Consider the following 56,273-nt stretch of genomic DNA (forward strand, 5'->3'; position numbering starts at 1 on the left):
GCCGGATCCCGCGCCGCGCCGCGTCCTCGGGCAGCTCCGGCAGGTGCAGCACCCGGCTGAGGTCGAGCCCGTGGCCCTTCCAGTGGTCGATGGCCGGGGCGACGTCGAGCAGCTCGATGTGCCCGATCGCCTCCTCGATGCTGCGGAACCCCAGCTCGGCCAGGTAGCCCCGGACCTCCTCGGCGAGGAACAGGAAGAAGTTCTCCACGAACTCCGGCCGGCCGGTGAAGCGCTCGCGCAGCACCGGGTTCTGGGTGGCGATGCCGACCGGGCAGGTGTCCAGGTGGCAGACCCGCATCATCACGCAGCCCTCGACGATCAGCGGGGCGGTGGCGAAGCCGAACTCCTCGGCGCCGAGCAGCGCCGCGATCAGCACGTCCCGGCCGGTCTTGAGCTGGCCGTCGACCTGCACGGTGACCCGGTCGCGGAGCTTGTTGAGCAGCAGGGTCTGCTGCGCCTCGGCCAGGCCGAGCTCCCAGGGGGTGCCGGCGTGCTTGAGCGAGTTGAGCGGGGACGCGCCGGTGCCGCCGTCGTGGCCGGAGATCAGGATGACGTCGGCCTTGAGCTTGGCGACGCCGGCCGCGACGGTGCCCACGCCGACCTCGCTGACCAGCTTGACGTGCACCCGGGCGGCCGGGTTGACGCACTTGAGGTCGTGGACGAGCTGGGCCAGGTCCTCGATCGAGTAGATGTCGTGGTGCGGCGGCGGGGAGATCAGGCCGACGCCGGGGGTGGCGTGCCGGGTACGCGCGATCCACGGCCAGACCTTGTTGCCGGGGAGCTGGCCGCCCTCGCCGGGCTTGGCGCCCTGGGCCATCTTGATCTGCAGGTCGTCCGCGTTGACCAGGTATTCGCTGGTCACCCCGAACCGGCCGCTGGCGATCTGCTTGACCGCCGAGCGGCGCCGCGGGTCGCGCAGCCGCTCGACGTCCTCGCCGCCCTCGCCGGTGTTGGACTTGCCGCCGAGGCGGTTCATCGCGATGGCCAGGGTCTCGTGCGCCTCCGCCGAGATCGACCCGTACGACATGGCGCCGGTGGCGAACCGCTTGACGATCTCGGCGGCCGGCTCCACCTCGTCCAGCGGCACCGGCGGGCGTACGCCGGCGCGCAGGGTGAACAGGCCGCGCAGCGAGCCCGCCTTCGCGGCCAACTCGTCGACCTTGGCGGTGTACTGCCGGAAGACGTCGTACTGACGGCTGCGGGTGGCGTGCTGGAGCAGGAAGACCGTCTCCGGGTTGAACAGGTGCAGCTCGCCCTCGCGGCGCCACTGGTACTCGCCGCCGACCTCCAGCCGGTCCGAGGGCTGCGTCCCGGGGGCCGGCCAGGCCAGCGCGTGCCGGGCGGCCACCTCGGCGTGGATCTCGGCCAGGCCGATGCCGCCGATGGTGCTCGGGGTGCCCCGGAAGTAGCGCTCGACCAGCCGGGTGTCCAGGCCGACCGCCTCGAACACCTGTGCGCCGCAGTAGGACGACACCGTCGAGATGCCCATCTTGGACATGATCTTCAGGACGCCCTTGCCGAGCGCCTTGACGTAGTTGCGGACCGCCTTCTCCGGCTCGACGCCGACCAGGGCCCCGGTGGAGATCATGTCCTCCACCGACTCGAAGGCCAGGTACGGGTTGACCGCCGCCGCGCCGTACCCGATCAGCACGGCCGCGTGGTGCACCTCGCGGCAGTCGCCGGACTCGACGATCAGCGCTACCTGGGTCCGCGTCTGCTCGCGGACCAGGTGCTGGTGCACCGCCGCGGTGAGCAGCAGCGACGGGATCGGCGCGAGGTCGGCGTTGGAGTCCCGGTCGGAGAGCACCAGGATCCGCACGCCGTCCTCGATCGCCTCGGAGACGTGCCGGCAGATCTCGGTGAGCCGGGCCTTGATGCCGGCGCCGCCGTCGCGGACCCGGTAGAGCCCGGAGACCCGCACCGCCTTGAAGCCGGGCAGGTCGCCGTCCTCGTCGATGGAAAGGATCTTGGCCAGCTCGTCGTTGTCGATCACCGGGTACGGCAGCACGATCTGCCGGCAGCTCGCCGGGCCCGGTTCGAGCAGGTTGCCCTCCGGCCCGATGGTGGACGCCAGGCTGGTCACCAGCTCTTCCCGGATGGCGTCCAGCGGCGGGTTGGTGACCTGGGCGAAGAGCTGGTGGAAGTAGTCGTAGAGCAGCCGCGGCCGGGTGGACAGCGGGGCGATGGGGGTGTCGGTGCCCATCGAGCCGATCGGCTCCGCGCCGCTGCGGGCCATCGGGGCGAGCAGGATCTTCAGCTCCTCCTCGGTGTAGCCGAAGGTCTGCTGCCGGCGGCGGACCGAGTCGTGGGTGTAGACGATGTGCTCGCGCGGCGGCAGCTCGTCCAGCTCGATGAGGCCGGCGTGCAGCCACTCCTGGTACGGCTGGGCGCCGGCCAGTTCGGTCTTGATCTCGTCGTCGGAGACGATCCGCCCGTTGACGGTGTCGACCAGGAACATCCGGCCGGGCTGGAGGCGGCCCTTGGCCACCACGGTGGCCGGATCGAGGTCGAGCACGCCCGCCTCGCTGGCCAGCACGACGAGGCCGTCGACGGTCCGCGACCAGCGGCCGGGGCGCAGCCCGTTGCGGTCGAGCACGGCGCCGACGATCTCGCCGTCGGTGAAGGCGACCGAGGCGGGCCCGTCCCAGGGCTCCATGAGGCTGGCGTGGAAGCGGTAGAAGGACACCCGATAGGGGTCCATGTCGTGGTCGTTCTCCCAGGCCTCCGGAATCATCATGAGCACCGCGTGCGGCAGGCTCCGCCCGGCCAGGTGCAGCAGCTCCAGCACCTCGTCGAAGTTGGCCGAGTCGGAGGCGGCGGGCGTGCAGACCGGGAAGACCCGGCGGATGTTGCCGGGCAGGTTCGCGGAGCGGAGCAGAGCCTCCCGGGCCTGCATCCAGTTGCGGTTGCCGCGGATCGTGTTGATCTCGCCGTTGTGCGCGATGAACCGGTACGGGTGGGCCAGCGGCCAGGACGGGAAGGTGTTGGTCGAGAAGCGCGAGTGCACCAGGGCGATGGCGCTGACCACCCGGTCGTCGGTCAGCTCCGGGTAGAACGCGGGAAGCTGGTCCGGGGTGAGCATGCCCTTCCAGACCATGGTCCGGCCGGACAGCGACGGGAAGTACGCCGGCACGCCGCGCTCGGCGGTCTCCCGCTCGACCTGCTTGCGCAGGCAGAACGCCACCCGGTCCAGGTCGAGCCCGGTGAGCGGGGAGCCGGCCGGCCCGGCGGGCGAGTCGGTGAGCCGCCGCGCGGCGACGAAGAGCTGCCGGACCCGGGGCATCGCCGCGAGCGCGGTCTCGCCGAGGCTGCTCGGGTCGGTGGGGACGTCCCGCCACCCGAGCACGTCCGCCCCCTCGACCAGCGCGTACTTCTCCACCACCTGGCGGGCGCGCGCCTCGGCCGCGTCGTCGTCGGGCAGGAAGACCAGGCCAGTGGCGTACTGGCCGGCGGGCGGCAGCGGGAAGTCGACGACCTCCCGGAGGAACGCGTCCGGCACCTGGATCATGATGCCGGCGCCGTCACCCGTGTTGTGCTCCGCGCCCCGGGCGCCCCGGTGGTCCAGCCGGCACAGCGCCCCGAGGCCGTTCGCGACGACCTGGTGCGATCGGCGCCCGTGCAGGTCGGCCACGAAGGCCACACCGCACGCGTCGTGCTCGTACGCGGGGTCGTACAGCCCCGTCGCCGCGGGGGCCGGCTGGGGGTGGAGAGGGTACGGAAAGGCCACCGGGCCTCCTGTCGTCACTCAGGTTGGATCATGGTCGGGACGACGTCGGCCCTTGTGGGTTTTATTGAGTCTACGTTAGGGCGTCGGGCGCAAGGCCAGTTCAGATTGATCACACTTCCAGAATCTGAGACGTGTAGTCTCGCGCGGTGGATGTCGTACGCACTGACGTGCTCGACCGGTTGGAGCGGTTCTACGACGCGGTGCCCAGAGATACGGCCCGTGCGGAGGAATACGGCCCGCTGGTGCTGTTCGTCCGCGACGGCGCCGGTTGGCCGTTCTACGCCCGACCCCGGCCGGGCGCCACCGCGCCGGCCTCGCTCGCCGACGTGACCGCGGTCCGGGCCCGCCAACGGGAGCTGGGCCTGCCGGAGGCGTTCGAGTGGGTGCACGAGGTCACCCCGGACCTGCTCGCCGTGGCCCGCTCCGCGGGGCTGTCCGTGCTGGAGGCGCCGCTGATGGTGCTGGACGCCGACCGGCTGCCCGACCCGGCGACACTCAGCGACGTACCGGTGCGCGTCCTCGACCCGGCGAACCCCGGCTTCGCGGCCGACGTGGCGGTCCGCCGGGCGGTCGCCTCGGTCGGCTTCTCCAACGGCGGCACCGCGCGGGGCGAGGCCGGGCCGGCCGAGCGGGACGCCGCGGTGGCCCGGCTGGACGTGGCCGCGCTGGAGGAGGAGGCCGTCCGGATCGCCGACGGCCGGCGGATCTCCGTGCTCGCCGGCACGCCCGATGAGGGGGCACTGGCCAGCGGGATGGCGATGCGGGTCGACGACGTGGCGGAGATCGCCGGGGTGGCCACCCTGCCGGCGGCCCGCCGCCGGGGTCTCGGCGCCGCGGTCACCGCCGCCCTCGCCCAGCAGCTGCGGGCCGCCGGCACCGACCTGGTCTTCCTCTCCGCGGGCAGCGAGGAGATCGCCCGGGTCTACCTGCGGGTCGGCTTCCGCCGGGTTGGCACCGCCTGCATCGCCGAGCCCGCCGCCGTCCTCTGAGCGGGCCGGAAGGGGTCAGGCCGGCGGCTGCCAGGAGGCGGCGGCCGCCGCCGCGGTGCTGCGCAGCCGCGGGCTGATCGTGCCGAGGGCGGCGTCCCGGGCACGCAGCGCCAACCGGCCACGGGTCTGCAGGACCGCCGACATCCGGCGGGTCTGCCGGACCATCGTCGCCGCCCGGGGCCGCCGCAGCCGGTCGTACGCGGCCACCGCGTCGGGGAGCCGGGACTCGCGCAGCAGCGCGGCGAGGGTGGCGGCGTCCTCGAAGGCGAGGCAGGCGCCCTGGCCGAGGTGCGGCGGCATCGCGTGCGCGGCGTCACCGAGCAGCACCACGCCCCCGGGTCCGGCCGGGAAGCCGTACGCCCGGGGCAGCGGGCGCAGCTCCCGGATCTCCTGCTGCACCAGGTCGGCCGGGTCGGTGGCGTCGAGCAGCTCGGCGGTCGGCGCGGGCCAGTCCGCGTACCAGCGCTTGAGCAGGGCGAGCTGGGTCTCCGGCGGCTCCGGGCGCGGCGCGCCGGCGGCGGTCGCCACCCAGTAGACGCCGCCCCGGCTGGACCCGCCGGCCGCGCCCCGCTCGCCGAGCGAGGCGGCCACGAAGCGGTAGCCGGCGCCGAGGATCTCCCCGCCCACCTGCTGCTCGGCGGCGAGCCGGGGCACCCGGTACCAGGGGATCACCGCCCGCCAGGCGGCACACCCGGAGCTGACCACCTGCGCCTCGGGGGCGAGCTGGCGGCGGATCTCGCTGTCGATGCCGTCCGCGGCGACCACCAGATCCGCCTCGACCATGTGCCGGCCGTCGCCGACCGCCGGGCGCTCCCCGGAGACCGCCCGCGCGGTCCGCACGGTCACCCCGGTACGCAGCTCCACCTGCTCGCCCAGCCCGGCGATGAGCGCGTCGTGCAGGTCCTCACGGTGCACCACGACCGGCATCCGCTCGGCCGGGGTGGGGCGGGGCTGCACCAGCCAGTGCCCGTCGGGGCGGCATACCCCGCCGTCGGGCACCGGGGTGGCAATGGCGTCCAGGCCGGCGCCGAGCCCGAGGGCGCGCAGCGCGCGTACCCCGTTGGGCCAGAGCACGACGGCGGTCGGCTCCGGGCGGACCCGGTCGGCGCGTTCCAGAAGGGTGACCCGCCAGCCGGAGCGGGCCAGCACGCCGGCCACCGCCAGCCCGCCGAGACCGGCGCCGACCACCACCGCGGTACGCATGACTCCCCCCGCTCAGCTGTCCCGGTCGGCGGACGGGCCGGCCTCGGCCTGGGCCGCGGGCCGGGCGTCGGCGTCCGCGCCGGCCTCGGCGTCCGCCTCGGGGGCGGCGTCCGTGGCCGGCTCGGCGGCGTCGCCCGCCGGCGGCTCCTCGTCGGGCACCACCCCGGTCTCCCGGTACGCGCGGAACTGCTCCTCGGTGACCACCCGGTAGCCCTCGGGCGCGACCGCCTGCGGGCCGGCCTCGCGGGCGGCGAGGTCGACCTGCGACAGGTCACCGCCGGCGGGCGGGACCGGGGCGGTCGGCACACCGACCGGGACCAGGTACTCCCGGGGCCCGCGGACCCGTACGAAGTAGGCCAGGGCGCCGAGGAAGACCAGCAGCGCGGTCCACACGTTGAGCCGCAGGCCGAGGATGTGGTTGGCCTCGTCGGTGCGCATCATCTCGATCCAGAACCGGCCCGCCGTGTAGCCCATGACGTAGAGCGCGAAGGCGCGGCCCCGACCGAGGCGCAGCCTCCGGTCGAGGACGTAGACCAGCACGGCGACGCCGATGTTCCAGAGCGCCTCGTAGAGGAAGGTCGGGTGGTAGAGCCCGGGTTGCAGGACCGGGTTGCCGGCGTCGTCGCGGAGCGCGTGCCCGGGATTGTCCGGGTCCATCACGTGCACCTGGAGGCCCCAGGGCAGATTGGTGCGACCGCCGTAGAGCTCGTTGTTGAACCAGTTGCCGAGGCGGCCGACCGCCTGGGCCAGCGGCAGGCCGGGGGCCAGCGCGTCGGCGATCACGGAGAGCCGGATGCCGAGCTGGCGGGCGGCGATCCAGGCGCCGATCGCGCCGCCCGCGACGGCGCCCCAGATGCCCAGGCCGCCCTCCCAGATGGCGAACGCCTTGAGCGGCTGGCCGTGCTCGCCGAAGTACTTCTCCGGCGAGGTGATCACGTGGTAGAGGCGGGCACCGACAATGCCGGCCGGCACCGCCCAGACTGCGATGTCGAGCACCGCGCCGGGAGCGACGCCGCGCTGCCGGAGCCGGTACTCGGTCACCACGCAGGCCAGCACGATGCCGACGATGATGCAGAGCGCGTAGGCCCGGATCGGAACCGGTCCGAGCTGCCAGACGGCGGTGCTGGGGCTGGGCAGGGCCGCCAGGGGGGTCATCGGGGCGATGGTCACGGGTCCACACGGTACCTGTGCGGACCGTGCTGGCGGCACCCCGGTCCGGTCGGGTTCACGGGCAGGATGACTTCTGGTTTGCACCGCCGTAGGCTCTTTGTCCATGAGCGGGCTCCGCTGGGCGGTCGCCGCGGTCGTCGTCGACCAGGCCGGCTGGGTGCTGCTCTGCCGGCAGACCGGCGCCGGCCGGCGCTGGGCACTGCCCGGCGGGCGGCTACGCCACGACGAGAGCCCGCCGCAGGCCGCCGTCCGCGAGATCCGCGCGGAGACCGGCTGGGAGGTGGACCTCATCGACCTGGTCGGCCTCTACCGGCTCGGCGTGCCGGACGCTCCCCCACCCCCGGCCGGCCGCTGCGGCACGGTGCCGGACGTGCTGGTCCACGTCTTCCGCGCCCGGGTACGCGCCGACCGTCCGGTCGTCGCCCCGGCGGTCGGCTGCCACCTCGACTGGCACCCGCCGGACGCGCTCCCGGACGCGCTGACCCCGACCACCCGCACCGCCCTCGCCGACGCGCTCGCCGGCCGGTCCGGCGTGCTGCGCGAGGCGGCGGAGCAGGCCCGGGCGACCGGGGCGGAGTCGAGCGCCGCGGCGGAGCCGATCGGCGCCGGCGGCACGCCGCCGCCGGGCCAGCGGGCCGCCGGAGAACAGGACGCCGGGCGGCGGTGACGCACCGGCGCGGTGCCGCCGCCCCGTGCGGCGACGCCGCCCGGTGCCCGGCGAGCCGACTGGCATCCGGCGGCTATCCGGCCTGTGCCGTCGCCGCCGCGTCCCCGGGCGTCGGCGTCCGGCGGCGGCATGGCAGGAGAGCGCCTTTCGAGCTGATGTCGTGAACGACTCACGCCCACCGGGGCCGGGCTCCGGCGAGGGAAGGGAGGGACGGCAGAGCGGGCTCGTCGCTGGCCCCCGCACGCCGTGATATCGCAACCGACTCAGCTCCAAAGGAGCCGAAGACCAGGCCGGTCGCCAGGCCCCCGCACGCCATGACGTCACAACCGACTCAGCTCGAAAGGACCTGACGGACAACAGCCAGGGCCAGGGCGGGACCGCGCGGTGCCGGCGAGGTGGCGGGTTCGGGCGAGCCGGGCTCGCGCCGGTCCGGGGATGTGGCGGCTCAGCGCACCGGGTTGCGGACGCCCTCGGCGAGTTCGGCGCTCAGCGCGCGCAGGGCGGCCAGGCCGGCGGCCTGGTCCGGGGCGTCCAGCAGGCACCGGACCAGGGCGCTGCCGACGATCACGCCGTCGGCGTACCCGGCGACGGTGCCGGCCTGCGCGCCGGTGCCGACCCCGAGGCCGACGCCGACCGGCAGGTCGGTGACCTCGCGCAGCCGGGAGACCAGGATCGGGGCCGCCTGGGAGGTCTGCGCCCGAGCTCCGGTGACCCCCATGAGCGCGGTGGCGTAGACGAAGCCGCGGCAGTGCTCGACGGTCATCCGCAGCCGGGCGTCGGTCGACGACGGGGAGACCAGGAACGTCCGGTCCAGGCCGTACGTGTCGGAGGCGGCCAACCACTCGTCGGCCTCGTCGGGGATGAGGTCCGGCGTGATCAGACCGGTGCCCCCGGCGGCGGCCAGGTCGCGGGCGAAGGCGTCCACGCCGTACTGCTCGATCGGGTTCCAGTAGGTCATCGTGACCACCTGGGCGCCGGTCTCGGCGACCGCCGCGATGATGCGCAGGGTGTCGGCGGTCCGTACGCCGCCGGCCAGGGCCACGTCGCTGGCCTTCTGGATGACCGGGCCGTCCATCACCGGGTCGGAGTACGGAATCTCCACCTCGATGACGTCCACGCCCGCCTCGACCATCGCCTTCATCGCGGCGATGCTGCCCTCGACGGTCGGGAAGCCGGCCGGCATGCAGCCGACCAGCACGGCCCGCCCGTCGGCGCGGGCCTTGTCGAAGGAGACCCCGATCCGGCTCACGATCTCACTGCTCCTTGTCGAGGATGCCGAAGTACCCGCCGGCGGTGTGCACGTCCTTGTCGCCCCGACCGGAGAGGTTGACCACGATGACCGGCTCCCGGCCCAGCTCGGCGGCGAGCTGCGGGCCGATCTTGAGGGCCCCGGCGAGGGCGTGCGAGCTCTCGATCGCCGGGATGATCCCCTCGGTACGGCAGAGCAGCGCGAACGCGGCCATCGCCTCGTCGTCGTTGACCGGCAGGTAGGTCGCCCGGCCGCTGTCGTGCAGCCAGGCGTGCTCCGGCCCCACGCCCGGGTAGTCCAGGCCCGCCGAGATCGAGTGCGACTCGATCGTCTGCCCGTCGGCGTTCTGCAGCACGTACGTCCGGGTGCCGTGCAGCACCCCGGAGGACCCGCCGGTGATGCTGGCCGCGTGCCGGCCGGTCTCCACGCCCTCGCCGCCGGCCTCGAAGCCGTACAGCCGTACGCCGGGGTCGGGGACGAAGGCGTGGAAGATGCCGAGCGCGTTGGAGCCGCCGCCCACGCAGGCCGCGACCGCGTCCGGCAGCGCGCCGGTCAGGTCGAGGCACTGCTGGCGGGCCTCCTCGCCGATGCCGCGCACGAAGTCCCGGACCATCTCGGGGAACGGGTGCGGGCCGGCCGCGGTCCCGATCAGGTAGTGGGTGGTGTCGACGTTGGCCACCCAGTCCCGCATCGCCTCGTTCATCGCGTCCTTGAGGGTCCGCGAGCCGGTGGTGACCGGGACGACGGTGGCGCCGAGCATCCGCATCCGGGCCACGTTGAGCGCCTGCCGCTCGGTGTCCACCTCGCCCATGTAGACCACGCACTCGAGGTCGAACAGGGCGGCGGCGGTGGCCGTGGCCACGCCGTGCTGGCCGGCGCCGGTCTCGGCGATCACCCGGGTCTTGCCCATCCGCTTGGTGAGCAGGGCCTGGCCGAGCACGTTGCGTACCTTGTGCGCGCCGGTGTGGTTCAGGTCCTCCCGCTTGAGCAGGACCCGGGCCCCGGCCTTCGCGGAGAACCGCTGGGCCTCGTAGAGCCGCGACGGGGTGGCGGCGTAGTCGCGCAGCAGGGCGTGGAACTCGGCGAGGAACTCCTCGTCGGTCATCGCCTTGCGGTACGCCGCGTCGAGTTCGTCCAGCGCCGCGACCAGCGCCTCCGGGACGAACCTTCCGCCGAACCGGCCGAAGTGACCGGCGGCGTCGGGGACCTGGCCGGCGGGGGCCGCGGCGTCAGCGCTCATCGCGGGTGTCCTCTCGAAACGTGTCGGGACCCGGCGCGGATCAGCGCACCGGCCGGGGCGTGGCCGGGTGATTGCCGGCGTTCACCAGCTCGGCGACCGCCTCGCGGGGGCTCTTCTGGGTGACCAGGCCCTCGCCGACCAGGACCGCGTCGGCGCCCGCCGAGGCGTACCGGATGAGGTCGTGCGGGCCGCGCACGCCGGACTCGGCGATCTTGACAACGCTGCTCGGCAGGCCGGGCGCGATCCGCTCGAACACCGAGCGGTCGACCTCCAGGGTACGCAGGTCACGGGCGTTGACCCCGATCACCTGCGCACCCGCCTCCAGGGCCCGGTCGGCCTCCTCCTCGGTGTGCACCTCGACCAGCGCGGTCATGCCGAGCGACTCGATCCGCTCCAGCAGCCCGACGAGGGCGTTCTGCTCCAGCGCGGCGACGATCAGCAGCACCAGGTCGGCGCCGTGGGCCCGGGCCTCGTGCACCTGGTAGCTGGAGACGACGAAGTCCTTGCGGAGCACCGGAACCTTGACCGCGGCGCGCACGGCGGCCAGGTCGTCCAGCGACCCGCCGAACCAGCGCCCCTCGGTGAGCACGCTGATCGCCCGGGCACCGCCGGCGGCGTACTCGCCGGCCAGGTCGGCCGGGTCGGCGATCTCGGCCAGCCGCCCCTTGGACGGCGAGGAGCGCTTGACCTCGGCGATCACGGCCACGCCCGGCCGGCGCAGGGCCGCGTACGCGTCCAGCGGCGGCGGCGCGGCCGCGGCCAGCTCGCGGATCCGCTCCAGCGGGACCTGCTCCTGTCGCCGCGCCACGTCCTCCCGGACGCCGGCCAGGATCTCGTCGAGCACGCTTGCGGACGCCGCCGACCCGGCGTCGTCCCCCTCCGCGTGCGCATGCTCAGCAGTCACCAACGGACTCCCCTCTCCGGGTGTCATGGGCCGATGCTAGGTGGCGCCACCTGGCGACAAGTGCCGGGGGGTATGGCGCTCCTCACGAAATGGGCTGTGGCATGATGACCGACTTCCGGTGAACGCGGTGTTACGCAGCGCCACCGCGCCGATCGGCCGGCGTCATCCCGGTTGCTGTGACCAAGCTCAAGGGCGAACGGCCCTGCCCAGGTCGGGCCGGCTGCCGGACAGTTGACCCGGGCTTCACGGCGACGAAACGCGAGCCCGGGAGCATCTTGCTCGGGCAGACTCGACGAGGCGCCTGCCAACCGTCGCCATTGATCTCGTACGGGGTGACCATGAGCACCAACGGGCCGAACCAGACCATCGGACTGACCACCATCTCCCGGAGCGTCGCGTCGCTCGCCGTCGGCGTGGTGCACACCCTCGAACGCGCCATGATCGGCGACGGCCGGATGCGGACCGCCCGGGGCAACGCCTGGGAGGCGGTCTGCGCCGACCGGGCCCGCGCGGAGCAGCGCCGCGAGCTGGACCGCCTGGTGGCCGAGCTGGCCGCCACCCGGGCCGCGGTCCGGGATCGCCGCGACGCGCCGGACACGCAGCCGGTCAGCTGACCGTCGGGTCCTCGCCCCGGTCGAGCGCCTCCCAGGCGTCCCGGGTGCCCCGCTCCACCGCCGGCCGGTCCGGGCCCGTCGGAGCAGCCGAACGGGCCCGGCGCTCGTACCGGGCACCCATCGCCGGCCAGCCGCCGCCGCCCAGCGCGGTGAACGCCCCGCCGGCCGCCGCGATCAGCCCGCCGACCAGCACCAGCGCCGGCCACTGCCGGCTCACCCCGCTCTCGGCCAGGCCGTAGCCGCCACCGGCCGCCACTGCCAGGCCGGCCAGGGCCAGCAGGCCGCCGAGCAGCCGCCGGACCCGGCCCCCGGTGGCCAGTACCGCGCCCCCGCCGGCCAGCCCGACCAGCGCCAGCGCGGAGACCCACGGCAGCAACTCCGCGCCGGTGCGGGCGTGCCGCGTCGGCGGCAGCGATCCCCGGGCGGTCAGCTCGACCGACCAGGTCCGGGTCACCGCCCAGCAGGCCAGGCCCGCGCCGGCCAGGCAGAGCAGCACCGCGTACGTCAGCTCGCGCCGGCCCCGGTCCGCGCTCATCGGGCCGGCCTCAGGGTCTCGGCGGCGGCGATGGCGGCGAGCACGGCGGCGGCCTTGTTCCGGGTCTCCTGATCCTCGGCGGCCGGATCGGAATCGGCCACCACCCCGGCCCCGGCCTGCACGTAGGCCCGGCCCTCGCGGAGCAGCGCGGTCCGGATGGCGATCGCCATGTCCAGGTCGCCACCGAAGCCGAAGTAGCCGACGGTGCCGCCGTAGAGGCCGCGCCGGACCGGCTCCAGCTCCTCGATGATCTCCATGGCCCGTACCTTGGGCGCGCCGGACAGGGTGCCCGCGGGGAAGGTCGCGGCGAGCGCGTCGAACGCGGTGCGGTCCGCGCGCAGCTCCCCGACCACGGTGGAGACGATGTGCATGACGTGGCTGTACCGCTCGATGGTGGCGAACTCCGGCACCTCGACCGTGCCCGGGCGGCACACCCGGCCCAGGTCGTTGCGGCCCAGGTCGACCAGCATGACGTGCTCGGAGCGCTCCTTCGGGTCAGCGAGCAACTCGCCGGCGAGCCGGGCGTCGGCCTCCGGGGAGCCGCCGCGCGGCCGGGTGCCGGCGATCGGGTGCAGCAACGCCCGCCGCCGCCCGTCCTGCCCGGTGCTCACCTTGAGGTGCGCCTCCGGCGAGGAGCCGACGATGTCGAACCCGTCGAAGCGCAGCAGATACATGTACGGGCTGGGGTTGGTGGTGCGCAGCACTCGGTAGACGTCCAGCGGGTCGGCGTGGGTGGCCCGCTCGAACCGCTGGCTCAGCACGATCTGGAAGCACTCGCCGGCCCGGATCGCCTCCTTGGCCGCCGCCACCGCCTTCGGGTAGCCGCCGTCCGGCGTCCGGCTGACCACGTCGCCGGCCGGTGGCCGGCCGACCGTCGAGATCATGGGCGGAATCGGTCGGGACAGCGCCGTGGTCATCGCGTCCAGCCGCCCCACCGCGTGGTGGTACGCCGCCCCGACGAGGTCCGCCCGGTCGGGCGCGTCGAGCGGGGGCAGGACCGCGTTGGCGACCAGGATCGCCGAACCGTCGTAGTGGTCGAGCACCACCAGATCGGTGGCGAGCATCATGCCCAGCTCGGGCACGTCCAGCTCGTCCTCGGTCAGCTCGGGCAGCCGTTCGAAGCGGCGGACCAGGTCGTACCCGAGGTAGCCGACCATGCCCCCGGTGAGCGGCGGCATCCCGCTGGCCGGGTCCCAGGCTGGGCCGGCCAGGGCGGCGACGGTCTCCCGGAGCACCGCCACCGGGTCGCCGGAGGCCGGTACGCCGGCCGGCGGCTGGCCCGCCCAGACCGCCGTGCCGGCCCGCTCGGTGAGCGTGGCGGCGCTGCGGACGCCGATGAACGAGTAGCGGGACCAGGCCATCCCGGCCGAGCCGACGCCCTGCTCGGCGGACTCCAGCAGGAAGGTGCCGGGGCCGCCGGCGAGCTTGCGGTAGACACCGACCGGGGTCTCGGCGTCGGCGAGCAGCCGGCGAATGACCGGCACGACCCGCCAGCGGGCCGCCAGGTCGGCGAAGGTGGCCTGGTCGGGGCTGACCGTGCCGTCCGTCATGAGGTGGCCTCCGGGGAGCTGACCGGCAGCTCGGTGAAGAAGCAGGTGCGGTGCCCGGTGTGGCAGGCCGCGCCGACCTGGTCCACGCTCACCAGCAGCGCGTCACCGTCGCAGTCCAGGGCGACCGAGCGGACGTACTGGTGGTGGCCCGAGGTCGCGCCCTTGACCCAGTACTCCTGGCGGCTGCGCGACCAGTAGGTGGCCCGGCCCGTGGTCAGGGTGCGGTGCAGCGCCTCGTCGTCCATCCAGGCGACCATCAGCACCTCGCCCGAGTCGTGCTGCCGGACCACCGCGGCGACCAGGCCGTCCGGGGTACGGCGCAGCCGGGCGGCGATCTCCGGGTCGAGTCGGGAGGGGCGGGCCGGGCCGGGGGGCACGGCGCCGCCGGGGCGGGAGGCGCCGGTCACCGGCGCGTCAGAGGCGGGCACGGTTGACCATTCTCCCGCACGCGGCGCCGGCACCGCCGCCGCGTCCCGGGAGGCGGGCGCCGGGCGGTCCAGCGCCCGGCCCAGTTGCGCCAGGTAGCGGTCCAGCCGGCCGTCGACCAGGGCGGCCGCCAGGTCGGCGCCGCCCACCGCGGCGATGTCCTCGGCGTACGGGCGGACCAGCGGGACGATCCCGCCGACCAGCCGCCCGGCGGCGGCGGCCACCTCGGCGGTGGCGCCGGGGCGCAGCCCGAGGCAGCGCAGCATGTCGTCGCGGTAGCCGGGCGGGGCGACCGGGAGGTCCAGCGCGGCGGCCAGGGCGGCCCGCCGGGACGCCACCCGCACCGACGGGTTGGCCAGCCGCAGCACGCAGGGGCAGAGCCGGGCCAGATCAGCCGCGGCGAGCCGGACGCCGACGCTGTCCTCGGCCCACCGGGCGCCGGCGACCTTGCCGAGGGTGGCGATCAGCTCCTCCAGCCGGGGTTCGTCGGCGGGCTGGCAGAGCACCGGCAGGTCGATCCGGCGCCGCCACTCCGGCACCGCCCAGATCAGCCGGGCCGGGGCGGTGACGGGCAACCCGAACGCCCAGTCCGCCGGCTGCCCGAGTCGGCGCACCCAGGACCGGACGTCCCGGGCGGCCACCGAGACGTGCACCAGCCGCCCGGCGAACTCCGCCAGGTACGCCTGCCGCGCCGCGTACGGGAGGGCGGCCGCGGGCGGGCCGGCCGCCCCGGGATCGGGAGCGGCGGGCCGCGGCGGCTCGTCGACGGGTCGCTCGTCCTCGGTCGCGAGCAGCACGTCGACGTCGACGTCGCTGTGCTCGGTGGCGGCCCGCCGGGCGTGGCTGCCCCGCAGCATGATGCCGACGACCGGACGGTCGGCGGCCTGCCGCAGTCGGGCGGCCCACTCCTCCAGGAATGCGCCCTCCGGCAGCGGAGCGTGATCCACAGGGCCATCGTGCCGGACGTCCCATGAGTGTGGCAATGCCCGATGCCGGACTCGGTGTCCGCCTAGTGCCCGACGGTTCGCATTCCTGCCTCGGTATACCTTTCCCCGGACACCGCCCCGGCCGGCACCGCCTCGCGCAGCCAGCGCTGCTGCTCCGGGGTCAGCCGGACGTCGGCCGCGGCGACGTTCTCCTCCAGGTAGCGGACCCGCTTCGTGCCGGGGATGGCCAGCACGTCGTCGCCCTGGGCGAGGACCCAGGCCAGCGCGGCCTGGGCCGGGGTGCAGCCGATCTCGGCGGCCACCTCGCGTACCGCGTCGACCAGCTTGAGGTTGGCGTCGAGGTTGCCGTCGGCGAAGCGCGGCACGGTGCGCCGCCAGTCGTCGTCGGCGAGCTGCTCGCGGCTGGTGATCGCGCCGGTAAGCAGCCCCCGCCCGATCGGCGAGTACGCCACCAGGGACACCCCCAGCTCCCGGCAGGTGGCCAGCATCTCCCCCTCGACGTCCCGGGTGAACAGGGAGTACTCCATCTGCACGGCGGAGATCGGGTGCACGGCGTGCGCCGCGCGCAGCGTCCGCGGGCTCACCTCGGACAGGCCGAGCAGCCGTACCTTGCCGGCCTCGACGAGGTCGGCCATCGCGCCGACGGTCTCCTCGATCGGCGTCCGCGGGTCGCGCCGGTGCAGGTAGTACAGGTCGATGGTCTCCACCCCGAGCCGGCCCAGCGAGGCATCGCAGGCCGCCCGGGCCCAGGCCGCGCTGCTGTCCACGTACGCGCCCGGGGTGCCGGTGCCGCCGAAGTTGTCGCCGGTGGTGCGGTTGCCGAACTTGGTGGCGAGGAAGACCTCGTCCCGCCGGGCCCGGACCACCGGGGCGAGCAGCCGCTCGTTCGCGCCGAAGCCGTACATGTCGGCGGTGTCGAGGTGGTTGACCCCGAGGTCGAGGGCCCGGTGCAGGGTCCGCGTCGACTCGGCGTCGTCGGCGCCGCCGTACGCGAAGCTCATGCCCATGCAGCCCAGGCCGATCGCCGAGATCTCCGGGCCGGTCGCGCCCACGCGTCGCTTGATCGTCACAGCTCCTCCTCGGCCCTGCGGTACGCGTCGATCTTGTAGTCGAGCACCTTGAGGTCCTCCTCCAGCTCGGCCATCCGGGCCAGCACCCGGGCGCGGTGCGCCTCGAACAGGGCCCGCCGCGCGCCGAGCGTCCGGTCGCCCTGCCGGGCCAGTTCGGCGTAGCGGCGCATGTCCCGCACCGGCATGCCCGTGCGGCGCAGCCGGGTGAGCAGGAACAGCCAGTTGACGTCGGACTCGGTGTAGCGCCGGCGGCCCGAGGAGTCACGGCCGACCGGGGCGACCAGACCCTCCTGCTCGTACCAGCGCAGGGTGTAGGTGGTCAGGCCGACCCGTTCCGCCGCCTCACCGACGGTGAGGCTCATTTCCCGCGTGCTGATGTCCACGCCCCCAGGCTTCCAGTTGGAGCGCACTCGAAGTCAACCTTGTGCCCGAGGGCACATTTCACCTACCGTTGAGTTCAACGGATGGTGAGTTTCTCGGAGGCGGGCATGGACGACGCGGTGGCGGTCCGTGACCTGGTGGTCGACCGGGGCAGGCGGCGGGTGCTCCAGGGCATCTCCTGCGTGGTGCCCCGGGGCGCGGTCACCGGGTTGCTCGGGCCCAGCGGCAGCGGCAAGACCACCCTGATGCGCGCGATCGTCGGGGTGCAGACGGTCTCCTCGGGCACGGTCACCGTGCTCGGCCGGCCAGCCGGCGCGGCCGAGTTGCGGCGCCGGGTCGGCTACCTCACCCAGGCGCCCAGCGTCTACGCCGACCTGACGGTCCGGGAGAACGCCCGCTACTTCGCCGCCCTGCAGAGGCGGGACCACGCCCACGCCGACCGAACGGTCGCCGACGTCGGGCTGGCCGACGCGGCGACCCAGCTGGTCGGCAACCTCTCCGGCGGCCAGCGCAGCCGGGCCTCGCTGGCCTGCGCCCTGGTCGGCGACCCGGAGCTGGTCATCCTCGACGAGCCCACCGTCGGCCAGGACCCGGTGCTGCGCGCCGACCTGTGGGCCCGGTTCCACGCCATGGCCGCCGCCGGCACCTCCCTGCTGGTGTCCAGCCACGTGATGGACGAGGCGGCGCGCTGCGACCGCCTGCTGCTCATCCGGGACGGCCGGCTGGTCGCCGACGACACCCCGGACGCGGTCCGCGCCGCCACCGGCGTGGACGACCTGGAGGAGGCGTTCCTCCGGCTGATCCGGGCGAGCGAGCAGGAGGAGTCCCGGTGAATCCCCGCATCCTGGCCGCCACCACCGGGCGGATCCTGCGCCAGCTCCGGCACGACCGGCGGACCGTCGCGCTGCTCGTCGTGGTGCCCACCGTGCTGCTCACGCTGGTCTACTACATGTACGTCGACCAGCCCGCCCCGCCCGGCCGGCCGGGCACCTTCGACCGGGTCGCGCTGATCATGCTGGGCTTCTTCCCGTTCATCATCATGTTCCTGGTGACCAGCATCGCCATGCTCCGGGAGCGGACCACCGGCACCCTGGAGCGGCTGCTCACCACCCCGCTGGCCAAGATCGACCTGCTCTTCGGCTACGGCATCGCGTTCGGCCTGGCCGGGGTGCTGCAGTCGACCATCGCGTCGCTGGTGGCGTACCAGGTGTTCGGGCTGGACACGGCCGGCAGCATGTGGCTGGTCGTCATGATCGCCGGCGTCAACGCGGTGCTCGCGGTGGCGCTCGGGCTGTTCTGCTCGGCGTTCGCCCGCACCGAGTTCCAGGCCGTGCAGTTCATGCCGGTGGTGGTGGCCCCGCAACTGCTGCTCTGCGGGCTGTTCGTGCCCCGGGACCAGATGGCCGGCTGGCTCCAGGGGGTCAGCGACGTGCTGCCCCTGACGTACGCCGTCGAGGCGCTGCAGGAGGTCGGTGCGCACGCCGAGCCGACCGGGACGATGTGGCGGGACCTCGCGATCGTCGCCGGGGCGGCGGTGGCGGCCCTGGTGCTCGCCGCCGCGACGCTGCGCCGGCGCAGCGGGTGATGGCCCGGCGCACCGGCCGGCGGCCCGGCAACCCGGACACCCGCGAGGCGATCCTCACGGCGGCGCGGACGGCGTTCGCCGAGCGCGGCTTCGACGCCGCCTCGATCCGGGCCATCGCCACCGCCGCCGGCGTGGACCCGGCGCTGGTGCACCACTACTTCGGCACCAAGGAGGAGCTGTTCCGGGCCACCGTGTCGATTCCGATCGACCCGGCCGAGCTGCTGCCCGGCGTGCTGGCCGGCGGCCCTGACGAGGTGGGCGCCCGGCTGGTCCGCACCTTCCTCGCCGTCTGGGACTCCCCGGTCGGCGGCGCGGCCGTGGCGCTGCTCCGCTCGGCGATGAGCAGCGAGTGGACGGCGCGGCTGCTGCGCGAGTTCCTGGTCACCCAGGTGCTGCGCCGGGTTCTCGACCGGCTCGACATCGACCCGGCCGAACTGCCGTTGCGCGGCGCGCTGGTGGCGACCCAGATCGCCGGCCTGGCCATGATGCGCTACGTGATCCGCCTCGAACCGGTCGCCTCCGCCGACCCGGAGACCCTGGCCGCCACGATCGGCCCCACCGTCCAGCGCTACCTCACCGGCGACCTGACCAACCCACCCTCGCCCCGTTGATCAAGGAGTTTGCGTCTGGATCCGCCACCGGCGTGGCGACGCAAACTCCTTGATCACCCCGGGTGGGGGTGGGGTTAGCGGGTTTGTTCCAGCCAGGAGGCGTAGAGGAGGGCGTAGACCGAGTCGGGGTCCCTGAGCAGCTCCTCGTGGGGGCCGCGCTGGACGATCCGGCCCCGGTCGACCACGATCACCTCGTCGGCCGCCTGGGCGGTGGAGAGCCGGTGGGCGATGGCGAGCGTGGTCCGACCCCGGGTCACCGCGTCGAGGGTGCGCTGCAGGCGTACCTCGGTGGCCGGGTCGACGGCGCTGGTCGCCTCGTCGAGCACCAGCAGGTCCGGGTCGGCGACGTACGCCCGGGCCAGCGCGACGAGCTGCCGCTCGCCGACGCTGAGCGCCTCGCCGCGCTCCCCGACCGGGGTGTCCAGTCCGGCCGGCAGCCCGTCCAGCCAGTCGGCCAGGCCCAGCTCGGAGAAGGCGGCGGTGAGCTGCGCGTCGGTCAGCTCCGGCCGGGCGAAGCGGACGTTCTCCCCCACCGTGGCGTCGAAGAGGAAACCGTCCTGCGGCACCATCACCACCCGGGAGCGCAGCGAGTCGAACCGCACCTGCCGCAACGACACCCCGGACAGCAGCACCTCGCCCTCGGTGGGGTCCATCAGCCGGGTGAGCAGCTTGGCGAAGGTGGTCTTGCCGCTGCCGGTCTCGCCGACCACCGCCACCCGGCTCTTCGCCGGGATCTCCAGGGTCACGTCGTGCAGCACCGGCGGCCCGCCAGGGTACGCGAACGTCACGCCCGCGAAGCGGATGTCCAGCGGGCCGGGCGGCAGCTCCCGCCCCTGGCGGCCGGGATCGGCCACGTCCGGCGCGACGTCCAGCACGTCCAGTACCCGGCGCCAGCCGGCGATCGCGTTCTGCGCCTCGTTGAGCACCTCGGTGGCGATCTGCACCGGCTGGATGAAGAGCGTCACCAGGAACAGGAACGCGGTGAGCTGGCCGATGGACAGGGTGCGGTCCACGCCGAGGTTCACCCCGACCACCACCACGCCGGCCAGGGCCAGGCCGGCCGCCAGCTCCCCCACCGAGCTGCCGATGATGCTGATCCGGATCGCCTTCTGCTGGGCCTGCCGCTGCCCCTCGATCGCCGCGTCCAGCCGCCGGGCGGTGCGCCCGGCGATCCCGTACGCCCGGATCACCGGCGCGCCCACCACGCTCTCGCCGATGGTGCCGAGCAGGGTGCCCATCCGCTGCCGGACCAGCCCGTACGCCCCGGCGAGGCGGCGCTGGAGCAGCCGGATCACCAGGACCGCCGGGGCGAACGCGGCGAGCACCACCAGGGTCAGCTGCCAGGAGTACGCGAGCATCACCACGGTGGTGACCACCAGCTGACCCAGGTTGACGATGAGGATGACGCCGCCCCACTGGAGGAACTGGGTGATCTGGTCGACGTCGCTGGTGACCCGGGAGACCAGCGAGCCGCGCCGCTCGGACTGCTGGTGCAGCATCGACAGGTCGTGCACGTGCCGGAAGGCCCGGGTACGCACCCCGGCGAGGGCGGTCTCGCTGACCGTGAACAGCCGGCGCATCATCAGGTAGCCGCAGGTGGTGGTGACCACCAGCACGGCGGCGGTGGCGATCACGGTCAGCGTGACGACGTCCAGGTTGAGGCCGCCCACGATGCCGTGGTCGATGCCGCGCTGCACGGCCACCGGCACGGCGACCCGGCCGACCATGTAGACCAGCGCCAGCCCGATCGTGCCGGCCAGCCCGGTCTTCAGCTCCGGGGAGAGCGCCAGCCCGCGCCGCAGCGTCCGCCAGGTCGACTCGGTCCTCTCGTCCGTACTCACCGGCCTTTCGTTCGCGACTGCGGGGCTCCGCTCCGCTGCACTCCTCGCGCTCACCGGTCAACCTCGACTTCCAGGCCGGAGGTCAGCGGCGTGACCTCCTCGTACGGGCGGGTCTGCTCGCGTTCCTGCTCGGCCTGCTCGTACGCGGTGACCAGGTCGGCGTAGCCGGGCACGGCGGCGAGCAGCTCGGTGTGCCTGCCCCGGGCGATCACCCGCCCGTGCTCGACGTAGATCACCTCGTCGGCGAGCGCGATGGTGGCCCGCCGGTACGCGACCACCAGGATCGACGCGGGCGCCGCTTGGCGGCGCTCCGGACCGGATGAAGGCCGGTCGGCCGGGGCGCGCAGCCCGGCCAGGATGGCCGCCTCGACCCGCGGGTCGACGGCGCTGGTGGCGTCGTCGAGCACCAGCAGCCGGGGCCGGCCAGCGAGCGCGCGGGCCAGGGTGAGCCGCTGCCGCTGCCCGCCGGAGAGCGAGGTGCCCCGCTCGCCGACCATGGTGTCCAGCCCGTCGGGGAGGGCGGCGACGAAGCCGTCCGCCTCGGCCAACCGCAGCGCCGCCCAGACCTCCTCGTCACCGATGCCTGGCCGGTCCAGCGCGATGTTGGCCCGGACGGTGTCGTCGAAGACGAACGGCACCTGGGCGACCAGGGCCACGGTCGAGGCGAGCGAGGCGGCGGTCAGCTCGCGGACGTCGACGCCGTCCAGGGTGACCGTGCCGGCGCGCGGGTCGACCAGGCGTACGGCGAGCGAGGCGATGGTGGACTTGCCGGCCCCGGTCGGCCCGACCAGGGCGACCGTCCGGCCGGCCGGCACGGTGAAGGTCACCTCGCCGAGCACCTCCGTGCCGGGCAGGTGCGCCTCGGCCGGCTCGTAGCCGAAGTGGACGTCGTGGAAGGCGAGGGTGGCCGGTGCCGGGGTGGCCGGGTCGAGCGTGGTCTGCCCGTACGGCATCTCGCCGGTGGCGTCGAGGACCCGGCGCACCCGGTCCCAGCCGGCGACGCTGCGCGGCAGCTCGGCCAGCACCCAGCCGATGGCCCGGACCGGGAAGGCCAGCACGGTGAACAGGAAGGCGACGCTGACCAGTTCGGTGACGGTGATCGCGCCCTGCCGCAGCCGGACCGCGCCGACCACCAGCACCGCCAGGGTGCCCAGGCTGGGCAGGGTCTCCAGCATCGGGTCGAAGACGCCGCGCAGCCTGCCGACGGCGATCAGCGCGTCGCGCAGCTCACCGGCGCGGGCGCCGAACCGCTCCGTCTCCTGCGCCTCGCGGCCCATCGTCTTGACCACCAGCGCGCCGTCGAAGCTCTCGTGGGCGATGCCGCTGACCTCGGCCCGCAGCCGCTGCGCGCGGGCCTGGCGGGGGGCCATCCGGCGGGAGTAGACCACGTTGAGCGCGAACAGCGCCGGGAAGACCGCCAGGCCGACCAGGGCGAGCGCCCAGTCGGTGAGGAAGAGCGAGACTACCGCGCCGACCAGCATCACCAGCGTGCCGACGGCGAACGGCAGCGGCGCGATCGGATACCAGGCGGCCTCGACGTCGGAGTTGGCGTTGGAGAGCAGGGTGCCGGTGGCGTTGCGGTGGTGCCAGGCCAACGGCAGGTCGAGATAGCGGCGGGTGACCCGGCGACGGTAGGCGGCCTGGAGCCGGTACTGCATGTAGCCCGCGCCGAGCCGACGGCCGAAGATGCCGACCACCCGCAGCACGCTGATCCCGAACAGCGCGGCGGCGGCCAGCGCGAGCGTGCCGCCGGCCACCGATCCCCGGGCGATGGCCGGGACGACCACCTTGCCGACCACCCCGCCGACCACGTACGCGCTGGCGATGACCATGAGGCCGAAGAGCACGCTGCCGGTCACCGCGACCGCGAAGATCCTCGGCTGTTCCCGGATGGCCCGGCCGAGCACCCGCAGTCCCCTGCCGAGGACGTCCCGACTTGTCCCGCTCGCCAACGCACTCCCCCGCCGTAAGCCGCAATTTTCTCCCCCATCCTTACCAATCGACGCCAGTTCCGCCGACCCGGAATGGCTATGTCCACCGTCACGTCCGCCCGCGCGCCGCACCGACCAGGGGCGGCTGCCCGGCCGGCGCGCCGGCCCGGTTCCCGCGCCGCGCCCGCCACGACACGCGGGCCCCGCCGACGGGCCGGCACGGGCCTACGATCGGGCCATGCCGCGGTACGCCCGATCGGAGCGCGAGGCGCTCGCCGATCTGCTGCTGGAAATGGGACCGGACGCGCCGACGGTCAACGAGGGGTGGAACACCCGCGACCTGGCGGCGCACCTGCTGGTCCGGGAACGCCGGCCGGACGTCGCGGGCGGCATCCTGCTGCCGCCGCTGCGCCGCTACGCCGAGGCGGTCCGCCGCCGGGTGGCCGCCGGGCCGTACGCGGAGCTGGTGGCGCGGGTCCGCCGCCCGCCGGTGTGGAGCCCGGTGAGCAACCCGCTGACCGACGAGCTGGCGAACACCGTGGAGTTCTTCATCCACCATGAGGACGTGCGCCGGGCCCGGCCGGGATGGCTGCCACGAGACCTGCCGGCCGGGTTGCAGGCGACGCTCTGGAAGCGGGGCGCGCTGCTGGCCCGACTGGCGTTGCGGCGCTTCCCGGCGGCCCTGTTGGTGCAGGCGCCCGGGTACGGCGAGGTCGCGGTCGGGCGGGGCGGCGAGCGGCTGCGGCTGGTCGGCGCGCCCGGCGAGCTGATCCTCTTCCTGTCCGGCCGGCAGCGGGTGTCCCGGGTGCAGGTGGACGGACCGGCCGCGCCGGCCGAGCGGTTGCGGGCGGCCGACCTGGGCTTGTGACCCCATGTACGGAATCGGTCACGCGGTGAACGTGAAACCGCGTTCACCCAGTGATCGCAACCGATCACTGGTGGCGTACGCTCCTTGCCCGCCGCCACATCCGAGGCGGCGGGACAAGGGAGCACGATGCGGAGCTTCGCCGTCTCGGCACTGCGCGAACCCCCCTTTCCGGCACGCCGGCACGCCGCCGTGGACCTGGTCGCCGCCGAGAGTGCCGGATGGGTACGCGAGTTCGACCTGCTGGACACCCCGGCCGCGCTGCGCCGGCTCGGCGGCGCCAACCCGGCGGAGCTCGCCGGCCGGGCGTGCCCGGACGCGCCGGCGGACCGGCTGCGCCTGCTCACCGACCTGATCTCCTGGCTGTTCGTGATGGACGACGCCTGCGACGAGGACGGGCTGGGAGCCAGCCCGACCCGGCTCGCGCCCACGGTGGCGGGCCTGCTGGACGTCCTCGACCGGCACGGTGACCCGGACGTCCCGACGCCGTCCGACGCCGGTCCGCTCGGCCTCGCCCTGGACGACCTCTGCCGCCGGGTCCGCGCCCGGCGGCGGCCGATCCTGCTGCTGCGCCTGGTCAGCCAGTTGCGCGAGTACCTGCTGGCGCTGCTCTGGGAGGCCGCCAACCGGGAGCACGGCCGGGTGCCCGGGGTGGCCGAGTACGTGCAGATGCGCCGGCACACCGGCGGGGTCCGCCCCAGCTTCACGCTGACCGACCTGGCCCAGGACGGGCTGCCCGGGGCGGGCCGGCGGGCGGAACCGGCGCTGGCCGCGTTGGACGCCCTCGCTGCGGACCTGGTCTGCTGGTGCAACGACCTCTTCTCCTACGGCAAGGAGCGGGACCGGGCGCCGGACCCGCACAACCTGGTCGCCACGATCGTGGGCGAGAGCGGACGGGCCGAGGAGGCCGCGCTACGCGCGGCGGCCGACCGGTTCAACGACGGCCTGGCCGCGTACGCGGAGCAGGAGGCGGCCCTCGCCGCGACCGGCGACGAGGGGGTCCAGGCCTTCCTGACCACCCGGCGCAACTGGATCCGGGCCACCTACGACTGGTCGCTCGAGGCAACCAGATACGCCTGACCTGGGCGGGCTCGGCATCGGAGGGGCTAGCCCCCGCCCCGGTCAAGGCAATACTCTTCGGTAACCGCAAAATGGCGTGACCCTCGTCACTTCCCCCCACCCTTGAAGGCGGCTACAGCGATGGCTCTCGATGCACCGTACCGCTCCATCCCCGACATGTTCCTCAAGCGTGTGGCGGATACCCCCGACCGGCCGGCGTTCGCCCACCCCGGCCCAGACGACTCGGGACCGGTCTGGCTGAGCTGGGAGCAGGTCGGGCGGCGCGCCAAGGCGGTCGCGGCCGGGCTGCACGCGCTCGGTGTCGGACTCGAGGACCCGGTGGCGATCCTGGCGAACACCCGGTTGGACTGGGTGATCGCCGATTTCGGCATCATGTGCGCCGGCGGGGCCACCACCACCGTCTACCCGACCACCGAGCCGGAGGACGCGACGTACATCATCGCCGACTCCGGGTCGAAGGTGCTCTTCGCGGAGAACCCGACCCAGGCGGCGAAGATCGCCGGGGCGACGCTGCCGGCGCTGCGCCACGTGGTGCTCTTCGACGGCACGCCCGACCCGGCCGCCGCCGTCCCGCAGCTCACCCTGGCCGACTTGGAGGAGCGCGGCACGCAGGCGCTGGCGAACGAGCCCGACCTGATCGACATGCTGGTCGCCGGCATCGGCCCGGACCACCTGGCCACCCTGATCTACACCTCGGGCACCACCGGCCGGCCCAAGGGCGTCGAACTGCTGCACGGCGGCTGGTGCTGGGAGGGGGTGGCACAGGCCGAGCTGGGGCTGCTGCACGCCGACGATCTCCAGTACCTCTGGCTGCCGCTGTCCCACTCGTTCGGCAAGACGCTGCTCTGCGGGGCCACCCACGTCGGCCTGCCCACCTACGTCGACGGCCGGGTGGACAAGCTGGTGAACCTGCTCGGCGTGGTCCGGCCGACGCTGATGTGCGGCGCGCCCCGGGTCTTCGAGAAGGTCTACAACAAGTCGGTCACCACGGCCCAGGACGCCGGCGGCGCGAAGGCGAAGATCTTCGCCTGGGCCGTCGCGGTGGGCAAGGAGAAGGTCGCCCTGGAGCAGGCCGGCAAGCCGGTGCCGACCGGGCTGCGGCTGAGGTACGCGCTGGCCGAGAAGCTGGTCTTCAGCAAGCTCCAGTCCCGGCTCGGCGGCCGGATCCGGGTGCTGGTCTCCGGCGCGGCGCCGCTGAGCAAGGAGATCGCCACCTTCTTCGCCGCCGCGAACCTGCCCATCTCCGAGGGCTACGGCCTCACCGAGACCAGCGCCGGCAACTTCGTCAACCCGCCAGGCGGGCTGCGCATCGGCACGGTGGGCAAGGCGATGGGCGACCTGGAGTGCCGGATCGACAGCGACGGCGAGATCCTGCTGCGCGGCCGGCCGGTGATGCGCGGCTACCACAACCTGCCGGAGGAGACCGGGGCCGCGTTCACCGAGGACGGCTTCTTCCGTACCGGCGACATCGGCAGCCTGGACGACGACGGCTACCTGCGGATCACCGACCGGAAGAAGGACCTGGTCAAGACCTCGGGCGGCAAGTACATCGCGCCGTCGCACATCGAGGGCATGTTCAAGGCCATCTGCCCGTACACCTCCCAGGCGGTGGTGATCGGCCAGGCCCGCAACTACTGCACCATGCTGGTCACCCTCGACCCGGACGCCATCAAGGGGTGGGCCGCTGGCGGTCCCCTCACGGGCCGCGACTACCCAGACATCGTCACCTCGCCGGAGGCGCAGGAGATGGTGGAGGGCTACGTGGCGGAGCTCAACGCCAAGCTCAACCGCTGGGAGACGATCAAGAAGGTGACCATCCTCCCGCGCGACCTCACCATCGAGGACGGTGAGATCACCCCGTCGCTGAAGATCAGGCGGCGCAGCGTCGAGAGCAACTTCGCCACCGAGATCGACAAGATGTACGCCGGCACCCTCGCCGAGCTGTAGCCGTCCCGTACCGCCCGACGGCCGTGCCCCACCGTCCCCGGGGGCACGGCCGTCGGCGCGTCACAGGTGGCGGCGACGCCACCGGCTCGCGATCCGGGCAGGCCAGCCGCTACGGACCCGTCTCGGGGACCAGCGGTTCGCGCAGCACCCGTCTGAGCTGCGCCGTACGCACCGCTTCGACGATCAAGAAGATGATGGAGGCGGCGACGAGGACCGCGAGGCTCACCAGCCCGCCCCACGGGGCGGTCAGCGGGACCAGCGCGACGAACACCAGGGTCGTGATGCCGCGAATCCGCCGGATGTGGTGCTGCGTCCGCCACCAGAACGCCTGGTCACCGATCAGATAGAGGATCACCCCGCCGTAGAGGGCGAGGTGGGCCAGGGTGCCCAACCCCGTAGCCAGCCCGGGCTTCCGGTGCGCCAGCGCGAGCGTCTGGCCCAGACCGAGCGCGACCAGCACGACGCCGGCCACCATCACCAGGTGCAGAAAGGTGTACGCGTCGGCGGCCAGCCGGCTGCGATCGCCCCCCGCGGCGGCCTCCACGGCGCGTTCCCCGGCGACGGCGTCGATGTCGAAGTACGCCCACCACAGCGTGCCCACCAGCGCCGTGCCGAGGATCGCCCCGACGATCACCAGCCCGGATATCGGTCGATCCGCCACCGCACGTCCGGTGGCGATGATCGCCTCGCCGAGCGCGACGATGACGATCAGGCCGTACCGTTCCGCCCAGTGACTGGCCGAACTGATCCGCCACCGCCTGACGTTCACCAGGTACCGACTGCTGTAGTCGACGGCGATGGCGGCCAGCCACAGGGCGATCCGCAGCGGGCTGTAGGGTCCCCGCACGCCGACCGGTTCGGGCAGCAGGGCGGCGCTCAGCAGCAGGAGCGTCGCCAGCCCGCCCGCGAGGGCGAGCAGCAGCAGTTGGCGGCGTAAGCCGGGATTGCCGCGCGCGACCAGCCAGAACGAGCCCACGTGCAGCAGCCGGACGACGCCGTAGCAGGTCGCGAAAACCAGCGGCCCGTACAGCCCGACCCGCGACGGGTCGTAGAACGCGACCGGGATCGTGATCGCGATGATGAGGATGTTCGCCGCGACGGCGACGTACACCAGGCGAGATCCCGGCTCGTCGGTGCGCAGCGCGGTGGACAGCCACGCGAACACGTTCCAGGCCCACCAGAGTACGGCCAGCACCGCCAGCCCGCGGACCAGCCCGTGCCAGGTCGGATCGGCGGCCATCAGGCTGGTGACCTGGATGAACGCGTAGACGAAGACCAGATCGAAGAAGAGTTCCTTCGGGGCGACACCGACGGCCCGCTGGACGGCGGGCTGGATCGCGCGGTGCAGGACCTGGTGCCGGCCCCGGAAGACGGTACGGTCGGCGAGCACGAGCACCGCCACCAAACCGGCGAGAATCGCGAGCGCGGCCAGCGCCGGCACCTGGGCCGCCACCGGTATGCCGAGGGCGAGCAGGACGATGCCGAGCAGCGGGCCGCGGCCCACGATGCGCATCGTGCGCCCTTCGAAGGCGAGCAGCCCGAGCAGGTACAGGATCACGCCGCCGTACAGTGCGAGCAGGGACAGCCCGGGCAGCGGCGCCGGTTCGCCGACGGCCCCCACCGCCTTCTCGAGGCCGAGGGAGAGCAGGATCAGGCCGCCGATCATCGGCAGGTGCAGGAAGGTGTACGCGTCCCGGGCCAGCCGTACCCGGGCCGCCCCGGACACCCGCTCGAGGGCGAGCTCGGCGGCGAACCGGGCGAGGTCGAAGTAGGTCCACCAGAGCACGCCCACGATGCTCATGCTGAGCAGGATGGCGGCGACCAGTGGCCAGGTGATCGGTTCGGTGGAGCCGATGCCCCGGCTGACGCCGACGGAGATGATGGTCTCGCCGAACGCGACCATGACGATCAGGGAATGCCGCTCGACCCAGTGTCGTACCGGGATGTCGCGCGCACCCACCGCGCCGGTGAGCACCCCACCGCGGTATTCGATGAGGATCGCCAGGAGCACCAGCCCCAGGCGGGCCCACGGATGGATCTTGACGTCGATCAACCGGCTGGCCAGCAGCGCCGCGAGCAGCAGCAGCGGGGCGGCACCGGACAGGGCCAGCCAGCCGCGCCAGATCCGCTGCCGGGAGACCGGGTCGGACCTGGCGCAGATCATCGCGACCGTCAGGGCGCCGGCCCGCGCGGCGAGGTAGCCCAGCACGAAGATGAGCGGGCCGGACAGCCCGCCGGGCCGGTCCACGAATGCCTCCTGAATCGCCACCCCCACCACGAAGATGATCGCGATGAGGCCGAAGGCGACCATCGGCATGATCCCGCGGTCCAACCGGATGGAGTTGCTGAGCCAGGCGTAGGAGACCCAGCACCACCACAGCAGCGCGAGCAGCAGCAGACCGCGCACGATCCCGAAGAGGTCGGGACGGGCAGCGGCCAGGCTGGTCACGTTGAGGAAGGCGTAGACGAAAACAAGGTCGAGGAAGAGTTCCAGCCGGGTCACTCCGCCACTCTCGGCGACCATCTGGAACCGATCGGACAGTCCCCTCGACCTACCGCTGGCCACCGCTTGAGTCTGCCCGGCGGCGGCGCCCGGCGCGGGACATCCGGCAAGCCCGCCCCGGCTCAGGCGATGACGGACGGCTCCCGCCACTGTGGGCGGCCGGTCCGGTCCAGGTCGTAGCGGACGGCGGCGAGCCGCCCGACAGCCTCCACCAGGTCCGCGGCGGGCAGCGTGAAGGGCAGCCGGAGGAACCGCTCCAGGGTGCCGTCCAGGCCGAACCGGGGTCCGGGTGCCAGGCGTACGCCGACCTCCTCGGCGGCCCGCGCCAGGGCGCTGGAGATCGGGCCGTCCAGCTCCGCCCAGAGCGTGACGCCGCCGCGCGGCGCGGTGACCCGCCAGTCGGGCAACCGCTCGGCCAGCGCGCCGACCAGGGCGTCCCGCTGGGCGGCGAGCTGCGCTCGGCGGGCGGCCACGATGGCCGGCGCGTCGGCGAGCAGGTGCACCGCGACGAGCTGGTCCAGCACCGGGCTGGCCATGTCGACGCCCACCCGGGCGGCGGCCAGCCGCTGCACCTGCGGCGCGGACGCGCGGACCCAACCGATCCGCAGCCCACCCCAGTAGGGCTTGCTCATCCCGCCGATGCTGATCACCCGGGAGTGCCGGTCGAAGGTGGCGACCGGCGGGGGCAGCTCGGTCCCGTCCAGCGGCAGGTCCACGAAGGACTCGTCGATGACCAGGTCGGTGCCGGCCGCGTGGGCGGCGCCGACGAGCCGCTCGCGCAGCTCGGCCGCCATCAGGTGGCCGGTGGGGTTCTGGAACTCCGGAATCAGGTACGCCAGCTTGGGCCGGCTCTGCCGGATGCTGCCCAGCAGCAGGTCGGCGTCCCAGCCGACGCCGTCGGCGGCCAGGCCGTGGGTGGTGATCCGCGCCCGGCGGGCGGACAGCGCGGCGAGCGCGTTGGGGTACGTCGGCGACTCCACCAGCACCCCGCCGCCGGGCGACAGGGCCAGCCGCAGCACCAGGTCCAGCGCGTGCTGGGTGCCGCTGGTCACCATGATCTGTTCCGGGCTGGTCGGCAGCCCACGCGCGCCGTACGAGCGGGCCACCGCCTCCCGGAGTTCGATGATGCCGGTCGGGTGGTACCCGGCTCCGCCCAGGTAGCGCGGCAGGTCCTCGGCGGCGGCCCGGGCCGCCGGCACGAGCTGCGGCGGCGCGGCGAGCGCGGCCACCCCGAGGTCGATCATGTCCCGGTCGTCCAGCGGGGTCCAGAGGCCGGTGCTGGCCACCCGGTGGGTGCCCGGGAGCATGGTCCAGCTGCCGGCGCCCCGCCGGCTGGCCAGGTGGCCGGTCTCGCGCAGCTCCCGGTAGGCGGCGGTGACCGTGGTCCGGCTGATCCGCAGCGCCTCGGCCAGCTCCCGCTCGGCCGGCAGGCGTACCCCCAGCGGGAGCCGGCCGTCGGCGAGCAGGCCGCGGACGGCGGCGGCGAGCGCGGCGTAGTCGGGGCTGCGCCGGCGACCGGGAAGGGAGTGCCACTGACCGAGGAGCCGAGCCAATTGGACGCCACGCACCTGACTCGTCATGGCCACCCCTCCTGAATTGGCTCTGTCGCGGGCGATATTGGCCCCTAGGGTGGCATGCATGGCAGCGATTGGCAATCTCCGGTACCGGCCCACCCGGCGGCTGACCCAGCTCTATGCCGGGCTCACCCTCTACGGCGTGAGCATGGCGCTGATGGTCCGCTCCGGGCTCGGCCTCGACCCGTGGGACGTCTTCCACCAGGGCCTGGCCCGGCAGACCGGGCTCTCCATCGGCACGGTGACCATCGCGGTCGGCGCCCTGGTCCTGCTGCTCTGGATCCCGCTGCGGCAGCGGCCCGGCCTCGGCACGGTGAGCAACGTGGTGGTGATCGGCCTGGTGGTGGACGCCACCCTGGCCCTGCTGCCGACCGACAACGGGCTGCCGGTCCGGATCGGCCTGCTGACCGTCGGGATCGTCGCCAACGGCGCGGCCACCGGCCTCTACCTGGGCGCGGCGCTCGGCCCCGGCCCGCGCGACGGCCTGATGACCGGGTACGTCGCCCGCCGCCCCGGCCGCTCCATCCGGCTGGTCCGGACCGCCATCGAGGTCACCGTGCTGGCCCTCGGCTGGCTGCTCGGCGGCACGGTCGGCCTCGGCACCGTCGCATACGCGCTGGCCATCGGGCCGCTCGCGCAGCTGTTCATCCCGCTGTTCGCGGTGCCCCCGCAGCCGGCGGCACCGGCTGCCGGGGAGCCGGCGGTGGGCTGCGCCACCCGGCCGGCCGGCGAGGTGGCCTGATCCCGGCCGGCCGACCGCCACGGGTTGGGACGGATGGCACCGCGCTGAGCTGCGGCGACGTCGAGGGCCGAAACCGGGTGTTTGCACCACCGCCAGCGCCGGGCAGAATTCCTGCATGGGGGAGAACGGATGGCGCTGGACCGACGCCTGGATCTTCGTCTCGCTGGTGATCGCCAGCGGTGCCGGCCGGCACCGCCGGTCGGCCTCGACACGCCGACCCGAGGGCGTACGCCTGGCCGACGTCCTCTCCACCGCCGACCACCTCAACCGCTCGATCCCCGAGCGGCACGAGCTGGAGACGGCGGTCCGTCGGCTGGTCGGCGCCGGTCTGGTCAGCGTCTCCGACGGCTGGTTCCGGATCACCCCGGACGGCGAGCGGCTCTGGCGCACCCGGCCCAGCGCCGGCGTGGCGACCACGGTGGACACCGTGCAGGGCGTGCTCAGCCGGCGACACAGCCCCGTTGAGTCCGACTGGCGCCTGGACGAGGACGACCACGCCGCCGCGGTGCAGGAGTACGTGGTGCGCTCGATCCCGATGCCGCGCCGCTCTCCCGAGGGCCACTCCGGCCGAGCCTGACCCGGCCGGACGGGTCGGGGTCAGCGGACCGGGTGGCCGGCGCCGCGCAGGGCGTCCTTGACCTCGCCGACGGTCAGCTCGCCGAAGTGGAAGACGCTGGCCGCGAGCACCGCATCGGCGCCCGCGCCGATGGCCGGCGGGAAGTGCGCCACCTCGCCGGCGCCGCCGCTGGCGATCACCGGCACGTCGACGACCTGCCGGACGGCCTGGATCAGCGGCAGGTCGAAGCCGGTCTTGGTGCCATCGGCGTCCATCGAGTTGAGCAGGATCTCCCCCGCGCCCAACTCGGCGCCGCGGGCCGCCCACGCCACCGCGTCCAGGCCGGTGCCCCGACGCCCGCCGTGGGTGGTCGCCTCGAAGCCGCTGGGCGTGGTGCCGGCCGGGGCACGGCGCACGTCCAGGGAGAGCACCAGCACCTGCCGGCCGAACCGGTCGGCGATCTCGGCGATCAGCTCGGGGCGGGCGATGGCGGCCGTGTTCACCCCGACCTTGTCCGCGCCGGCCCGCAGCAGCGTGTCGACGTCGGAGACCTGGCGGACGCCGCCGCCGACGGTGAGCGGGATGAAGACCGACTCGGCCGTGCGGCGGACCACGTCGAGCATCGTCCCCCGGTCGCTCGCGGAGGCCGTGACGTCGAGGAAGGTCAGCTCGTCCGCGCCGGCCCGGTCGTACGCCGCGGCCAACTCCACCGGGTCACCGGCGTCGCGCAGGTCGAGGAAGTTGACCCCCTTGACCACCCGCCCGGCGTCCACGTCCAGACAGGGGATCACCCGTACCGCCACCGTCATGTCGCGAGCCTATCCAACGCCGGTGGCACGATGGCCGACCCGAGGGGGCCGGCCGCCGCGAACGGTGTCCGGGGTCACACCCGGAGGAGCGCCGGGAGCTCCAGGGCCGGGCCCCGCCGGGGTCAGCCTTCGGGAAGCCAGGCCTCCAGTTCGACCTCGACCAGATGGTCCGGGTCGATCAGGCCGGCCACCACGACCATGGTGGCGACCGGGCGGACCGCGCCGAACACCGCGTGGTGCGCCCGGCCCACCTCGTCGGCGTACGTCCGGTCGGTCACGTACATCCGGGTCCGGATCACGTCGGCCGGCCGCACCCCCACCTCGGCCAGCGCGTCGAGGCCGATCCGCAAGGCCTGGGCGGTCTGCGCCGCCGCGTCCCCGACGTGCGCCACCCGGCCGTCGACCGTCGAGGTGCAGCCGGCGGTGATCGCCAGGTTCCCCACCCGGACCACCCGGGAGTAGCCGTACCGGGCCTCCCAGGGCCCGCCCGAGCCGAGCCGGGTGACGGTGGGCCCGCCGCCCGCGACGGTGGTCACGACGCGGCCCGCAGGACGGCGAGCGCCTCGGCGACGGTGAACGCGCCCGCGTACAGCGCCTTGCCGGCGATCACACCCTCCACGCCGACCGGCTCCAGGGTGGCCAGGGCGCGCAGGTCGTCCAGGGTCGAGACGCCGCCGGAGGCGATCACCGGGGCGTCGGTGCGGGCGCAGACCTCGCGCAGCAGGTCCAGGTTGGGCCCGCGCATGGTGCCGTCCTTGGTGATGTCGGTGACCACGTACCGGGAGGCGCCCGCCTTGTCCAGCCGCTCCAGCACCTCGTACAGGTCACCACCCTCGCGGGTCCAGCCGCGGGCGGCGAGGGTACGGCCGCGCACGTCCAGCCCGATCGCCACCCGGTCGCCGTACTCGCCGCAGACCCGGTCGCACCACTCCGGGTTCTCCAGAGCCGCGGTGCCGATGTTGACCCGGGCCGCGCCGGTGCCCAGCGCCGCCTGCAACGACTCGTCGTCCCGGATGCCACCGGAGAGCTCCACCTTCACGTCCATCTGCCGCACCACCTCGGCGAGCAGATGCGCGTTGGTGCCTCGCCCGAAGGCAGCGTCCAGGTCGACCAGGTGGATCCACTCCGCACCGTCGGACTGCCAGGCGAGAGCCGCCTCCAGCGGGTCGCCGTACGCGGTCTCGCTGCCGGCGGCGCCCTGCACGAGCCGGACGGCCTGGCCGTCGGCGACATCGACGGCGGGCAACAGGGTGAGGCTCAACGCTCTACTCCTCGGTTCAGGTACGACGGTCCAGGGCGATCACCACGATCGCCGGCAGGGCCAGCAGCAACAGCACGACCAGCGCCAGCCGCAGCGCCAGGTCGTCGACAAAATTCCAGATGCCGGCCAGTGCCGCCCCGGTGAGCAGCACGATCGCCGCCCGCTCGCCGCGGGTGTGCCGGTTCAGCCGGCCGGTCCGGCCCCGGCGCAGCTTCGGCGTCAGCCGGCGTACCAGGGCACGACACCGCTCCCGGCGGGCCGCCCGGCGCAGGCGCACGGCGCGCTCGGCCGCCAGCCGGGCCTGCCGGGCCTCCCGGCGGCGCGCGCGTTCCTTACTCAAGCGTGCCCAGCCAGTTGTGCAGCAGGGCCGCCCCGGTGTCGGCCGACTTCTCCGGGTGGAACTGGGCCGCCGAGAGCGGACCCCGCTCGACCGCGGCGACGAAGTCCGTGCCGTGCTCCGACGTGGTCACCGCCGCGCCCGCGGCGGCCAGCCCGGCCACGTCGGTCACCGCGTACGAGTGGACGAAGTAGAACCGGGCGTCGTCCGGCAGACCCGCGAAGAGCACCGAGCGCGCCGGGGCGTGCACCGTGTTCCAGCCCATGTGCGGCAACCGCCGCGCAGGCAGCTTCGTCACCCCGCCGGGCAGCAGGCCGAGCCCCTTGGTCACCACACCGTGCTCGTCGCCGTGCTCGAAGAGCACCTGCATCCCGACGCAGATGCCGAGCACCGGGCGGCCGGCGGCCACCCGCTCGGCGATGACCGGGCCGGCGCCGAGCGCCTCGATCCCGGCCATGCAGGCGGCGAACGCCCCGACGCCCGGCACCACGAGGCCCTCGGCCTCGGCGGCGGCGGCCAGGTCGTCGGTCACGGTGACGTCGGCGCCCGCCCGCTCCAGGGCGCGCTCGGCCGAGCGCAGGTTGCCCGAACCGTAGTCGAGCACCACCACCCGCTTGCTCATGAGCCCTCCCCGGGTAGCAGCCAGAGCAGCCCGCCCGCGGTGGCCAGCGCGGCGAGCAGCCCCGTGGTGAGCACCGCCCGGCGCGACGCGCCCTGCTTGTACAACGACCACGTCCCGCCGACCAGCACCCCGGCCAGGACCAGCAGCAGCGTCGGCAGCATCCGCCCCATCAGAGCGCGCCCTTGGTGCTCGGGACCACGCCCGCGTTGCGCGGGTCGAGCCCGGTGGCCTCGCGCAGCGCCCGGGAGACCGCCTTGAACTGCGCCTCGACCACGTGGTGGGCGTCCGGGTGGCCGCCGGGGCGGGCGGCGCGCAGCACGTCCACGTGCAGGGTGATCCGGGCCGCCTGGCCGAAGGACTCCCAGATGTGCCGGGTCATGCTGGTCGGGTAGACCGGCCCGATGTACGGCGCGAGTGGCGGCTCGTCGTGCACCACGTACGGCCGGCCGGAGAGGTCGACGGCGGCCCGGACCAGCACCTCGTCCATCGGGACGGTGGCCGAGCCGTACCGCCGGATGCCGGCCTTGTCGCCCAGCGCCTGGTCGAACGCGGCGCCCAGGGTGAGCGCGGTGTCCTCCATCGTGTGGTGGGCGTCGATCTCCAGGTCACCCATGGTGTGCACGGTCAGGTCGAAGCCGCCGTGCCGGGCGATCTGGTTGAGCATGTGGTCGTAGAAGCCGACGCCGGTCTCGATGTCGGCCTTGCCGGTGCCGTCGAGGTCGATCTCGACGAGAACCTTGGTCTCCTTGGTGATCCGCTCCACGCGGGCGATGCGACTCATGACGGAAGCTTCTCCATGGCGGCGAGGAAGGCGTCGGTCTCGGCGGGGGTGCCGGCGGTGACCCGCAGCCAGCCGGGCAGGCCGACGTCGCGGACCAGCACACCGGCGTCGAGCAGGGTGTGCCAGGCGGTGGCCTGGTCGCCGCCGACCTCGAAGAGCACGAAGTTGGCGTCGCTGTCGGCGACCCGGTGGCCCCGGGCGCGCAGCTCGGCCACGATCCGGTCGCGCTGCGCCATGATCGCGGTGACCGTGCCGAGCAGGGCGTCGCGGTGGGCGAGCGCGGCGCGGGCGGCGGCCTGGGTGAGCGCGGAGAGGTGGTACGGCAGCCGGACGAGCTGCACCGCCTGCACCACCGCCGGGTCCGCGGCCAGGTAGCCGAGCCGCCCGCCGGCGAAGCCGAACGCCTTGCTCATCGTCCGGGTCACCACCAGCCGGGGGTGGTCGGGCAGCACCGCGAGCGCGCTGACCGTGCCGGGCCGGGCGAACTCGGCGTACGCCTCGTCGACGATCACCATGCCGGGCGCCTCGGCCAGCACGGCGGCGACCACGGCCGGGTCGAGCGCGGTGCCGGTCGGGTTGTTCGGCGAGCAGAGGAAGACCACGTCCGGCCGGTGCGCCCGGACCTGGGCGACCGCCTCGTCGGCGGTGAGGCCGAAGTCGACGCCCCGCACGGCCCGGATCCAGCCGGTGCCGGTGCCGAGCGCCAGCAGCGGGTGCATCGAGTACGCCGGGGTGAAGCCGAGCGCGGTGCGCCCCGGGCCGCCGAACGCCTGGAGCAGTTGCTGCTGGATCTCGTTGGAGCCGTTGGCCGCCCAGATCCGGTCGACGGTGAGCCCGTGGCCGAGGTACGCCGCCAGGTCGGCGCGCAGCGCCACGGCGTCCCGGTCCGGATAGCGGTTGAGGTCGCGCAGCTCGGCCGCGAGGGCCTTGCCGATGGCCTCCACCACGGGCTCGGGCACCGGGTAGGAGTTCTCGTTGGTGTTCAGCCGGACCGGCACGTCGAGCTGCGGCGCCCCGTACGGCGTCCGGCCGCGCAGGTCGTCCCGGATCGGCAGGTCGTCGAGCGTGGTCACGAGGCGGCCCCCGGGAAGCGCACTCTGACCGCCTGGCCGTGGGCCGGCAGGTCCTCGACGCCGGCCAGGGTGACCACGTGCGGGGCCACCTCGCGGAGCGCGTCCTGGCTGTATTCGACCAGGTGGATGCCGCGCAGGAAGGACTGCACGGACAGCCCGGAGGAGTGCCGCGCGCAGCCACCGGTGGGCAGCACATGGTTGGAACCGGCGCAGTAGTCGCCGAGCGACACCGGCGACCAGGCGCCCACGAAGATCGCCCCGGCGTTGCGGACCCGCAGCGCCCACTCGCGGGCGTTCTCGGTCTGGATCTCCAGGTGCTCGGCCGCGTACGCGTCGACCACCCGCAGCCCCGCCTCGAGGTCGTCGACCAGCACGACGCCGCTCTGCTCGCCGCCGAGGGCGGTGGCGATCCGCTCGGCGTGCTTGGCCGCCGGCACCTGCTGGGCCAGCTCCCCGTCGACCGCGTCGGCCAGCGCCACCGACGGGGTGACCAGCACGCTGGCCGCGAGGGGGTCGTGCTCGGCCTGGCTGATCAGGTCGGCGGCGACGTGCGCCGGGTCGGCGGTGTCGTCGGCGAGGATGGCGATCTCGGTGGGGCCGGCCTCGGCGTCGATGCCGACGACGCCGCGCAGCAGCCGCTTGGCGGCGGTGACCCAGATGTTGCCCGGTCCGGTGATCATGTCGACCGGATCGCAGCGCTCGGCGCCCGCCGGGTCGACGGTGGACCCGTAGGCCAGCATGGCGATCGCCTGGGCGCCGCCGACCGCGTAGACCTCGTCGACGCCGAGCAGCGCGCAGGCCGCGAGGACCCGCTGGTCGGGCAGGCCGCCGTTGTCCTTCTGCGGCGGGCTGACCACCACCAGCGAGCGCACCCCGGCCGCCTGGGCGGGAACCACGTTCATCACCACGGTCGAGGGGTACATGGCCAGGCCGCCGGGGACGTACAGGCCGACCCGGTCGACCGGCACCCAGCGCTCGGTCACCGTGCCGCCGGGCACCACCTGGGTGGTGTGGTCGGTGCGGCGCTGGTCGGCGTGGACCTTGCGGGCCCGGGTGATCGACTCCAGCAGCGCGGCCCGGACCTGCGGGTCGAGCGTCCCCTCGGCCTCGCGGATGACCTCCACCGGCACCCGCAGGCGCTCCGGGGAGACGCCGTCGAACCGGACGCTGGCCTCCCGGATCGCCGGGTACCCATGCTCCCGGACCGCCGCCACGAGGGGGCGGATCCGCTCGACGGCCACGGAGACGTCGAGCTGGGCACGGGGCAGCAGGCGGCGCGGGTCGGGCACGCCGCCGCGCAGGTCGATCCGGTTCAGCACCCTTGCGAGTCTAGGCGGCCGGTCCCGACCCGGCCCGCGCCGCCCGCAGGCCGGGACGGTGAGCCGGGACACGCCGGGCGAGCGAGATCGGGATACGCTCGGACCCGTGACCGCACGGCTGCCGGTGTTCCCGCTGGGGACGGTCCTCTTCCCCGGGCTGGTCCTCCCGCTGCACATCTTCGAGGAGCGCTACCGGGCGCTGGTGCGCCACCTGGTCGGGTTGCCCGAGGGCGCGCCCCGCGAGTTCGGGGTGGTGGCGATCCAGGCCGGCTGGGAGGTGGCCCCGGCCGGGCCGCCGAGCCGGCCGAGCCTCGGCGGCGGCGAGGTCACCCTGCACGAGGTGGGCTGCACCGCCGAGCTGCGGCAGGTCACCGAGTTGGCCGACGGCGGGTTCGACATCGTCACCGTGGGCCGGCGCCGGTTCCGCATCGCGGAGGTCGACTCCGGCGCCGCACCGTACCTGACCGCCGAGGTCGAGTGGCTGCCCGAACCGGCCGGCACCGACGAGGTCACCGACCTGCTCGCGGCCCGGGTGATCTCGGTGTTCCGGCAGTACCTGAACCTGGTCCGGCCGGACCCGCAGGAGATCGCCGAGCAGTTGCCGGAGGACCCGACCGTGCTGTCGCACCTGGTCGCCGCCACCGCCGCGCTGACCGTCGCCGACCGGCAGCGGCTGCTCGCCATCGACGACACCGCAGCCCGGCTTCGCGCCGAGCTGCGGCTGCTCAACCGGGAGGCGGCCCTGCTGCGTCAGGTCCGGGCCGTCCCGGTGCCGCTCAGCGAGTTGGCTGGTCCTCCGGCCCCGAACTGATCCCCGGGCCGGCCGGCGGCCAGCCGTCGACCCCCGGCCCGGGCCAGCCGCCGTCGGGCTGCGGCTCGGGGCGCAGCGACGGCCACCGTGACCAGCCGGCCAGCAGGGTGTACGTCACCGCCGCGCCGAACGCGGGCAGCAGCAGATTGCCGTGCGGCACGGGCAGCAGGGCGTACCAGTCGATCCCCCCGGCGCGCAGGTCGGCCGGCTTGGTGAAGGCCGTCCCGTTCGGCGCGGTGGCCAGCAGCCGGTGGTACGTGCCGAGCCCGATCCGGCGGCCGACCTGCCAGGCCACCACCGCCGCGCCGACCCCGCCGAGGGCCCCCGCGACCAGGCCGAGCGGTCCGCGCCGGCGGCGCAGCAGGAGCCAGAGCCCGATCGCGACGAGCACCCCGAAGCCGAGCCCGAGCAGGCTGAACCAGCCGTCGGCGGCGATCGGCTGCTCCGGCTCAGGCGTGGCGTAGATCGCGCCCTGGGCGGTCTTCAGCACCGGGGTGCCCGGTGCCACCGTGGCCCAGAGCAGGCCCAGCGGGGCGCCCAGCAGGCTCACCAGCAGCGCCACGCCCAGGCCGATGCCGACCGCCCGGAGCCGGCGGGCGGGCTGGTCCGTGGCGGGCAGCGCGCCGACCACGCCGGGGTGGCCGGCGAGCGGGTCCGCGCCGGGCGCGGTGACCGGGGTGCCGGCGGGCACCGGCAGGCCGGACGGCCAGCCGGGCGCCTCGGCCCCGGCCGCGTCCCGCCCGGCGTCGAGCGGGGCGAAGCCGTCGGCCGGCCCGGCGCCCGTTCTCCCGGTCGGCGCGGCGCCCGGAGCGCCGTCGTCGGGCGGCGTGGGGCGCGCGGGGTTCGCCGGACCGCCGGACGGGCGGTCGGCGGCGCCGGGCGCGCCGGGTCGGTCGGCGGCCCGCTCGGGATCAGGGGTGTCCGGACTCACCCGGTGATCCTCTCAGGCGACGGACCGACGCGGGCTGCGGTGGCGATCACCGGGCGAACGGTTCGAGCATCATCGCGGCCGCCTTGAGCCACGCCTGCCGGGTCTCCGCCTGGAGCTGGTGGTAATCGATCGAGGAGCCGGTCTCCAGGGCCGGGTCGTACGGCACCACCGCGACCGCCCGGGTGCGGGTGGCGAAGTGCCGCTCCAGGTCGTCCTGCAGCGGGCTGCGCCCCGGGGTCGGGCAGGAGATCAGGGTGACCGCGTTGTCGGCCAGCTCGCCCATCCCGACCTCGTGCAGCAGGTCGAGCATCCAGTCCGCGCTGAACGCGGCGTCCTCGCGCGGCACGGTGGTCACCACGAGCTGGTCGGCGGCCTGCATCACGGTCCGCCAGTTCGGGCTCTCCACGTTGTTGCCGGTGTCCACGCACACCACGTCGTGGGTACGCCGGAGCAGTTCCAGCACGCGCTTGACGGTGAACTGGTCCAGCCGCTGGGCGAACCGGGGGCTCTCCTCGCCGGCCAGCACGTCGTACGAGCCGTCGGAGGCGTGCCGCAGGTAGTCGTCGAGGTGTCGCAGCAGGGTGTCGCCCTCCAGGATCTCGATCTGCGCGAGGTCGTGGACCAGGTGCCGGACGGTACGGGCGTGGCGGGCGCTGCCGGCGCGCAGGCCGAGGGTGCCGCGCAGCTCGTTGTCGTCCCAGGCGAGCACCCCGCGCCCGCGGACGCTGCCGACGGTGGCCGCGGCGAGCACGGTGGCGGTGGTCTTGTGCACCCCGCCCTTGGGGTTGGCGAAGGCGAGCACGCGGGGGCCGCCCAGCTCGCGGCGGAGCACGCCGGCGGCCCGCTCCACCTCGTTGTCGGGCTCGGGGGCGCGCCACTCGACCCGGGCGGGCTCGACCCGGGCCGGCTCGACCCGGGCCGCATAGCTCTCGGGCTGCCGCTGGTACGGCGCGATCGGCTCCGGGTAGGTCGGCTCCGGCGCCGGACGGGTCTCCGGCTGGTAGCGCCCCCGGTCGAGCAGCGCGTACCGGGATTCGACCGGGGGCGGCTCCGGCCGGTAGCCGTTGTCGAGCAGGGCGTAGCGGGAGTCGACGGAGGCGGTGCCCCGGCCGCGCGCCTCGGGCTCCGGGTAGTCCTGCCGGTAGGCCGGCTCGGCCTGCCAGGACGGCTCAGCCCGGCGATCCGGCTCGGCCCGGCGATCCGGCTCGGCCCGGCGATCCGGCTCGGCCCGGTACGCCGGCTCCGCCTGGTAGGCGGCCTCGCCGCCGTACCCGGGTTCGAGCCGGTAGGCCGGCTCCACCCGGTAGGTCGCCTCGACCCGGTAGGACTGATCGCCGCCGTACGCCGGCTCGGCCGGTTGCCCGACGGGCTGCGCCCGGCCGGTCCAGCCGCTGCCGGCGGGCCGCCGCGGCAGCGGCTCGGCGGACTGCGGCGGCCGGTCCTCGGCCCGGCGCTCCGCCTCGGTCTGTTCCGCGCCGCGGCCGGCGAGCCGGGCCCGGTCGAGCAGCGCACGCCACCGCGGCGCCGGCTCTGCCTGCCGACCCCAGCTGGTCTCGCTGCCGTCCAAGGCTTCGCCCTCCCCAGCCCTTCGATCTCCGCCTGACAGGCTACGAACCAAACCCTATTCGGACCACACCCCGGTTCGCACATCCCCTGGCGGCTCTCCCCACCGCCGCGTCGGGCCCAGGCCGCCCGCCCGACACGTCTCAGGAGGTGGGAGCGGGATTGGGTGGCCCGCCGCCCGCCGTGGGCCCATCGCCGGCCGGTGCGGACCCGCTCACCGCCGGTGCGGCTTCCGACGAATCACCCATTCCGGGGCGCGCGGCCGGTTCGGCCAGCCCGCTGTCGGCCGGCGGCCGGGCCACGTCCCGCTGCTCGGGCAACGGCGGTGTGAACACCGTACGGTCCAGTCGCCGGACCTCGGTCGCCGGGTCCACCCCGCGTACGCCGGGACGGGCGGCCAGGGCCCGCAACGCGTCCGGGGTGCCCCGGACCACCGCGGCGTACACGCAGGCGCAGCCCGCCCGGTAGGCGGCCGCCTCCCGGGCCGAGACCGACGCGCCGGTGTCGTACACCCGGCGCAGCTCGGGATCGGCGGAGGCCGTCGGGGCGGCGGCGCGCGTCCGGTAGTCGGCGGCCTCCCGGTCCTTGCGGGCGGCCACCTCGGCCATCCCGGCGACCACGTCGTCGGGCACCCGCATCGCGGCGATCCGGACGATCTCGGTCTGCCGCCCGGGCAGCGGCACCCGGGCGACCACCGCCGAGACCGGGGCGCCGCCGAGCGCGGTGGCCACCTGCGCGGGGGTCAGGTACGCGGCGAAGGAGACCAGGGCCCAACTGCCGGGCGCCGGGGCGTCCAGCCGGGCCAGCTCGTCGGCGGCGGCACGCAGGTAGGCCGGGATGGCGTCGCCGTCGGCCACGCCGACCCGGGTGACCTCGCCGACGGTCCGGTCCCCCACCGGCTCGTCCCGCCGCTGCGCCACGGCGACGACCAGCACCACCAGCGCGCAGGCGAGCGCGATCCAGGTGAGCTTGCCGGACCGGGACGGGCGCGGCGGTACGTCGGCGGGCACGGTGCATTCCCTCGTCGGACGGTCGGTGGGGCGGTCAGTCGCGGAGGATCTCCAGCGCCCGGGCCAGGTCGTCCGGGTAGTCGCTGACGAAGGTGACCTCCTCGCCCGTGCCGGGGTGCAGGAAGCTCAGCGACCGGGCGTGCAGCCACTGCCGGGACAACCCGAGCCGGGCCGAGAGGGTCGGGTCGGCGCCGTAGGTCAGGTCACCCACGCAGGGGTGCCGCAGGCTGGAGAAGTGCACCCGGATCTGGTGGGTACGCCCGGTCTCCAGCCGCACGTCCAGCAGGCTGGCCGCCGGGAACGCCTCGAGGGTGTCGTAGTGGGTGACGCTGGGCTTGCCGCCCGAGACCACCGCCCAGCGGTAGTCGTGGTGCGGGTGCCGGTCGATCGGTGCGTCGATGGTGCCGCGCAGCGGGTCCGGGTGGCCCTGCACCACGGCGTGGTAGCGCTTCTCCACCTCGCGGTACTTGAACGCCCGCTTCAAGGCGGTGTACGCCTGCTCGCTCTTGGCCACCACCATGATCCCGGTGGTGCCCACGTCGAGCCGGTGCACCACGCCCTGCCGCTCGGCGGCACCGCTGGTGGAGATCCGGTGACCGATCCCGGCCAGCCCGCCGATCACGGTCGGGCCGGTCCAGCCGGGACTCGGGTGGGCGGCCACGCCGACCGGCTTGTCCACCACCACGATGTCGTCGTCGGCGTAGACCACCGTCAGGCCCGGCACGGCCTGCGGCACCACGGTCGGCGGGGCGGCCGGCGCGGGCAGCGTGACCTCCAGCCAGGAGCCGGCCTTGACCTTGTGCGAGTTGGGCCGGACGGTGCCGTCGACCAGCGCGTCGCCGGCGTCGACCAGCGCCGCCGCGGCCGTCCGGGAGAGCCCGAAGAGCCGGGAGACGGCCTGGTCCAGGCGCATGCCGTCGAGGCCGTCCGGGACGGGCAGGGAGCGGTGGTCGCCGCCGGCGGCGAAGACGGAGGTCACGCCCGTTCCCGCTGCTCGACGGGGCGCTCGTCGCCGGACCGCTCGGCGCCGGCACGGGAGCCGTCCCGCTGCCGGCCGGTCAGCTCGAGGAAGACCGCCAGCACCACGCCGCACACCAGCGAGCTGTCGGCCAGGTTGAACACCGGCCAGACCTGCCCGTACGGGTCGAAGAGACTGATCATGTCGACCACGTGGCCGACGAAGTGCCCGGGGGCCCGGAAGATCCGGTCGGACAGGTTGCCCAGCGCGCCGCCCAGCACCAGGCCGAGCGAGACGGCCCACGGCAGCGACCGCAGCCGCAGCGCCATCCAGGTGATCCAGGCGATCACGCCGATGGTGATCAGGGGGAAGACCCAGGTGTGGCCGGAACCGATGCTCCAGGCCGCGCCGCTGTTGCGGGTCAGGGTGAGGTAGACGGTGCCGCCGAGCAGCGACACCGGGCCCCGGCCGGTGAGGGACGACAGGGCGAGCTGCTTGGTCACCAGGTCGGCGACGAGGGCGGCCACGGCGACGCCGAGGAGGACCCCGACCGCCCTGCGGCGGGGCGGGCCGCCGGCCGACTCAGCGGTGCCGGACCCGGCGGGCGGTGCTGCGGTCATCTGCTCCCCATCGACGCTCTCGGCGGCGCTGGCGCGCCGTCACCTACGGCCGCCGGGGAGCGGCCTCAGCGCCGCTCCTCCAGCTGCTTGCAGGTCACGCAGAGGGTGGCCGACGGGAACGCGGCGAGCCGCTCCACCGGGATCGGGTTGCCGCACCGCTCGCACCAGCCGTACCCGCCCTCGTCGAGGCGCTCCAGGGCGCGCTCGACCTGCGTGATCCGTTCCTTGATGCTGTTGGCGAGAGAGATCTCCTGCTCCCGCTCGAACGTCTTGGTGCCGGTGTCGGCCTGGTCGTCCCCGGCCGAGTCGGTCAGCCGGTCGCGCTGCAGCTCGGTGATCTCGCTCAGCGTCTGATCGTACTCGGCATTCAGCTCGTCCCGCCGCGCCGCCAGGGCGGCCCGGATCTTCTCGGTCTCCGCCGCGCTGCGGGTGGCCTTCGCCACCGGCTTGCGGCCGGCGGTCTTGGTGTCGGCTGGCTTCGCCATCGTCAGCTCCCTCAGCCGCGTACCGCGGCGGTCGGCGGTGCCTGGGCAGGGTGACCGGTATCGGTACCCCAGGTACGAAACGGGCGCGCGGCCACCAGGGACCGCGCACTCCGGAGGGTGGCAAGAATACGGAACGTACAGGCGTCCGACAACGTGCCGCACCGTCGCCCCGCGATTCAGCCCCGAACAGCCACCAATCGGGGCAAAAGGAACGCTAGCAGATCAAGCGTCCCGGTCCTCGCCGTACTCGCCAAACCACCGGGCCAACCGACCCCGACGGCTGACCGCGCGCAGCCGCCGCTCGGCCTCGTCCCGCGCCTCGGCGGTGGCGACGATGAGCAGGCTGTCGCCGACCTTGAGCCGGGTGTCCGGGCCCGGCACGAAGCCCGCGCCGTCGCGCAGCACCAGGGTCACCGAGGCCCCCACCGGCAGGCGCAGCTCGTCCACGTGCACCCCGCCGAGCCGGGACCCGGGCGGCACCTCCAGTTGGAGGAGGTCGGCGCGCATCCGTTCCAGCGGGGCCGTCTCGACCCGCACCTCGGCCGCCTCGGCGGGGGCGGTCACCCCGAGCCGCCGGGCCGCCGACGCGAGCGTTCCGGCCTGGAGCAGGGTGAAGATCACCACCAGCACGAAGACCGCGTCGAAGAGCCGGTCCGCGCCCGGCACCCGGAGCGAGAGCGGGATGGTGGCCAGCACGATCGGCACCGCCCCGCGCAGCCCCGCCCAGGAGAGGAAGAGCTGCTCGCGCCGGGGGAAGCGGAACGGCAGCGCGGAGACCGCCACCGACAGCGGCCGGGCGAGCAGCAGCAGGGCCAGCCCGGTCACCACGGCCGGCAGCACCGCGGCGGGCAGCCGGCCCGGCGACACCAGCAGGCCGAGCAGGACGAACAGGCCGATCTGGGCCAGCCAGGCCAGCCCGTCGGCGAAGCCGAGGATCGCCTGGCGGTGCGGCAGCCGGGCGTTGCCGAGCAGTACCCCGGCGACGTAGACGGCGAGGAAGCCGGAGGCGTGCAGCACCGAGCCGGCCGCGTACGCCAGCACGGTGAAGCCGACCACCGCGATCGGGTAGAGGCCGGCCGAGGGCAGCGCGGCCCGGCGCAGCGCGTACCGGCCGGCGATGCCGGCGGCCACCCCGACGACCGCCCCGACCCCGAGTTCGTAGCCGACCAGCAGCACCTCGAACCACCACGGGTGGGCGGTCGCGACGTCCCGGGAGAGCAGCAACACGACGATCACCGCCGGGGCGTCGTTCATGCCGGACTCCGCCTCCAGGGTGGCCACCAGGCGCGGGGGCAGGCGGAGCCGGCGCAGGGTGGCGAAGACGGCAGCCGCGTCGGTGGAGGAGAGCACCGCGCCGGAGAGCAGGGCCAGCCGCCAGTCCAGGCCGAGCAGCAGGTGCACCACCACGCCGACCACCGCGATGCTGACCACCACGCCGACCGTGGAGAGCGCGGCGGCCATCCCGAGCACCGGGCGCAGGGTGCTCCACCGGGCGCTCAGCCCGCCCTCGGCGATGATCACGATGAGCGCGCAGAACCCGAGCACCCGGGTCAGCTCGACGTTGTCGAAGTGGATGCCCAGCCCGGCTTCGCCGATCCCCACGCCGAGCGCGAGGTAGACCAGGAGACTCGGCACGCCGAGCCGGGTGGAGAAGCGCACCGCGCCCACCGCCACGAGCAGGACGGCCGCGCCGAGCAGCAGCCCGAGATCCAGCCCAGGCGTCATCCGCGACCGATCCGGTCGGTCCTCACTCGGCCGATCCGTCCCGCAGCCGGCGCAGCACATCGGCCAGCCCCGGGGCCGGGCGCTCGACCAGGAAGAGCTTGTCCCGGCTGGCCGCGCCGGTGCGCAGGGACACGGCCGCCGGCCGGACGCCGAGGGCGTCGGCCAGGGCACGCCGGGCCGCCTCGGTGGCCCGTCCGTCCACCGGGGGCGCGTTCACGGCGATCACCAGGGCCGGCCCGTGCGGGCCGTCGAAGCGCCCGCCGACCCGGGCCCGGGAGGCGCCGGGCTTCACCCGTACGGCGACGGTGAGCGGGTCGTCCACCGTCACCATGATCGGCCTCGGGGCGGGTCGGCGAGCAGCGCGGTGGCCGGCGTGCACCGGGCGCACGGGGTGAAGCCGAGTTCGACCGCCTCGGCGACGGGCAGCGGCTCGTCGGGGCGGCCCACCAGGTGGGGACAGTCGGGCAGGTGGAACCGGGGATGGCCGTCCACCACCCGGACCTCGTCGTCGAGCCGGGTCAGCCGGGCCAGGTCCGCCGCGGACAGGGTCTGCGCGGGCGGGTCGCCGTCGAACGGGCCGTCGGCGGCCGGCGAGGTGGGCGCTCCCTGGTGTGCGGCCGTCTGCCGGGGTGGATCTGGTTCGGCGCGCTCCGGGGCGTCCGCCGACGGATCGACCTCGTCGAAGAACGGCTCCCGCGGGCCGGGCGGCAGGTACGCGTCGTCGACGGGCGACTCGGGGGGTAGGTACGCCGGGTCGGTCACCGGCGTACCGGGTGGTTGCCGCCACCCGGGTACGCCGGTGCCGACCGTCGACGGAATGTGCTGGACCGGGATCTCCGGCTCACCGGGCGGCGGGCCGTCCGGTGCGGTGCGGTCCCGCGGCCGGTCGCCCCGGTCCGCCGTGACTCGGGTCGAGGCCGCCTGGCGGGCACCCGCGACGAGGGCAACGGCGGCCAGCAGGCTGGCCGCGATGGAGGTGATCAGCAGCGGGCTGGACCCATCGGCCAGCCCGGCCACCAGGAGCACGACCGCGACGAGGATGAGCAGGATGCTGGCGACTATCACGGCTCACCCCCGCCGCGTCGTGTGGGCCTGCGTCGCCGAGGGCCGTCCGGGGACGACCACCGACGGCGATCAGCGGCCGGACTCGAGCGAGCCCGCGCGGCCGCCGCCGTACGAGCCGGCGAGGCCGGCGGCGGCGAGGCCGTTGCTGCCCCCGCCGGAGCGGTTGCCCTCGACCCGGTTCATCTCGGCCTCCAGGCCCTGGCCACGGCCGTCGAGGTCGCGCAGCTGGCTCTCCAGGTACGCCTTGAGGCGGGTGCGGTACTCGCGCTCGAACTGCTTGAGCTCCTCGATGTGCTTCTGCAGCGCGGTGCGCTTGGCGTCCAGGCCGCCCATGGCCTCCTGGTGCCGCTGGCGGGCGTCCCGCTCGAGGGCGTCGGCCTTGGCGCGGGCCTCGCGGGTGACCTCCTCGGCCTTCGACCGGGCCTCGGAGAGCAGCTGGTCGGCCTCGCGGCGGGCGTCCGACACGTGGTCGTCGGCGGTCCGCTGGGCCATCATCAGCACCCGCAGCGCCTGCTGCTCGCCGTCGGCGCCCGCGACCGGGCCGCCCTGGGCGCGGACCTGCTCCAGCTCGGCCTGCATCGCCCGGGCCGCCTGCTCGGCGGCCGCCTTGTCGCGCTGCACCCGGTCGAGCTGTGCCTTGACGTCGTTGAGCTCCGCCGCGAGGCGGGCGTCGCCGCCGGGGCCGGCGGGAGCGCCACCGCGACCGCCGCGCTCCACCTGGGCGCGCAGCTCGTTGTTCTCCTCGATCAGACGGGCGAGCTCGCGCTCGACCTCGTCCAGGAAGGCGTCGACCTCCTCCTCGTCATACCCCCGCTTGCCGATCGGCGGCTTTTTGAAGGCGACGTTGTGGACGTCGGCCGGGGTTAGCGGCATCGAAACTCCTCGGGTCAGTTGCGGCCGCGAAAGCAGGCTGATCAGGCAAAGGCGATGATCAGCTGCCCTAACACGAACTCCATCAGCACGAACAGGATAACCAGGAGCACAAGGGAGGCCAGGTCGACGCTCACGCTACCAATTCGCAGTGGTGGAATCACACGCCTCAACGCGCGCAGGGGTGGATCAGTGACGCTCCACACCACTTCCAGTCCGGCCGAAGCTCCCCGCCCCGGTTGCCAGCGGCGACCATAGGCCAGAACCGCGCCAAGGACAAATCGGGCAAGGAGCACAAGCAGGAACAGGTAGCAGAGCAGATAGAGCACCTGGAACAGGATCGACAACACGGCAGGCGACGTCCCTCGGTCGAGCGGGCTAGCTCAGGCTGAAAAAGCCGCCCTCAGCGATCTTGGCCTTGTCCTCCGCGGTGACCTGGACATTGGCCGGTGAGAGCAGGAACACCCGGTTGGTCACGCGCTCGATCGTACCGCGCAGGCCGAACGCGAGCCCGGCGGCGAAGTCGACCAGCCGGCGGGCGTCCGCCTCGTCCATCTCGGTGAGGTTGATGATCACCGGCACGCCGTCGCGGAAGTGCTCCCCGATGGTGCGCGCCTCGCGGTAGGTGGTCGGGTGCAGGGTGGTGATCTGGTAGCGCTGCTCGTCCTCGGCGGCCACCGCCCGCTCCCGCGGCGGCACCTGCGGGGCCAGGGCGAGGTTGTCCCGGGTGTGGTACGTCAGCGCGCCGGAGGTCTCGCCGGCTCCGGACCGGGTGATCGACCGGACGCTGGACCGCTCGGCCCGCTCCGGCCGCTCCAGGTCGGCGTCGGCAACCCGGCCGGTGGCGCGCTCGCTCAGCCGACCCCGGTCGCCGACCCGGGTACGGCTCGCCGGCGGCTCCTCGGGATCCTCGTCGTCCTCGTCGGCGAACTCCTCCGAGTACCGGCTCGACCGGTAGCGCGGCGAGTCCCGGTAGCCACCCTTGTCGTAGCCACCGTCCTCGTAGGCCCGCTCGTCGTCCTCTTCGACGAGTCCGAGCCAGACCCCCGCCTTGCGCAGTGCACCCATCCCCGCGCCCTTCCGTCCGCCGTGCGGCACGCGCCCCCGTGCCGTGTCGCTTGATCACGAGTGGACAACGAATGCCCACCGGACCGGATCGGCAATCCCCTGGCGAGCGATTCGCGGTTCGCTCGCCACGGCCCCCGACTACGGGAACGCCGTTCCTGAACAACACTGATGTAATTTGCTTCTTTCGCGGTCAGGCTACCGCAGCGTGGGGCGCATTCCGAGCAACGCGCTACCCACGCGGACATGTGTCGCGCCATATCCGATCGCGATTTCCAGATCGCCGCTCATCCCCGCCGAGAGGACGGTCGCCTCCGGAAAGCGGTCCCGGAACCGCTGAGTCACCTCGGCCAGCCGGGCGAACGCCCGGTCCGGCTCCCAGCCCAGCGGGGCCACCGCCATCAGGCCGCCCAGCCGCAGCGCCCCGGCCCCGGCCACCGCCTCGGCCACCGGGCCGAGCCCACGGTCCGGGTCGGCCGAGTCCGGCAGCGCGCCGCCGCGGGCCGGGTCACCGTCGATGCTGACCTGCACCAGCACGTCCAGCGGCCGGTCCCGGCCGGCGGCCGCCGCGGTGTCCAGCGCGCCGGCCAGCCGGACGCTGTCGACCGACTGGACCACGTCGGCGTACCGGACCACCGAGCGGCACTTGTTGCGCTGCAGCTGGCCGATGAAGTGCCAGCGCGGCGTGGCTCCGGCCGTCGCCGCCTCGGCCGCCTTCGGCGCCGCCTCCTGGTCGCGGTTCTCTCCCACATCGGTCACCCCGAGCCCGGCCAACGCGACCACGTCGGCGGCCGGGTACGTCTTGGTCACCGCGACCAGGGTGACCTCACCCCGGTCCCGTCCGGCCGCCGCGCAGGCGTCGGCGATGCGGGCACGCACCCGGGCGAGCCCGGCCGCGAGCTCGGCGCGACGATCCGGTCGCACCGTGGCTGAAGTGTCGGTCATCGGCGCGGCTCAGGACCCGTTCTTGAGGAAGTCGGGCACGTCGACGTCGTCGAACAGCACCCGGCGCGGCGACTGCTGCGGGGCCGGCATGGTGGTCGGCGGGGTGACCGGCGCGTTCGCCTGGGCCGGCTGGTTCTGATTGGTCTTGCGGGCCGGCTCCACCGCCTTGTACGCGGGCGCACCCCCGTCGAAGCCGGCGGCGATCACCGTCACCCGCACCTCGTCGCCGAGCGCGTCGTCGATGACCGCCCCGAAGATGATGTTGGCGTCCGGGTGGGCCGCGTCGGTGACCAGCTGCGCGGCGTCGTTGATCTCGAACAGGCCCAGGTCGGAGCCGCCCGCGATGGAGAGCAGCACGCCGCGCGCGCCGTCCATGCTCTGCTCCAGCAGCGGGCTGGAGATGGCCGCCTCGGCCGCCTCGACCGCGCGGTTCTCGCCCCGGGCGCTGCCGATGCCCATCAGCGCGCTGCCGGCGCCGCTCATCACGCTCTTGACGTCGGCGAAGTCCAGGTTGATCAGACCCGGCGTGGTGATCAGGTCGGTGATGCCCTGGACACCGGAGAGGAGCACCTGATCGGCGGTCCGGAAGGCGTCCATCATGGAGATGTTGCGATCGCCGAGGGCGAGCAGCCGGTCGTTGGGGATCACGATGAGCGTGTCGCACTGGTTGCGCAGCTCCTCGATGCCGGACTCGGCCTGCACCTGGCGGCGCTTGCCCTCGAAGGAGAACGGCCGGGTGACCACACCGATGGTGAGCGCGCCGAGCTTGCGGGCGATGTTCGCCACCACCGGCGCGCCGCCGGTGCCGGTGCCGCCGCCCTCGCCGCAGGTCACGAAGACCATGTCGGCGCCCTTGAGCACCTCCTCGATCTCGTCGCGGTGGTCCTCGGCGGCGTTCTTGCCGACGTCCGGGTTGGCGCCCGCGCCCAGCCCCCTGGTCAGCTCCCGGCCCACGTCGAGCTTGACGTCGGCGTCGCTCATTAGCAGCGCCTGGGCGTCGGTGTTGATCGCGATGAACTCGACACCCTTGAGCCCAACCTCGATCATCCGGTTGACGGCGTTGACACCGCCACCCCCGATGCCGACGACCTTGATGACCGCCAGGTAGTTGTGCGGAGGAGTCATCTCCGGTCCTTCCCTTCGAGATTGGCATGGGCCGACCCCACACGGCTTGGCCAGACCAGCGGCCGAACATTTCCCAACGGGTCCTTCGGCTGAAACCCTCACCCTCTACTAGAGGCTTAGAGCTATGTCAACCACTGATCTCTTCGAGGCAACGTATGCGCCGCCGCGCGATGAGCCAAGGACCTTTCCGGCGTGTCGCCGGCCGGAGCGGGCCGGGTCACGTCCGCTGACCGGCGGATCACTGGTACGTGACCACGTCCGGAGCGCTGACGTCGATCGTGTCGGCCTTCCGACTGAGCAGCGCGGTGGCCACGTCGGACTTCTTCGACCCCTGGGTCGCGTCGCCCCAGAACACCGTCCGGTCGCCGCGCAGCCGCAGGGTGATCCGAGCCAACCCGGCCACGTCCACCGAGACCAGTTCGGCCCGCAGCCGAGGGCTGAGCGCGGCGAGCACCGCCAGCCCGGCCCGGGTGCCCGGGTCGTCCGGCGCGGGCCGGCCCACCCGGATCACCGGCAACCCGCCGGGGGCCCGGGGCAGGTCCTGGAAGACCACGCCGCCGCGGTCGATCACGGCGAACCGGTCCCCCTGCGGCACCGCCGCCACCGGGGTCCGCTCCACCACCCGGATGACCAGCGTCCCCGGCCAGTCCCGGGCCACGGTGGCCCGTTCCACCGGGGCGAGCGCACCGACCCGGCGGGCGGTCGCGGCGAGGTCCACCCGGGCCAGCGGCGCGTCGTCCGGCACGGCCGCGGCCTCGCGGACCTCGACCGGGGTGACCAGCGCCGCGCCGACCACCCGGACCTCCCGGACCCCGAACAGGCCGGTGCCGAGCACGGTCCAGGCGATCAGCCCGGCCAGCGCCAGCACGCCGGCGGCCACCGCCCAGGGCAGCGCCGCGCGCATCCGGCGTTGCCGGGCCCGGGCCATGAACCGCCGGGTGGACGGCGGTACGGCGTCGGCGCCCGCCCGGACCAGCTGCCACTGCCGTACCGGGTTGCGCCGGCCGGCCCCGCCCTCCTGACCGGGGGTCCGGCCACGGGCCGGGCCGGGGCTCATCCGGCCGTGGCCGCCGCGCCGTCCGGGCCGACGCCGGTGCCGATCGTCGCCGCGCCACCCGGCTCGCCGGTCCGGGCCAGCAGGGCGTCGAGCAGTTGGTCGCCCATCAGCGAGATCGGCGGCGCGCCCATGGTCACCACCACGTCGCCCGGCCGGGCCCGGCGGGCCACCTCGGCCGGCACGTCGTCCCACGCCTCGACGAAGACCTTCCGGTCGGCCGGCAGCGGCACCGCCTCGATCAGCGCCGCCGAGCCCTCCCCGGGCTGGCGCAGCTCACCCGGCCCGAAGACCTCCAGCAGCACCAGTTCGTCGGCGATGGCCAGCGCGGCGGCGATCTCCGGCTGGAGGTCACGGGTCCGGTAGAGCCGGTACGGCTGGAAGACCACGATCAGCCGGCCCTCGCCGGCCACCTCGCGCAACGTCTGCAGGGCCAGCGTCATGGAGGTCGGGTGGTACGCGTACTCGTCGTAGACCAGCACGCCGTCCGCCACGCCCTTGCGCTCGAACCGCCGCCGCACGCCGGGGAACGCGCCGAGCGCCGCCTCGGCCGCCGCGATCGGCAGGTCCAGCAGGTACGCGGCGAGGATCGCCGAGGCGCTGTTCAGCCCCATGTGCCGCCCGGGCACCGGCAGCCGGATCTCGCCCAGCGACCGGCCCGCGATCTCGGCCAGGTAGCGCACCCCCTGGGCGGAGGAGACCATCCCGCTCAGCTTCAGGTCGGCGTCGGCCGACTCGCCGTACGTCCAGACCCGGCGCCCCTCGGCGCGCAGCGTATCGGCCAGCCGCCGGCCGCCCGCGTCGTCGGCGCAGGTGATGATGAAGCCCTCGGGGTCGGTGAGCCGGGCGAACTCGGCGAAGGTGGCTTCCAGGTTGGCCAGGTCGCCGTAGGTGTTGAGGTGGTCCGCCTCGATGTTCGTGATGATCGAGACGTACGGGCGGTAGATGAGGAACGAGCGGTCGCTCTCGTCCGCCTCGACCACGAAGTACTCGCCGGTGCCGTGGTGCGCGCCGGAGCCGACCTCGGAGATCTCCCCGCCGATGACGAAGGACGGGTCGGTGCCGGCCTGCTGAAGCACCATGGTGACCATCGAGGTGGTGGTGGTCTTGCCGTGCGTGCCGGCGACCGCCACCGTCCGCCGGCCGGTCATCGCGGCCGCGAGCGCCTCGGACCGGTGCAGCACCCGCAGGCCGCGCCGGCGGGCCTCGACCATCTCCAGATGGTCCTGCGGGATGGCCGAGGAGTAGACCACGGTGTCCACCCCGTCGAGGTTGGCCACCTCGTGGCTCATGTGGACGGTGCCGCCCAGCGCCCGCAGGCCGGCCAGCGACGGCCACTCCCGCAGCTCGCTGCCGGAGACCGGCAGGCCCCGGGTGAGGAAGAGCCGGGCCAGGCCGCTCATGCCGACCCCGCCCACCCCGATCAGGTGGATCCGGCCCAGGTCCTCCGCGGTCATCGTGCCGGCGGGGGTGAACTGCGCGGTGTTCATGCCAGGTACCTTCCCGTCGCGGCGGCCGGCATCAGCGGCTCACCGCCTCGTAGACGAAGTTCAGCAGGGCGACGTCGCCGTCGCGCCGCCCGTACGCGGCCGCGGCGGCACCCATCGCGGCCAGCCGGTGCGGGTCGCGGACCAGCGGGAGCACCGTGCGCTCCAGCCAGGACGGGGTGAGCTCGGCGTCGTCGACGAGCAGGCCGCCGCCGGCCTCCACCACGGGCAGCGCGTTGCGCTTCTGCTCCTGGTTGCTGTGCGGGTACGGCACGTAGATGGTGGGCAGGCCGATCGCGGCCACCTCGGCGCAGGTCATCGCCCCGCCCCGGCCCAGCATCAGGTCGGCGGCGGCGTACCCCAGCTCCATCTCGGACAGGTAGGGCAGGGTCACGTACGGCACCGGCAGGTCGGTGGGGACGGAGACCGGCTCGTTGCGGGCGCCGATCACGTGCAGCACCTGCACGCCGTTGCGGGCCAGTTCCTTGGCCGCCCCGGAGACGGCGAGGTTGATCGAGCGGGCGCCCTGCGAGCCGCCGGCGACGAAGAGCACCGGCAGGTCGGGGCGGAGTCCGAAGTGGGCCCGGGCGGCGTTGCGCATGGCGGCCCGGTCCAGGCCGGCGATGCCCCGGCGCAGCGGCACGCCGACCACCCGGGCGTCGCGCAGCGACTCGGCCTGCGCCGGCTGGTGCGGGAAGCCGACCGCGACGTGCTTGGTGAACTTCATCCCGAGCCGGTTGGCCACGCCCGGCGGCACGTTCACCTCGTGGATGACGATCGGCAGCTCCCGCCGCCAGGCGGCCAGGTAGCCGGGAACGGAGACGTACCCGCCGAAGCCGACCACCGCGTCGGCCGCCACCTCGTCGATCACCTTGCCCGCCGCGCGGGCCGCCTTCCACATCCGGTCCGGGGTGCGGACCAGGCTCATGTTGATCGAGCGGGGCAGCTGGTAGGCGGGGATCTGCCGCAGGTCGTAGCCGGCCGGCGGGATCAGCTCGTTCTCCAGGCCCTTCGGAGTGCCGAGGCAGGTGATCCGGACGCTGGGGTCGTGTCGGCGCAGGCAGTCGGCGAAGGCGAGCAACGGGTAGATGTGCCCACCGGTACCCCCTCCGCAGAGCACCACCGAACGCAGCGGACCCATCAGCGCCTCCTCTCGTTCGCCGCGCCGACGCGCGTCCGGCCGGGCCGGGCGCCGCGGGCCGCGGCTCCGTCGTCGTCCCGCCGTGTCCGGGACCGGGGTACCGACCCGCGGTCCGCCCCGGGCGACGCCGGTCGGCGGCGCCGGCCGGGAAGCGGCGGCAACGGGGCCCAGACTAGTCGGACCCATCGGGCGGGCGGACGGGCATGCAGGGCGCGGGCCGCGTCCGGCTCGGCGCGGGCGAAGGAGGCGAGCATCCCGACCGCGGCCAGAGTCACCACCAGGGCGCTGCCACCGTCGGAGATGAACGGCAGCGGTACGCCGGTCAGCGGCAGCAGCCCGGTCACCCCGCCGATGTTGATCACGGCCTGGCCGACCAGCCAGGCGGTGACCCCAGCGGCGGCGAGCCGGCGGAACGGGTCCTCCACCCGCCGGGCGATCCGCAGCCCGCTGTACGCCAGCACGGCGAACAGGACCAGCACCACGGTGCAGCCGACCACGCCCAGCTCCTCGGCGATGATCGCGAAGATGAAGTCGTTGTGCGCCTCGGGCAGCCAGCCGAACTTGAAGCTGCTCTTGCCCAGCCCGACGCCGAACCAGCCGCCGTGCTCGATCGCGTAGCGGGCCTGGATGGGCTGATAGCAGTTCTCCAGCTGGAGGTTGAAGCAGGTCTTCGGGTCGGGCGGGTTGAGCCACATGGTGAGTCGCCCCAGCCGGTAGTTGTCGGCGTCCCGTGACCCGGAACCGGCGCCCAGGGAGGCGGCGGCGACCAGCAGGCCGATGCCGGCCAGGCCGACCGCGGAGAGGGTGGCGAACACCCGCAGCCGGACCCCGGCCGCCCAGAGCATCCCGACCACCAGCGCCAGCAGGCAGAGCATGCTGCCCAGGTCGTTGTAGCCGACCAGCACGAAGAGCAGGCCGACCACCGGGAAGAGCGGGGTGGCCAACTCCTTCCACCAGCCCAGCGCGGCGCCCTTGCGGGCCAGCACGTGCGCGCCCCACAGCACCAGCGCGAACTTGGCCACCTCGACCGGCTGCACGGAGATCGGCCCGAGCCAGAGCCAGAGCAACTGGGCCTTGAGCGGGCCGATCGAGGTGACCCGGAACAGCGCCTCCAGCACGACCAGCAGGTTGAGAATCAGCAGCAGCACCACGGCCACGCCCAGGAAGGGCCGGCTGATCGCCCGGAAGGTGCGGGCGGGCAGCCGCTGGCAGGCCCAGAACGCGACAACGCCGATCACCGCGAAGACGGTCTGCTTGGTCAGCGACGCGGAGGCATCCCCGTCCTGCGCGAAGTCGCGGACGCTGGTCG

General features: G+C 74.3%; 54 protein-coding genes and 1 pseudogene (1 of these 55 running past the window's edge). 12 read left to right on the forward strand and 43 right to left on the reverse strand.

Annotated elements, in window-relative coordinates; translation table 11 throughout:
* Positions 1–3,727 (reverse strand): glutamate synthase large subunit (gene gltB / locus ONA70_RS04360; RefSeq protein WP_265005020.1); only part of this gene is annotated, 3,727 nt, incomplete at its 3' end.
* Between the two features lie 146 nt (positions 3,728–3,873).
* Here gltB and ONA70_RS04365 point away from each other — a divergent pair.
* Positions 3,874–4,716 carry a GNAT family N-acetyltransferase gene (locus ONA70_RS04365; RefSeq protein WP_265005021.1) on the forward strand — a complete coding sequence of 281 codons (843 nt, stop codon included), beginning with the start codon at positions 3,874–3,876 and terminating at the stop codon, positions 4,714–4,716.
* 15 nt (positions 4,717–4,731) lie between these two features.
* Here the strand turns inward: ONA70_RS04365 and ONA70_RS04370 are convergent, their stop codons facing one another.
* Together ONA70_RS04370 and lgt are read right to left on the reverse strand one after the other, a co-directional pair.
* Positions 4,732–5,919, reverse strand: a complete 1,188-nt coding sequence (locus ONA70_RS04370) for an FAD-dependent oxidoreductase (RefSeq protein WP_265005022.1) — start codon at positions 5,917–5,919, stop codon at positions 4,732–4,734.
* Between the two features lie 12 nt (positions 5,920–5,931).
* A complete protein-coding gene (lgt, locus tag ONA70_RS04375; protein ID WP_265005023.1) occupies positions 5,932–7,089 on the reverse strand; it encodes a prolipoprotein diacylglyceryl transferase in 1,158 nt (385 codons plus the stop codon).
* A 103-nt stretch (positions 7,090–7,192) separates the two neighbouring features.
* On the opposite strand from lgt, the gene ONA70_RS04380 reads away from it, so the two are divergent.
* Positions 7,193–7,756 (forward strand): NUDIX hydrolase, encoded by a 564-nt coding sequence (locus ONA70_RS04380; protein WP_265005024.1) that lies wholly within the window; start codon positions 7,193–7,195, stop codon positions 7,754–7,756.
* Positions 7,757–8,201: 445 nt separating this feature from the next.
* On the opposite strand, the gene trpA is transcribed toward ONA70_RS04380, so the two are convergent.
* From trpA to trpC, 3 genes are read right to left on the reverse strand one after another with little or no spacing between them, the layout of a single operon-like run.
* Positions 8,202–9,005, reverse strand: coding sequence for a tryptophan synthase subunit alpha (gene trpA, locus ONA70_RS04385; protein ID WP_265005025.1), 804 nt, complete (start codon positions 9,003–9,005; stop codon positions 8,202–8,204).
* Positions 9,006–9,009: 4 nt separating this feature from the next.
* The gene (gene trpB, locus ONA70_RS04390; RefSeq protein WP_265005026.1) at positions 9,010–10,245 is read right to left on the reverse strand and encodes a tryptophan synthase subunit beta; all 1,236 of its coding nucleotides are present in this window, start codon (positions 10,243–10,245) and stop codon (positions 9,010–9,012) included.
* A 40-nt stretch (positions 10,246–10,285) separates the two neighbouring features.
* The gene (gene trpC, locus ONA70_RS04395) at positions 10,286–11,089 is read right to left on the reverse strand and encodes an indole-3-glycerol phosphate synthase TrpC (protein ID WP_265005070.1); all 804 of its coding nucleotides are present in this window, start codon (positions 11,087–11,089) and stop codon (positions 10,286–10,288) included.
* Positions 11,090–11,487: 398 nt separating this feature from the next.
* Between trpC and ONA70_RS04400 the strand changes: the two genes are divergently transcribed.
* Complete coding sequence (locus ONA70_RS04400) at positions 11,488–11,763, forward strand: hypothetical protein (RefSeq protein WP_265005027.1); 276 nt, start codon at positions 11,488–11,490, stop codon at positions 11,761–11,763.
* Here the strand turns inward: ONA70_RS04400 and ONA70_RS04405 are convergent.
* From ONA70_RS04405 to ONA70_RS04430, 6 genes and pseudogenes are all read right to left on the reverse strand, one after another.
* The gene (locus ONA70_RS04405; RefSeq protein ID WP_265005028.1) at positions 11,756–12,298 is read right to left on the reverse strand and encodes a Trp biosynthesis-associated membrane protein; all 543 of its coding nucleotides are present in this window, start codon (positions 12,296–12,298) and stop codon (positions 11,756–11,758) included. The genes ONA70_RS04400 and ONA70_RS04405 overlap by 8 nt on opposite strands.
* Entirely contained in the window at positions 12,295–13,848 is a 1,554-nt protein-coding gene (locus ONA70_RS04410; RefSeq protein WP_265005029.1) for an anthranilate synthase component I, read from the reverse strand. The genes ONA70_RS04405 and ONA70_RS04410 overlap by 4 nt, the downstream gene beginning before the upstream one ends.
* Complete coding sequence (gene hisI / locus ONA70_RS04415; RefSeq protein ID WP_265005071.1) at positions 13,845–14,276, reverse strand: phosphoribosyl-AMP cyclohydrolase; 432 nt, start codon at positions 14,274–14,276, stop codon at positions 13,845–13,847. Before hisI ends, ONA70_RS04410 begins: the two co-directional genes overlap by 4 nt.
* Before the next feature lie 180 nt (positions 14,277–14,456).
* Positions 14,457–15,131 (reverse strand): annotated as a pseudogene (locus ONA70_RS04420) (phosphoribosyl-AMP cyclohydrolase); the annotation flags it as partial.
* A 152-nt stretch (positions 15,132–15,283) separates the two neighbouring features.
* Complete coding sequence (locus tag ONA70_RS04425; RefSeq protein WP_319956149.1) at positions 15,284–16,291, reverse strand: aldo/keto reductase; 1,008 nt, start codon at positions 16,289–16,291, stop codon at positions 15,284–15,286.
* Complete coding sequence (locus tag ONA70_RS04430; protein WP_265005030.1) at positions 16,288–16,674, reverse strand: MerR family transcriptional regulator; 387 nt, start codon at positions 16,672–16,674, stop codon at positions 16,288–16,290. Before ONA70_RS04430 ends, ONA70_RS04425 begins: the two co-directional genes overlap by 4 nt.
* A 105-nt stretch (positions 16,675–16,779) precedes the next feature.
* Between ONA70_RS04430 and ONA70_RS04435 the strand changes: the two genes are divergently transcribed.
* The 3 genes from ONA70_RS04435 to ONA70_RS04445 are packed head-to-tail and all read left to right on the forward strand — an operon-like array spanning position 16,780 to position 18,868.
* On the forward strand, positions 16,780–17,505 hold the full coding sequence (locus tag ONA70_RS04435) for an ABC transporter ATP-binding protein (RefSeq protein WP_265005073.1): 726 nt from the start codon (positions 16,780–16,782) through the stop codon (positions 17,503–17,505).
* Entirely contained in the window at positions 17,502–18,257 is a 756-nt protein-coding gene (locus ONA70_RS04440) for an ABC transporter permease (RefSeq protein WP_265005031.1), read from the forward strand. Before ONA70_RS04435 ends, ONA70_RS04440 begins: the two co-directional genes overlap by 4 nt.
* A complete protein-coding gene (locus tag ONA70_RS04445) occupies positions 18,257–18,868 on the forward strand; it encodes a TetR/AcrR family transcriptional regulator (protein ID WP_265005032.1) in 612 nt (203 codons plus the stop codon). The genes ONA70_RS04440 and ONA70_RS04445 overlap by 1 nt, the downstream gene beginning before the upstream one ends.
* Before the next feature lie 74 nt (positions 18,869–18,942).
* On the opposite strand, the gene ONA70_RS04450 is transcribed toward ONA70_RS04445, so the two are convergent.
* Both ONA70_RS04450 and ONA70_RS04455 read right to left on the reverse strand, forming a co-directional pair.
* Positions 18,943–20,709, reverse strand: coding sequence for an ABC transporter ATP-binding protein (locus ONA70_RS04450; RefSeq protein WP_265005033.1), 1,767 nt, complete (start codon positions 20,707–20,709; stop codon positions 18,943–18,945).
* A gap of 50 nt (positions 20,710–20,759) precedes the next feature.
* The gene (locus tag ONA70_RS04455; protein ID WP_265005034.1) at positions 20,760–22,661 is read right to left on the reverse strand and encodes an ABC transporter ATP-binding protein; all 1,902 of its coding nucleotides are present in this window, start codon (positions 22,659–22,661) and stop codon (positions 20,760–20,762) included.
* Positions 22,662–22,878: 217 nt separating this feature from the next.
* Between ONA70_RS04455 and ONA70_RS04460 the strand changes: the two genes are divergently transcribed.
* The 3 genes from ONA70_RS04460 (at position 22,879) to ONA70_RS04470 (ending at position 26,532) form a co-directional block, all read left to right on the forward strand.
* Positions 22,879–23,508 (forward strand): TIGR03085 family metal-binding protein, encoded by a 630-nt coding sequence (locus ONA70_RS04460; protein ID WP_265005035.1) that lies wholly within the window; start codon positions 22,879–22,881, stop codon positions 23,506–23,508.
* A gap of 126 nt (positions 23,509–23,634) precedes the next feature.
* Positions 23,635–24,585 (forward strand): terpene synthase family protein, encoded by a 951-nt coding sequence (locus ONA70_RS04465; RefSeq protein ID WP_265005036.1) that lies wholly within the window; start codon positions 23,635–23,637, stop codon positions 24,583–24,585.
* A gap of 120 nt (positions 24,586–24,705) precedes the next feature.
* Complete coding sequence (locus tag ONA70_RS04470) at positions 24,706–26,532, forward strand: AMP-dependent synthetase/ligase (RefSeq protein WP_265005037.1); 1,827 nt, start codon at positions 24,706–24,708, stop codon at positions 26,530–26,532.
* 109 nt (positions 26,533–26,641) lie between these two features.
* Here the strand turns inward: ONA70_RS04470 and ONA70_RS04475 are convergent, their stop codons facing one another.
* The gene (locus tag ONA70_RS04475) at positions 26,642–29,035 is read right to left on the reverse strand and encodes a low temperature requirement protein A (RefSeq protein ID WP_265005038.1); all 2,394 of its coding nucleotides are present in this window, start codon (positions 29,033–29,035) and stop codon (positions 26,642–26,644) included.
* 122 nt (positions 29,036–29,157) lie between these two features.
* Positions 29,158–30,615 (reverse strand): MocR-like transcription factor YczR, encoded by a 1,458-nt coding sequence (gene yczR / locus ONA70_RS04480; RefSeq protein WP_265005039.1) that lies wholly within the window; start codon positions 30,613–30,615, stop codon positions 29,158–29,160.
* A 58-nt stretch (positions 30,616–30,673) separates the two neighbouring features.
* On the opposite strand from yczR, the gene yczE reads away from it, so the two are divergent.
* Together yczE and ONA70_RS04490 are read left to right on the forward strand one after the other, a co-directional pair.
* On the forward strand, positions 30,674–31,351 hold the full coding sequence (yczE, locus tag ONA70_RS04485; protein ID WP_265005040.1) for a membrane protein YczE: 678 nt from the start codon (positions 30,674–30,676) through the stop codon (positions 31,349–31,351).
* Positions 31,352–31,466: 115 nt separating this feature from the next.
* Positions 31,467–31,928: a hypothetical protein gene (locus tag ONA70_RS04490; protein WP_265005041.1), complete on the forward strand. Its 462-nt coding sequence runs from the start codon at positions 31,467–31,469 to the stop codon at positions 31,926–31,928.
* Positions 31,929–31,948: 20 nt separating this feature from the next.
* Here the strand turns inward: ONA70_RS04490 and hisF are convergent, their stop codons facing one another.
* The 9 genes from hisF to hisD all read right to left on the reverse strand — a co-directional run bounded on the left by hisF (position 31,949) and on the right by hisD (position 38,109).
* Entirely contained in the window at positions 31,949–32,716 is a 768-nt protein-coding gene (gene hisF / locus ONA70_RS04495) for an imidazole glycerol phosphate synthase subunit HisF (RefSeq protein ID WP_265005042.1), read from the reverse strand.
* Between the two features lie 122 nt (positions 32,717–32,838).
* On the reverse strand, positions 32,839–33,252 hold the full coding sequence (locus ONA70_RS04500; RefSeq protein ID WP_265005043.1) for a RidA family protein: 414 nt from the start codon (positions 33,250–33,252) through the stop codon (positions 32,839–32,841).
* A complete protein-coding gene (gene priA, locus ONA70_RS04505) occupies positions 33,249–33,977 on the reverse strand; it encodes a bifunctional 1-(5-phosphoribosyl)-5-((5-phosphoribosylamino)methylideneamino)imidazole-4-carboxamide isomerase/phosphoribosylanthranilate isomerase PriA (protein WP_265005044.1) in 729 nt (242 codons plus the stop codon). The genes ONA70_RS04500 and priA overlap by 4 nt, the downstream gene beginning before the upstream one ends.
* 16 nt (positions 33,978–33,993) lie before the next feature.
* Complete coding sequence (locus tag ONA70_RS04510; protein ID WP_265005045.1) at positions 33,994–34,317, reverse strand: hypothetical protein; 324 nt, start codon at positions 34,315–34,317, stop codon at positions 33,994–33,996.
* Complete coding sequence (gene hisH / locus ONA70_RS04515) at positions 34,310–34,936, reverse strand: imidazole glycerol phosphate synthase subunit HisH (protein WP_265005046.1); 627 nt, start codon at positions 34,934–34,936, stop codon at positions 34,310–34,312. Before hisH ends, ONA70_RS04510 begins: the two co-directional genes overlap by 8 nt.
* Entirely contained in the window at positions 34,933–35,097 is a 165-nt protein-coding gene (locus ONA70_RS04520; protein WP_265005076.1) for a hypothetical protein, read from the reverse strand. Before ONA70_RS04520 ends, hisH begins: the two co-directional genes overlap by 4 nt.
* Before the next feature lie 8 nt (positions 35,098–35,105).
* On the reverse strand, positions 35,106–35,717 hold the full coding sequence (gene hisB, locus ONA70_RS04525; protein ID WP_265005047.1) for an imidazoleglycerol-phosphate dehydratase HisB: 612 nt from the start codon (positions 35,715–35,717) through the stop codon (positions 35,106–35,108).
* Positions 35,714–36,790, reverse strand: a complete 1,077-nt coding sequence (locus tag ONA70_RS04530; RefSeq protein WP_265005048.1) for a histidinol-phosphate transaminase — start codon at positions 36,788–36,790, stop codon at positions 35,714–35,716. The genes hisB and ONA70_RS04530 overlap by 4 nt, the downstream gene beginning before the upstream one ends.
* Complete coding sequence (gene hisD / locus ONA70_RS04535; protein ID WP_265005049.1) at positions 36,787–38,109, reverse strand: histidinol dehydrogenase; 1,323 nt, start codon at positions 38,107–38,109, stop codon at positions 36,787–36,789. The genes ONA70_RS04530 and hisD overlap by 4 nt, the downstream gene beginning before the upstream one ends.
* A 106-nt stretch (positions 38,110–38,215) precedes the next feature.
* Here hisD and ONA70_RS04540 point away from each other — a divergent pair, with 106 nt between their 5' ends.
* Positions 38,216–38,920, forward strand: a complete 705-nt coding sequence (locus tag ONA70_RS04540; RefSeq protein ID WP_265005050.1) for an LON peptidase substrate-binding domain-containing protein — start codon at positions 38,216–38,218, stop codon at positions 38,918–38,920.
* Here ONA70_RS04540 and ONA70_RS04545 read toward each other — a convergent pair.
* From ONA70_RS04545 to ONA70_RS04630, 18 genes are all read right to left on the reverse strand, one after another.
* Positions 38,886–39,851, reverse strand: coding sequence for a DUF2567 domain-containing protein (locus ONA70_RS04545; protein WP_265005051.1), 966 nt, complete (start codon positions 39,849–39,851; stop codon positions 38,886–38,888). The two genes, ONA70_RS04540 and ONA70_RS04545, sit on opposite strands and share 35 nt — an antisense overlap.
* A gap of 46 nt (positions 39,852–39,897) precedes the next feature.
* Positions 39,898–41,418, reverse strand: a complete 1,521-nt coding sequence (locus ONA70_RS04550) for an AAA family ATPase (RefSeq protein WP_265005052.1) — start codon at positions 41,416–41,418, stop codon at positions 39,898–39,900.
* Positions 41,419–41,557: 139 nt separating this feature from the next.
* Positions 41,558–42,424: a hypothetical protein gene (locus tag ONA70_RS04555; RefSeq protein WP_265005053.1), complete on the reverse strand. Its 867-nt coding sequence runs from the start codon at positions 42,422–42,424 to the stop codon at positions 41,558–41,560.
* Between the two features lie 34 nt (positions 42,425–42,458).
* The gene (locus ONA70_RS04560) at positions 42,459–43,403 is read right to left on the reverse strand and encodes an RluA family pseudouridine synthase (protein WP_265005054.1); all 945 of its coding nucleotides are present in this window, start codon (positions 43,401–43,403) and stop codon (positions 42,459–42,461) included.
* Complete coding sequence (gene lspA / locus ONA70_RS04565) at positions 43,400–44,002, reverse strand: signal peptidase II (protein WP_265005055.1); 603 nt, start codon at positions 44,000–44,002, stop codon at positions 43,400–43,402. The genes ONA70_RS04560 and lspA overlap by 4 nt, the downstream gene beginning before the upstream one ends.
* Positions 44,003–44,067: 65 nt before the next feature.
* Positions 44,068–44,487 (reverse strand): TraR/DksA family transcriptional regulator, encoded by a 420-nt coding sequence (locus ONA70_RS04570; protein ID WP_046569752.1) that lies wholly within the window; start codon positions 44,485–44,487, stop codon positions 44,068–44,070.
* Positions 44,488–44,709: 222 nt separating this feature from the next.
* The gene (locus ONA70_RS04575) at positions 44,710–46,212 is read right to left on the reverse strand and encodes a potassium/proton antiporter (RefSeq protein ID WP_265005056.1); all 1,503 of its coding nucleotides are present in this window, start codon (positions 46,210–46,212) and stop codon (positions 44,710–44,712) included.
* A gap of 22 nt (positions 46,213–46,234) precedes the next feature.
* Positions 46,235–46,543, reverse strand: a complete 309-nt coding sequence (locus ONA70_RS04580) for a DUF167 domain-containing protein (RefSeq protein ID WP_265005057.1) — start codon at positions 46,541–46,543, stop codon at positions 46,235–46,237.
* Positions 46,537–47,277: a hypothetical protein gene (locus tag ONA70_RS04585; protein ID WP_265005058.1), complete on the reverse strand. Its 741-nt coding sequence runs from the start codon at positions 47,275–47,277 to the stop codon at positions 46,537–46,539. Before ONA70_RS04585 ends, ONA70_RS04580 begins: the two co-directional genes overlap by 7 nt.
* A gap of 69 nt (positions 47,278–47,346) precedes the next feature.
* On the reverse strand, positions 47,347–48,150 hold the full coding sequence (locus tag ONA70_RS04590) for a DivIVA domain-containing protein (protein ID WP_265005059.1): 804 nt from the start codon (positions 48,148–48,150) through the stop codon (positions 47,347–47,349).
* A 41-nt stretch (positions 48,151–48,191) separates the two neighbouring features.
* Positions 48,192–48,497, reverse strand: coding sequence for a YggT family protein (locus ONA70_RS04595; RefSeq protein ID WP_265005060.1), 306 nt, complete (start codon positions 48,495–48,497; stop codon positions 48,192–48,194).
* A gap of 28 nt (positions 48,498–48,525) precedes the next feature.
* Positions 48,526–49,215 carry a cell division protein SepF gene (locus ONA70_RS04600; protein WP_265005061.1) on the reverse strand — a complete coding sequence of 230 codons (690 nt, stop codon included), beginning with the start codon at positions 49,213–49,215 and terminating at the stop codon, positions 48,526–48,528.
* A 195-nt stretch (positions 49,216–49,410) separates the two neighbouring features.
* Positions 49,411–50,157 carry a YggS family pyridoxal phosphate-dependent enzyme gene (locus tag ONA70_RS04605; protein WP_265005062.1) on the reverse strand — a complete coding sequence of 249 codons (747 nt, stop codon included), beginning with the start codon at positions 50,155–50,157 and terminating at the stop codon, positions 49,411–49,413.
* 9 nt (positions 50,158–50,166) lie between these two features.
* A complete protein-coding gene (gene ftsZ / locus ONA70_RS04610) occupies positions 50,167–51,282 on the reverse strand; it encodes a cell division protein FtsZ (RefSeq protein WP_265005063.1) in 1,116 nt (371 codons plus the stop codon).
* A 238-nt stretch (positions 51,283–51,520) separates the two neighbouring features.
* Positions 51,521–52,339 carry a cell division protein FtsQ/DivIB gene (locus ONA70_RS04615; protein WP_265005064.1) on the reverse strand — a complete coding sequence of 273 codons (819 nt, stop codon included), beginning with the start codon at positions 52,337–52,339 and terminating at the stop codon, positions 51,521–51,523.
* A complete protein-coding gene (gene murC, locus ONA70_RS04620; protein WP_265005065.1) occupies positions 52,336–53,826 on the reverse strand; it encodes a UDP-N-acetylmuramate--L-alanine ligase in 1,491 nt (496 codons plus the stop codon). Before murC ends, ONA70_RS04615 begins: the two co-directional genes overlap by 4 nt.
* A 31-nt stretch (positions 53,827–53,857) precedes the next feature.
* Complete coding sequence (gene murG / locus ONA70_RS04625) at positions 53,858–54,964, reverse strand: undecaprenyldiphospho-muramoylpentapeptide beta-N-acetylglucosaminyltransferase (protein WP_265005066.1); 1,107 nt, start codon at positions 54,962–54,964, stop codon at positions 53,858–53,860.
* Positions 54,964–56,273, reverse strand: the 3' portion of a protein-coding gene (locus ONA70_RS04630; protein WP_265005074.1) for an FtsW/RodA/SpoVE family cell cycle protein. Its footprint extends 115 nt past the window's final position; the window shows 1,310 of its 1,425 coding nt (coding positions 116–1,425); the start codon falls outside the window, past its right edge — the gene reads right to left on this strand; it ends in the stop codon at positions 54,964–54,966. The genes murG and ONA70_RS04630 overlap by 1 nt, the downstream gene beginning before the upstream one ends.

It is taken from the genome of Micromonospora yasonensis, assembly GCF_026013475.1.
Lineage (GTDB): Bacteria > Actinomycetota > Actinomycetes > Mycobacteriales > Micromonosporaceae > Micromonospora > Micromonospora yasonensis.

Bases quoted from the DNA above. Each gene is read 5' to 3' on its own strand.
- ONA70_RS04445 (WP_265005032.1), top strand. From the start codon at position 18,257: ATGGCCCGGCGCACCGGCCGGCGGCCCGGCAACCCGGACACCCGCGAG.
- ONA70_RS04435 (WP_265005073.1), top strand. From the start codon at position 16,780: ATGGACGACGCGGTGGCGGTCCGTGACCTGGTGGTCGACCGGGGCAGG.
- ONA70_RS04400 (WP_265005027.1), top strand. From the start codon at position 11,488: ATGAGCACCAACGGGCCGAACCAGACCATCGGACTGACCACCATCTCC.
- hisB (WP_265005047.1), bottom strand. From the start codon at position 35,717: ATGAGTCGCATCGCCCGCGTGGAGCGGATCACCAAGGAGACCAAGGTT.
- yczR (WP_265005039.1), bottom strand. From the start codon at position 30,615: ATGACGAGTCAGGTGCGTGGCGTCCAATTGGCTCGGCTCCTCGGTCAG.
- ONA70_RS04590 (WP_265005059.1), bottom strand. From the start codon at position 48,150: ATGCCGCTAACCCCGGCCGACGTCCACAACGTCGCCTTCAAAAAGCCG.
- trpB (WP_265005026.1), bottom strand. From the start codon at position 10,245: ATGAGCGCTGACGCCGCGGCCCCCGCCGGCCAGGTCCCCGACGCCGCC.
- ONA70_RS04460 (WP_265005035.1), top strand. From the start codon at position 22,879: ATGCCGCGGTACGCCCGATCGGAGCGCGAGGCGCTCGCCGATCTGCTG.
- lspA (WP_265005055.1), bottom strand. From the start codon at position 44,002: ATGACCGCAGCACCGCCCGCCGGGTCCGGCACCGCTGAGTCGGCCGGC.
- ONA70_RS04580 (WP_265005057.1), bottom strand. From the start codon at position 46,543: ATGGTGACGGTGGACGACCCGCTCACCGTCGCCGTACGGGTGAAGCCC.
- ONA70_RS04570 (WP_046569752.1), bottom strand. From the start codon at position 44,487: ATGGCGAAGCCAGCCGACACCAAGACCGCCGGCCGCAAGCCGGTGGCG.
- ONA70_RS04575 (WP_265005056.1), bottom strand. From the start codon at position 46,212: ATGACGCCTGGGCTGGATCTCGGGCTGCTGCTCGGCGCGGCCGTCCTG.
- ftsZ (WP_265005063.1), bottom strand. From the start codon at position 51,282: ATGACTCCTCCGCACAACTACCTGGCGGTCATCAAGGTCGTCGGCATC.
- ONA70_RS04615 (WP_265005064.1), bottom strand. From the start codon at position 52,339: ATGAGCCCCGGCCCGGCCCGTGGCCGGACCCCCGGTCAGGAGGGCGGG.
- ONA70_RS04370 (WP_265005022.1), bottom strand. From the start codon at position 5,919: ATGCGTACCGCGGTGGTGGTCGGCGCCGGTCTCGGCGGGCTGGCGGTG.
- ONA70_RS04490 (WP_265005041.1), top strand. From the start codon at position 31,467: ATGGGGGAGAACGGATGGCGCTGGACCGACGCCTGGATCTTCGTCTCG.
- hisH (WP_265005046.1), bottom strand. From the start codon at position 34,936: ATGAGCAAGCGGGTGGTGGTGCTCGACTACGGTTCGGGCAACCTGCGC.
- murC (WP_265005065.1), bottom strand. From the start codon at position 53,826: ATGAACACCGCGCAGTTCACCCCCGCCGGCACGATGACCGCGGAGGAC.
- ONA70_RS04470 (WP_265005037.1), top strand. From the start codon at position 24,706: ATGGCTCTCGATGCACCGTACCGCTCCATCCCCGACATGTTCCTCAAG.
- ONA70_RS04605 (WP_265005062.1), bottom strand. From the start codon at position 50,157: ATGACCGACACTTCAGCCACGGTGCGACCGGATCGTCGCGCCGAGCTC.
- ONA70_RS04405 (WP_265005028.1), bottom strand. From the start codon at position 12,298: ATGAGCGCGGACCGGGGCCGGCGCGAGCTGACGTACGCGGTGCTGCTC.
- yczE (WP_265005040.1), top strand. From the start codon at position 30,674: ATGGCAGCGATTGGCAATCTCCGGTACCGGCCCACCCGGCGGCTGACC.
- ONA70_RS04600 (WP_265005061.1), bottom strand. From the start codon at position 49,215: ATGGGTGCACTGCGCAAGGCGGGGGTCTGGCTCGGACTCGTCGAAGAG.
- hisF (WP_265005042.1), bottom strand. From the start codon at position 32,716: ATGACGGTGGCGGTACGGGTGATCCCCTGTCTGGACGTGGACGCCGGG.
- ONA70_RS04380 (WP_265005024.1), top strand. From the start codon at position 7,193: ATGAGCGGGCTCCGCTGGGCGGTCGCCGCGGTCGTCGTCGACCAGGCC.
- ONA70_RS04410 (WP_265005029.1), bottom strand. From the start codon at position 13,848: ATGACGGACGGCACGGTCAGCCCCGACCAGGCCACCTTCGCCGACCTG.
- murG (WP_265005066.1), bottom strand. From the start codon at position 54,964: ATGGGTCCGCTGCGTTCGGTGGTGCTCTGCGGAGGGGGTACCGGTGGG.
- ONA70_RS04520 (WP_265005076.1), bottom strand. From the start codon at position 35,097: ATGCTGCCGACGCTGCTGCTGGTCCTGGCCGGGGTGCTGGTCGGCGGG.
- ONA70_RS04465 (WP_265005036.1), top strand. From the start codon at position 23,635: ATGCGGAGCTTCGCCGTCTCGGCACTGCGCGAACCCCCCTTTCCGGCA.